Source organism: Streptococcus azizii, assembly GCF_001984715.1.
Taxonomy (GTDB): domain Bacteria; phylum Bacillota; class Bacilli; order Lactobacillales; family Streptococcaceae; genus Streptococcus; species Streptococcus azizii.
This window is the reverse complement of record NZ_MSPR01000009.1, coordinates 57,672-100,117: the sequence shown is the minus strand read 5'-3', so window position 1 is coordinate 100,117 and position 42,446 is coordinate 57,672. Positions and strand designations below refer to the sequence as shown.

At 41.0% G+C, this 42,446-nt stretch carries 49 protein-coding genes and 2 pseudogenes (1 of these 51 only partly in view); 36 read left to right on the top strand and 15 right to left on the bottom strand.

Annotation, left to right across the window (positions count from 1 at the left end):
- Positions 1-84: 84 nt before the first annotated feature.
- The 11 genes from BVE84_RS10870 (at position 85) to BVE84_RS05785 (ending at position 8,881) form a co-directional block, all read left to right on the top strand.
- Entirely contained in the window at positions 85-225 is a 141-nt protein-coding gene (locus BVE84_RS10870) for a hypothetical protein (protein WP_158072007.1), read from the top strand.
- Between the two features lie 678 nt (positions 226-903).
- Complete coding sequence (locus tag BVE84_RS05830) at positions 904-1,812, top strand: DMT family transporter (protein ID WP_076996126.1); 909 nt, start codon at positions 904-906, stop codon at positions 1,810-1,812.
- Between the two features lie 136 nt (positions 1,813-1,948).
- Positions 1,949-2,575 (top strand): copper homeostasis protein CutC, encoded by a 627-nt coding sequence (locus BVE84_RS05825; protein WP_076996125.1) that lies wholly within the window; start codon positions 1,949-1,951, stop codon positions 2,573-2,575.
- Between the two features lie 551 nt (positions 2,576-3,126).
- Positions 3,127-3,654 (top strand): YqeG family HAD IIIA-type phosphatase, encoded by a 528-nt coding sequence (locus BVE84_RS05820; RefSeq protein ID WP_076996124.1) that lies wholly within the window; start codon positions 3,127-3,129, stop codon positions 3,652-3,654.
- A complete protein-coding gene (gene yqeH / locus BVE84_RS05815; protein ID WP_076996123.1) occupies positions 3,655-4,761 on the top strand; it encodes a ribosome biogenesis GTPase YqeH in 1,107 nt (368 codons plus the stop codon). It abuts the gene before it with no gap.
- A gap of 22 nt (positions 4,762-4,783) precedes the next feature.
- Positions 4,784-5,095: a ribosome assembly RNA-binding protein YhbY gene (yhbY, locus tag BVE84_RS05810; RefSeq protein ID WP_076996122.1), complete on the top strand. Its 312-nt coding sequence runs from the start codon at positions 4,784-4,786 to the stop codon at positions 5,093-5,095.
- Positions 5,096-5,136: 41 nt separating this feature from the next.
- Positions 5,137-5,769, top strand: coding sequence for a nicotinate-nucleotide adenylyltransferase (locus tag BVE84_RS05805; RefSeq protein ID WP_076996121.1), 633 nt, complete (start codon positions 5,137-5,139; stop codon positions 5,767-5,769).
- Positions 5,766-6,353: a bis(5'-nucleosyl)-tetraphosphatase (symmetrical) YqeK gene (gene yqeK / locus BVE84_RS05800; RefSeq protein ID WP_076996120.1), complete on the top strand. Its 588-nt coding sequence runs from the start codon at positions 5,766-5,768 to the stop codon at positions 6,351-6,353. Before BVE84_RS05805 ends, yqeK begins: the two co-directional genes overlap by 4 nt.
- 166 nt (positions 6,354-6,519) lie before the next feature.
- A complete protein-coding gene (gene rsfS, locus BVE84_RS05795; protein WP_076996119.1) occupies positions 6,520-6,870 on the top strand; it encodes a ribosome silencing factor in 351 nt (116 codons plus the stop codon).
- A gap of 179 nt (positions 6,871-7,049) precedes the next feature.
- Complete coding sequence (locus tag BVE84_RS05790; protein WP_076996118.1) at positions 7,050-7,784, top strand: class I SAM-dependent DNA methyltransferase; 735 nt, start codon at positions 7,050-7,052, stop codon at positions 7,782-7,784.
- Positions 7,781-8,881 carry a nucleotidyltransferase gene (locus BVE84_RS05785; protein WP_076996117.1) on the top strand — a complete coding sequence of 367 codons (1,101 nt, stop codon included), beginning with the start codon at positions 7,781-7,783 and terminating at the stop codon, positions 8,879-8,881. Before BVE84_RS05790 ends, BVE84_RS05785 begins: the two co-directional genes overlap by 4 nt.
- 591 nt (positions 8,882-9,472) lie before the next feature.
- On the opposite strand, the gene BVE84_RS05780 is transcribed toward BVE84_RS05785, so the two are convergent.
- Both BVE84_RS05780 and BVE84_RS05775 read right to left on the bottom strand, forming a co-directional pair.
- Positions 9,473-10,591: a hypothetical protein gene (locus BVE84_RS05780; protein WP_076996116.1), complete on the bottom strand. Its 1,119-nt coding sequence runs from the start codon at positions 10,589-10,591 to the stop codon at positions 9,473-9,475.
- 3 nt (positions 10,592-10,594) lie between these two features.
- On the bottom strand, positions 10,595-11,308 hold the full coding sequence (locus BVE84_RS05775; RefSeq protein ID WP_076996115.1) for a YiiX/YebB-like N1pC/P60 family cysteine hydrolase: 714 nt from the start codon (positions 11,306-11,308) through the stop codon (positions 10,595-10,597).
- A 561-nt stretch (positions 11,309-11,869) separates the two neighbouring features.
- Here BVE84_RS05775 and BVE84_RS05770 point away from each other — a divergent pair.
- Positions 11,870-13,972 (top strand): AAA family ATPase, encoded by a 2,103-nt coding sequence (locus tag BVE84_RS05770; protein WP_076996114.1) that lies wholly within the window; start codon positions 11,870-11,872, stop codon positions 13,970-13,972.
- A 33-nt stretch (positions 13,973-14,005) separates the two neighbouring features.
- Here the strand turns inward: BVE84_RS05770 and BVE84_RS05765 are convergent.
- Positions 14,006-14,554: pseudogene (locus BVE84_RS05765) on the bottom strand (UTRA domain-containing protein); the annotation flags it as partial.
- A gap of 234 nt (positions 14,555-14,788) precedes the next feature.
- Between BVE84_RS05765 and malQ the strand changes: the two are divergent.
- The 8 genes from malQ (at position 14,789) to BVE84_RS05730 (ending at position 25,757) form a co-directional block, all read left to right on the top strand.
- Positions 14,789-16,297 carry a 4-alpha-glucanotransferase gene (gene malQ / locus BVE84_RS05760; RefSeq protein WP_076996113.1) on the top strand — a complete coding sequence of 503 codons (1,509 nt, stop codon included), beginning with the start codon at positions 14,789-14,791 and terminating at the stop codon, positions 16,295-16,297.
- The gene (gene glgP / locus BVE84_RS05755) at positions 16,290-18,554 is read left to right on the top strand and encodes a glycogen/starch/alpha-glucan family phosphorylase (protein ID WP_076996112.1); all 2,265 of its coding nucleotides are present in this window, start codon (positions 16,290-16,292) and stop codon (positions 18,552-18,554) included. Before malQ ends, glgP begins: the two co-directional genes overlap by 8 nt.
- A gap of 18 nt (positions 18,555-18,572) precedes the next feature.
- Complete coding sequence (locus BVE84_RS05750) at positions 18,573-19,364, top strand: endonuclease/exonuclease/phosphatase family protein (protein ID WP_076996111.1); 792 nt, start codon at positions 18,573-18,575, stop codon at positions 19,362-19,364.
- 10 nt (positions 19,365-19,374) lie between these two features.
- Complete coding sequence (locus BVE84_RS05745; RefSeq protein ID WP_076996110.1) at positions 19,375-21,546, top strand: PTS transporter subunit IIBC; 2,172 nt, start codon at positions 19,375-19,377, stop codon at positions 21,544-21,546.
- 289 nt (positions 21,547-21,835) lie between these two features.
- Positions 21,836-22,453 carry a hypothetical protein gene (locus BVE84_RS05740; RefSeq protein WP_076996109.1) on the top strand — a complete coding sequence of 206 codons (618 nt, stop codon included), beginning with the start codon at positions 21,836-21,838 and terminating at the stop codon, positions 22,451-22,453.
- A 179-nt stretch (positions 22,454-22,632) separates the two neighbouring features.
- Positions 22,633-22,746: a TQQ cross-linked RaS-RiPP peptide gene (locus BVE84_RS11325; RefSeq protein WP_423219710.1), complete on the top strand. Its 114-nt coding sequence runs from the start codon at positions 22,633-22,635 to the stop codon at positions 22,744-22,746.
- Positions 22,747-22,930: 184 nt separating this feature from the next.
- A complete protein-coding gene (locus BVE84_RS05735; RefSeq protein ID WP_244157396.1) occupies positions 22,931-24,178 on the top strand; it encodes a radical SAM protein in 1,248 nt (415 codons plus the stop codon).
- The gene (locus BVE84_RS05730; RefSeq protein WP_076996107.1) at positions 24,168-25,757 is read left to right on the top strand and encodes an ATP-binding cassette domain-containing protein; all 1,590 of its coding nucleotides are present in this window, start codon (positions 24,168-24,170) and stop codon (positions 25,755-25,757) included. The genes BVE84_RS05735 and BVE84_RS05730 overlap by 11 nt, the downstream gene beginning before the upstream one ends.
- A 358-nt stretch (positions 25,758-26,115) precedes the next feature.
- Here the strand turns inward: BVE84_RS05730 and BVE84_RS05725 are convergent, their stop codons facing one another.
- Both BVE84_RS05725 and BVE84_RS05720 read right to left on the bottom strand, forming a co-directional pair.
- Entirely contained in the window at positions 26,116-26,745 is a 630-nt protein-coding gene (locus BVE84_RS05725) for a DUF2812 domain-containing protein (protein ID WP_076996106.1), read from the bottom strand.
- An 11-nt stretch (positions 26,746-26,756) separates the two neighbouring features.
- On the bottom strand, positions 26,757-27,068 hold the full coding sequence (locus tag BVE84_RS05720) for a PadR family transcriptional regulator (protein ID WP_076996105.1): 312 nt from the start codon (positions 27,066-27,068) through the stop codon (positions 26,757-26,759).
- Between the two features lie 154 nt (positions 27,069-27,222).
- Between BVE84_RS05720 and BVE84_RS05715 the strand changes: the two genes are divergently transcribed.
- Complete coding sequence (locus BVE84_RS05715; RefSeq protein WP_076996104.1) at positions 27,223-27,939, top strand: YebC/PmpR family DNA-binding transcriptional regulator; 717 nt, start codon at positions 27,223-27,225, stop codon at positions 27,937-27,939.
- Between the two features lie 329 nt (positions 27,940-28,268).
- On the opposite strand, the pseudogene BVE84_RS05710 reads toward BVE84_RS05715, so the two are convergent.
- The 5 genes and pseudogenes from BVE84_RS05710 to BVE84_RS05690 form a co-directional block, all read right to left on the bottom strand.
- Positions 28,269-28,687: pseudogene (locus BVE84_RS05710) on the bottom strand (NUDIX hydrolase).
- A 9-nt stretch (positions 28,688-28,696) separates the two neighbouring features.
- Positions 28,697-30,070: a tRNA uridine-5-carboxymethylaminomethyl(34) synthesis GTPase MnmE gene (mnmE, locus tag BVE84_RS05705; RefSeq protein ID WP_076996103.1), complete on the bottom strand. Its 1,374-nt coding sequence runs from the start codon at positions 30,068-30,070 to the stop codon at positions 28,697-28,699.
- Positions 30,071-30,115: 45 nt separating this feature from the next.
- Positions 30,116-31,177, bottom strand: coding sequence for a tyrosine-type recombinase/integrase (locus tag BVE84_RS05700; RefSeq protein ID WP_076996102.1), 1,062 nt, complete (start codon positions 31,175-31,177; stop codon positions 30,116-30,118).
- Positions 31,178-31,303: 126 nt separating this feature from the next.
- Positions 31,304-31,984: an NYN domain-containing protein gene (locus tag BVE84_RS05695; protein WP_076996101.1), complete on the bottom strand. Its 681-nt coding sequence runs from the start codon at positions 31,982-31,984 to the stop codon at positions 31,304-31,306.
- A 244-nt stretch (positions 31,985-32,228) separates the two neighbouring features.
- A complete protein-coding gene (locus tag BVE84_RS05690; RefSeq protein WP_076996100.1) occupies positions 32,229-33,002 on the bottom strand; it encodes a S24 family peptidase in 774 nt (257 codons plus the stop codon).
- 433 nt (positions 33,003-33,435) lie between these two features.
- Here BVE84_RS05690 and BVE84_RS11255 point away from each other — a divergent pair, with 433 nt between their 5' ends.
- Positions 33,436-33,561 carry a hypothetical protein gene (locus BVE84_RS11255; RefSeq protein WP_256765656.1) on the top strand — a complete coding sequence of 42 codons (126 nt, stop codon included), beginning with the start codon at positions 33,436-33,438 and terminating at the stop codon, positions 33,559-33,561.
- Here the strand turns inward: BVE84_RS11255 and BVE84_RS05685 are convergent.
- Positions 33,533-34,192, bottom strand: coding sequence for a DUF4145 domain-containing protein (locus tag BVE84_RS05685; RefSeq protein WP_158072006.1), 660 nt, complete (start codon positions 34,190-34,192; stop codon positions 33,533-33,535). The genes BVE84_RS11255 and BVE84_RS05685 overlap by 29 nt on opposite strands.
- 54 nt (positions 34,193-34,246) lie before the next feature.
- Between BVE84_RS05685 and BVE84_RS05680 the strand changes: the two genes are divergently transcribed.
- A complete protein-coding gene (locus BVE84_RS05680) occupies positions 34,247-34,432 on the top strand; it encodes a hypothetical protein (protein WP_076996098.1) in 186 nt (61 codons plus the stop codon).
- Here BVE84_RS05680 and BVE84_RS10865 read toward each other — a convergent pair.
- On the bottom strand, positions 34,423-34,599 hold the full coding sequence (locus tag BVE84_RS10865; protein ID WP_158072005.1) for a hypothetical protein: 177 nt from the start codon (positions 34,597-34,599) through the stop codon (positions 34,423-34,425). The genes BVE84_RS05680 and BVE84_RS10865 overlap by 10 nt on opposite strands.
- 144 nt (positions 34,600-34,743) lie before the next feature.
- Between BVE84_RS10865 and BVE84_RS05675 the strand changes: the two genes are divergently transcribed.
- Positions 34,744-34,926, top strand: coding sequence for a helix-turn-helix domain-containing protein (locus BVE84_RS05675; protein WP_076996097.1), 183 nt, complete (start codon positions 34,744-34,746; stop codon positions 34,924-34,926).
- A gap of 4 nt (positions 34,927-34,930) precedes the next feature.
- On the top strand, positions 34,931-35,080 hold the full coding sequence (locus BVE84_RS10965) for a hypothetical protein (protein WP_167366960.1): 150 nt from the start codon (positions 34,931-34,933) through the stop codon (positions 35,078-35,080).
- Here BVE84_RS10965 and BVE84_RS05670 read toward each other — a convergent pair.
- Entirely contained in the window at positions 35,069-35,281 is a 213-nt protein-coding gene (locus tag BVE84_RS05670) for a hypothetical protein (protein WP_076996096.1), read from the bottom strand. The two genes, BVE84_RS10965 and BVE84_RS05670, sit on opposite strands and share 12 nt — an antisense overlap.
- Before the next feature lie 81 nt (positions 35,282-35,362).
- Between BVE84_RS05670 and BVE84_RS05665 the strand changes: the two genes are divergently transcribed.
- Together BVE84_RS05665 and BVE84_RS05660 are read left to right on the top strand one after the other, a co-directional pair.
- Positions 35,363-35,560 (top strand): helix-turn-helix transcriptional regulator, encoded by a 198-nt coding sequence (locus BVE84_RS05665; RefSeq protein WP_228062198.1) that lies wholly within the window; start codon positions 35,363-35,365, stop codon positions 35,558-35,560.
- Between the two features lie 35 nt (positions 35,561-35,595).
- Positions 35,596-35,925 (top strand): hypothetical protein, encoded by a 330-nt coding sequence (locus BVE84_RS05660; RefSeq protein ID WP_076996094.1) that lies wholly within the window; start codon positions 35,596-35,598, stop codon positions 35,923-35,925.
- On the opposite strand, the gene BVE84_RS05655 is transcribed toward BVE84_RS05660, so the two are convergent.
- A complete protein-coding gene (locus tag BVE84_RS05655) occupies positions 35,922-36,173 on the bottom strand; it encodes a hypothetical protein (protein WP_076996093.1) in 252 nt (83 codons plus the stop codon). The genes BVE84_RS05660 and BVE84_RS05655 overlap by 4 nt on opposite strands.
- Positions 36,174-36,300: 127 nt before the next feature.
- On the opposite strand from BVE84_RS05655, the gene BVE84_RS05650 reads away from it, so the two are divergent.
- The 4 genes from BVE84_RS05650 (at position 36,301) to BVE84_RS05635 (ending at position 38,776) form a co-directional block, all read left to right on the top strand.
- Positions 36,301-36,591: a helix-turn-helix transcriptional regulator gene (locus BVE84_RS05650; protein WP_076996092.1), complete on the top strand. Its 291-nt coding sequence runs from the start codon at positions 36,301-36,303 to the stop codon at positions 36,589-36,591.
- A 371-nt stretch (positions 36,592-36,962) separates the two neighbouring features.
- Entirely contained in the window at positions 36,963-37,262 is a 300-nt protein-coding gene (locus tag BVE84_RS05645; RefSeq protein ID WP_228062197.1) for a hypothetical protein, read from the top strand.
- On the top strand, positions 37,246-38,547 hold the full coding sequence (locus BVE84_RS05640; RefSeq protein WP_076996090.1) for an AAA family ATPase: 1,302 nt from the start codon (positions 37,246-37,248) through the stop codon (positions 38,545-38,547). The genes BVE84_RS05645 and BVE84_RS05640 overlap by 17 nt, the downstream gene beginning before the upstream one ends.
- 16 nt (positions 38,548-38,563) lie before the next feature.
- The gene (locus BVE84_RS05635) at positions 38,564-38,776 is read left to right on the top strand and encodes a hypothetical protein (RefSeq protein WP_076996089.1); all 213 of its coding nucleotides are present in this window, start codon (positions 38,564-38,566) and stop codon (positions 38,774-38,776) included.
- On the opposite strand, the gene BVE84_RS10860 is transcribed toward BVE84_RS05635, so the two are convergent.
- On the bottom strand, positions 38,769-38,912 hold the full coding sequence (locus tag BVE84_RS10860) for a hypothetical protein (protein ID WP_158072004.1): 144 nt from the start codon (positions 38,910-38,912) through the stop codon (positions 38,769-38,771). The two genes, BVE84_RS05635 and BVE84_RS10860, sit on opposite strands and share 8 nt — an antisense overlap.
- A 54-nt stretch (positions 38,913-38,966) precedes the next feature.
- Between BVE84_RS10860 and BVE84_RS05630 the strand changes: the two genes are divergently transcribed.
- The 5 genes in view from BVE84_RS05630 to BVE84_RS05610 are tightly spaced (at most 47 nt apart) and all read left to right on the top strand, a layout consistent with a single transcriptional unit that may run on beyond the window.
- Positions 38,967-40,127 (top strand): AAA family ATPase, encoded by a 1,161-nt coding sequence (locus BVE84_RS05630; RefSeq protein WP_076996088.1) that lies wholly within the window; start codon positions 38,967-38,969, stop codon positions 40,125-40,127.
- Positions 40,128-40,174: 47 nt separating this feature from the next.
- Entirely contained in the window at positions 40,175-40,594 is a 420-nt protein-coding gene (locus BVE84_RS05625; protein WP_076996087.1) for a hypothetical protein, read from the top strand.
- Between the two features lies 1 nt (position 40,595).
- Positions 40,596-41,333, top strand: a complete 738-nt coding sequence (locus BVE84_RS05620; protein WP_076996086.1) for a hypothetical protein — start codon at positions 40,596-40,598, stop codon at positions 41,331-41,333.
- 17 nt (positions 41,334-41,350) lie between these two features.
- Positions 41,351-41,929 carry a hypothetical protein gene (locus BVE84_RS05615; protein ID WP_076996085.1) on the top strand — a complete coding sequence of 193 codons (579 nt, stop codon included), beginning with the start codon at positions 41,351-41,353 and terminating at the stop codon, positions 41,927-41,929.
- Positions 41,930-41,938: 9 nt separating this feature from the next.
- Positions 41,939-42,446, top strand: the beginning of a protein-coding gene (locus tag BVE84_RS05610; protein WP_076996084.1) for a DEAD/DEAH box helicase. The gene runs 1,076 nt beyond the window's last position; only the first 508 of its 1,584 coding nucleotides appear in the window; it begins with the start codon at positions 41,939-41,941; its stop codon lies beyond the right edge, outside the window.

Here is a 42,446-nt window from a genome sequence, read left to right as displayed (position 1 = left end):
CACCGGAATTAAATCCAATTGAAACTGCTTGGGCAAACTTAAAGAAAGCAATCATAGAATTATTACCACAATTCGAATCTATAAATGAATCGTTGGATTACTATTTTAAAACTTACTAACTATAAAACGAGTGCAACTCGTGTCAACCAGTCTGGGGATAGACTGTTGAAGGTTGGCAATAAAACGAGTGCAACTCGTGTCAAACGCCCTTTGTATCTTCTGTGATTGAACACTGCGTCAGCCACCTATTTTTCATTCGCTTTCTATACGCCCTTTGTATCTTATTTTAAATTGAACACGGGCTACGAGCTGTGCAAAAAAGATAGACAGCTGTTTTGGCTTTAGCCGATTACAGATGAGAATCCCTCTTTGGGGATAATTCTTCCTAGCTTCAAAGATATGGTATACCTTTGAAGGCGGGAAATAGGAGTTTGCTTTGGCAAGCTCAACTACTTTTAAGAAATAGGCTGAAAACCTCCACTGGAGCTTTTCACTCGTCAGATTTCCTATTTCCTAGCTCAGGCTTCTGTGGTCACTTTCTTGTTTCTAGGTGACCGTTGAAACAGTTCCCCGAACTGTTTCAATCCTATTTTTACTTTGCTCGCTTCAACAGTCTGGGGATAGACTGTTGAAGGTTGGAAATAGAACGAGTGCAACTCGTGTCAAACGCCCTTTGTATCTTATTTAAATTGAACACGGGCTACGAGCTGTGCAAAAAAGATAGTTTTTCCTAGAACTTGAGGTTCTTCGTCAAAACTCCTATTTTTGCTTTGCTCGCTTCAACAGTCTAAGGATAGACTGTTGAAGGTTGGAAATAGAGCGAGTACAACTCGTGTCAAACGCCCTTTGTATCTTAATTTTGTGGTACAATAAGAGGACGAAAAAATGAGGAGGCGCGCGGAGATGAACGAGAAGATGAAAGGAACTCTGTTGACTCTGATTGCAGGGGTTGCTTGGGGCTTATCGGGGGTGAGTGGACAGTTTGTCATGGCAAGGGGGATGAACATCGAATCCCTGACGGTCCTGCGTCTGATGATTTCTGGTGTTGCTTTGCTAGCGTTAGCTGCTTATCAAAATCCACAGCAACTAGGGCGCTTATTAACAGATAAAAAGGCGCTCACTCGCCTGTTTCTTTTTTCGATGCTTGGCTTGGTCCTGAATCAGATAGCTTATCTGACAGCTATCTACTATACCAATGCAGGTACAGCAACCGTGCTACAATACCTGTGTCCAATCTTGGTCCTAACCTATGTCTGTCTAAGGCAGAGACAAAAGCCGACAGCGGTTGAACTGGTAGCGATGGTCTTTGCGATTATGGGTACCTTTTTAATTGCAACCCACGGTCAAGTCCATCGATTAGCAGTGACACCAAGAGGTTTGTTCTGGGGTCTATTTTCTGCAGTAACCTATGCGTTTTATATCATTTTACCAACGTCCCTTATCAAGCAATACGGAAGTCTGGCTGTCATTGGTACTTCGATGTTACTAGGCTCTATCGAAGTCAGCCTATTTTTTCAACCTTGGCAACATGCCCTGCCCTTTAATACTGAGATTTTTTGGGACTTAGTTGGTATCGTGGGAGTCGGTACAATTTTTGCCTACACTGCTTTTTTAAAGGGTGTGAGTCTAGTTGGACAGGTTAATGGGAGCTTGCTTGCTTCTATTGAACCCATCTCCTCGGTCTTTTTTGCGGTCTTACTGGTTAATGAGACCTTTTATCCTATGGATTGGTTCGGGATGATTCTAATTTTATTTTCGGTGCTACTTGTTTCAATGCAAGACGCAGTTTTGGCACGAAAAAGTAAACAGTGATATTGTGTTTTGGTGTTAGAACTTGTTACAGTTCAGCACTTCCATTTTAACTGTAAGATCAGCTAAAGAGTAGGTATCCACTTACTCTTTTTTGTGCTATACTAGAAGAAAAGGCTTACAAAATGGAGGAGTCACAATGAAAGAATTTTGTGCAGAGAATCATGTGCGGATTGCGCAGGCCATTGCTTTAGGTGCAGGCCGCATTGAATTATGTGATAATTTAGCAGCGGGTGGAACAACACCTAGCTACGGTGTCATTCAGGCAGTATGTAAGATTGCTCATGAACAAGGGGTAGCGGTTATGACCATGGTGCGACCTCGTGGGGGTGATTTTTGTTATGATGTGGCGGAAAAACAGATGATGCTAGAGGACGCAAGAATTGCCAAGGAGTTGGGCTCTGATGGTCTTGTTTTCGGTGCCCTTACCGAAGATAATTGGATAGATGAGGAATTTGTCATTCAGTTATTGAAAGAAGCTGGTGACAGGGAGAGTGTCTTTCACATGGCGTTTGATATGATTCCACGCAAACGGCAGTTTGAGGCGATGGATTGGCTAGTGGAGCAAGGAGTGATACGGATTTTAACTCGTGGGGGTATCGATGGATCTGCTAGTGATAATGTGACTTGGCTCAAGGAGCTGATTGCATATGCAAACGGTCGTATTGAAATCCTTATTGGTGGTGGTATTACGAAGGAAAACGCAGGCTACCTGATGAAAGAGCTCGGTGTGACACAGGTTCATGGCACGCGCCTGTTTTGGTAAGAATATCTCCCTTATCTCGGTGCTTTCTTTAATAGTCTCACTCCGCCAATCAAGAGAAATAAGGCGTACGACAAGAATATTACTTATAAAGTTGTGCAGAAGGGGGGAGACAAAATAGGAAACAGGCAGGCCAGTCTATAATGGTACTTTTAGCCATATTCTAGGCTGCTTTCTATTTCGGTGGTTGCAGGGGAACGGGCTTCCAAGAATCAAAACGTAATCGAAGAGAAACTCTTTCAAACAGGAGGAGGCAGTTTTTCATAGGACTAGGAAGGTGTCTGATATTGTTAGGCACCTTTGATTTCCATTCGCTATTTGCCTTAAATTATGGTAAAATAAACTATTGATGCTCCAAGAAAATCAAATTGTAGGCTAGGAAAGAGAGTTTGCAAAAGTAAGTAAGCAGAGGGTCAGGAGGCACTTGAGCTGACTTGAAGGGATTTTTACAGAGCATGAGACATGTTGATAAAATAAGATGAGAGTGAGACTGGCAAATTGCAAGAGCGCCAGTAAGCGATTGTGAACCCGCTCTCAGAACAGTGGAGAGTAGTGTGACGATTGAGAATTATATGCCGGATTTTGTGCTTGAAAAAGCCTATGATGTAACAGTAGAGAGTTTGCAGCGCTACCATATTCGGACGGTTTTTGTAGATTTAGATAATACCTTGATTGCCTGGAACAATCCAGATGGAACTCCAGAGATGCGCAAATGGTTACATGACTTGCGTGATGCGGGAATCCACGTAGTCGTGATTTCCAACAATAAATATGAACGTGTTAAACGGGCAGTTGAACATTTTGGCATTGATTTTGAGGCCTTTGCCTTAAAGCCGTTTACTTTTGGAATAGAGCGTGCCATTAAACGCTTTGGTATCCAGCGAGAAGAAACGATTATGATTGGAGATCAACTGATGACCGATATTCGGGCAGCCAAGCGGGCAGGCATCCGCTCGGTCTTGGTACGACCGCTCATTGAGACCGACTCGATTAATACCCAGATCAATCGTTGGCGTGAACGCCGCATGATGAAGAAAATCACCGCCAAGTATGGCGCATTTGACTACAAGAGGGAAATGTAAGTGGAAGAATTGTATTGTATTGGCTGTGGTACCTTGATTCAGTCAAAGGAAAAAGAAGAGGTGGGCTATACGCCCCAAACGGCCTTGGAGAAAGGGTTAGAAATCGGACAGGTTTACTGTCAACGCTGTTTTCGTCTGCGTCACTATAATGAAATTACCGATGTCAACATTTCTGATGATGAATTTCGGACCCTACTTCACAGCGTTGGAGAAAGCGATGCTTTGGTGGTCAATGTCATTGATATTTTTGATTTTAATGGTTCGGTCATTCCAGGCCTACCACGGTTTGTTTCAGGAAATGATCTCCTTTTGGTCGGAAATAAAAAGGACATCCTACCTAAGTCTGTTAAGGATGGGAAGGTGACCCAATGGTTGACGGAACGGGCTCATGAAGCAGGCTTACGCCCTGTTGATGTACTGTTGACATCGGCTCAAAATAAGTATGCAATTAAGGATTTGATGTCTAAGATTGAGCAGTACCGTAAGGGACGTGATGTCTATGTGGTCGGTGTGACAAATGTTGGAAAGTCCACATTGATTAACGCAATCATCCAGGAGATTACAGGGGATAAGCATTTGATTACGACTTCCCGTTTTCCTGGGACAACGCTAGATAAGATTGAAATACCTCTAGATGATGGCTCTTATATTTACGACACACCAGGAATTATTCACCGTCATCAAATGGCCCATTATTTATCTGCTAAATACCTAAAATTTGCGAGTCCTCGTAAGGAAATAAAACCGAAAACCTATCAGCTACATCCAGAGCAGACCCTCTTTTTAGCTGGTTTGGGACGCTTTGACTTTATCAGTGGGGAAAAGCAGGGGTTTACCGCATTTTTTGACAATGAATTGCCACTCCATCGCACCAAGTTAGCAGGAGCTAGCGCTTTTTATGAAAAACATGTAGGTGGTTTGTTGCTACCACCAACTAGCATAGAATTAGAGAATTTTCCAGAATTGGTACGTCATGAATTTACCATTACGGAAAAGACGGATGTCGTATTCTCGGGTCTAGGGTGGATTCGCATCAGTGAATCAGCTAAAATTGCAGCCTGGGCACCAAGGGGAGTCGACGTTGTGATTCGGAAAGCAATTATATAATGATATAGAAAAAGGAACGACGATGACATTAACATCAAAACAAAGGGCTTTTCTCAATAGCCAGGCACATAGTTTGAAACCCATTATTCAAATTGGGAAGTATGGCTTGAATGACCAGATTAAGACGAGCGTCCGTCAGGCTTTAGATAGACGAGAATTGATCAAGGTGACGCTGTTGCAAAATACGGATGAAACAATCCATCATGTAGCAGAGACATTAGAAGAGGAAATTGGGGTAGATACTGTACAAAAGATCGGTCGTACCTTGATTCTCTTTAAGCAATCAAGCAAGAAAGAAAATCGAAAACTTTCGATTAAGGTGAGAGAAATCTAGTGCTATCTTCTCAAAAATGATGAGTTGGATAAGGAGTCGAAATGGCAATTGAACTTTTAACCCCCTTTACAAAGGTTGAATTAGAAGTTGAAAAGAAGGAAACCAATCGCAAGCAGGTTGGCATTTTGGGAGGAAATTTTAATCCTGTTCATAATGCTCACTTAATTGTGGCTGATCAGGTTCGCCAACAATTAAAGTTAGATGAGGTCTTGCTGATGCCTGAATTTTTGCCACCTCATGTTGATAAAAAAGAAACGATTGATGAATGGCATCGCTACAATATGCTGAAAATGGCTATTGCAGGAATTGAGGGGTTAGGCATTGAAACAACTGAGTTGGAGCGAAGAGGAATCAGTTACACCTATGATACGATGAAACAGTTGACAGAAAAGAATCCCGACACGGATTACTATTTTATCATCGGTGCAGATATGGTAGACTATCTACCTAAGTGGCATCGGATTGATGAATTGCTCCAACTGGTACAATTTGTCGGGGTACAACGTCCGCGCTATAAGGCAGGAACCTCTTATCCGATTATCTGGGTGGATGTTCCCTTGATGGACATCTCTTCAAGTATGGTGCGCCACTTTATCCAGCAAGGCCGTGTGCCAAACTTTATGTTGCCACATGAGGTCTTAGACTATATTGAAGAAAAAGGACTTTACAAATGATTGCAACTGATTTATCCTTTGACCGTCCGCAAGTCCTTGAAAAAATCAGTGGGGCTATGTCAGAGCAACGCTTTCGCCACGTTCTCGGTGTAGAGGCAGCAGCGCTTGAGCTGGCTCAGCAGTATGGTTGTGATGAAAGAAAAGCAAGCCTTGCGGCTCTACTTCACGACTATGCAAAGGAAGTAGCAGACCAAGTCTTTTTGGATTTGATTGACCAATACCAGTTAGGGGAAGAGTTGAAGGCTTGGGGAAATAATGTCTGGCACGGTATGGTTGGAGCTTATAAAATCCGTCAGGATTTCGGCTTGGAGGATCAAGACATTTTACAAGCTATTCAACACCATACAGTGGGGGCAAAGCAGATGACCCTACTCGATAAGGTTCTTTATGTAGCAGATTATATTGAGCCAAATCGTGATTTTCCTGGAGTAGAAGAGGCACGACAACTGTCCAAGCTATCACTGGACAAAGCAGTGGCTTTCGCGACAGCCCGTACCATCGCGCATCTAGCTCAAAAAAGGATTCCGATTTACCCCCAGACCATCGAAACCTATAATGCTTACATTGGCTATTTAAACCAATGATACTCTCTCAATGTTAGGGAGAATTGGATAGTGGTCTTTTGGGATGGTTGATGAGTAGTAGAGCTAGCTATCCTAAAAATGCTTAGGCTAGTGCTTGCTATTCCTATTATAAGGCAAGAAGTGAATGCAAAAAATCTATTTTATAGTGTCAGTCATGAGGTGAAATGTGAAAGAAAAAGAATTAGTAGAATTAGTTGTAAAAGCGGCAGACGAAAAACGTGCAGAAGATATCGTCGTACTGGATGTGATGTCCCTAACGAGTGTGACAGACTATTTTATCATTGCTAGCTCAATGAATAGCCGTCAACTAGAAGCAATCGCAGACAATATCCGTGAAAAAGTTAAAGAAGCGGGTTATATGGCGAGTCAAATTGAGGGCGACTCAGCAGGTGGTTGGGTACTCTTGGATCTCGGTGGTGTTGTGGTCCATATCTTCTCAGAAGAGATGCGTACCCACTACAATCTTGAAAAATTGTGGCATGGAGCTGAGACGGTCGATGTCAGCGAGTGGTTATAAGAACCTACATTACTGGTGAATACGTGTTCTAAGATTATTTCTGTTTGATTCGGCCGTTTCACTATCTGTGATTTCTCATCACATGTGGCTACAGTATGCGATGAAATCAAAAGGGATTAGATCACACAATGTATGACTCAGTTGGGAGAGCCGACTGAGTTTTTTTAGAAAGGAATAGTATGGCAACTTATGAAACGTTTGCCTCAGTCTATGATGCGATTATGGACGATAGTTTGTACGACAAGTGGACAGCGTTTAGCTTGAGGCATTTTCCAAAAGGAAAGAGTAAATTACTGGAATTAGCCTGTGGAACAGGGATTCAGTCTATTCGCTTCAAGGAGATGGGGCTTGATGTGACGGGACTGGATCTTAGCGGAGAGATGCTTGATGTGGCACGAAAACGCAGTCAAGAGGCGGGATTAGTGATTCCTTTTTTAGAGGGAAATATGTTGGATCTGTCTCACCTCGGTCAATTTGATATGGTGACGTGTTATTCGGATTCACTTTGCTATATGGAGGATGAAGTCGAGGTGGGACAGGTTTTTCAAGAAGTCTATCAGCACCTCACTGCGGGCGGTCGCTTCCTTTTTGATGTGCATTCAACCTATCAGATGGATGAGGTCTTTCCAGGCTACAGTTACCATGAAAATGCGGACGATTTTGCCTTTGTTTGGGATACCTATGCGGATGAGCCACCACATTCTATCGTTCATGAGTTGACCTTCTTTCTGCAGGAAGAAGATGGTCGCTTCAGTCGAGTGGATGAAATCCATGAAGAGCGAACTTACGACCTCTTAACTTATGATGTCTTGCTGGAGCAGGCGGGTTTTAAACAGGTCGCGGTTTATGCAGATTTTGAGGACAAGGAGCCAACAGAGACGAGTGCACGCTGGTTCTTTGTAGCAGAAAAATGACCATTACAGGGATTATTGCAGAGTTCAATCCCTTCCACAACGGGCATGCTCATCTACTTTCGCAAGCAAAAGGTGTAAAGATTATCGCTATGAGTGGGAACTTTACCCAGCGAGGAGAGCCTGCAGTTGTGGATAAGTGGATAAGGGCTGAAATGGCGCTTGAAAATGGAGCAGACTTGGTGGTCGAGTTACCTTTTTTAGTCAGCGTACAAGCGGCAGACTTTTTCGCAAAAGGGGCGGTCGATATTTTGGCTCGTCTAGGGATTGAACGCTTAACCTTTGGAACGGAGGAGCCTTTAGACTATGGGAAAATAGCAAGGCTCTATGAGAAGAAGCAGGATGAAATGGCGGACTTTTTGGCTCACCTACCCGATAGCCTCAGCTATCCTGAAAAAACACAGGCTATGTGGGAGGCTTTTGCAGGTCTGACTTTTTCGGGCAATACGCCCAATCATGTTTTGGGGCTTGCCTATGCCAAGGCTGTTGCAGGAAGTGGAATCGCTCTTCACCCTATTCAACGAAAAGGAGCGGGTTTCCATTCCTTGGATAGTCATTTGGAATTTGCTTCAGCAGCTGCTTTAAGAAAGCAAATTGATAATGCAGATTTTGTTAAGGCCTTTAGCCCCAGTGCAGAATGGATTATGCAGGCACCGCACGTTTCGTGGATAGACTACTTTCCTTACCTACGCTATCAGATTCTTACCAACCCAGATTTGACAGGGGTCTATCAAGTCAATCAAGAAATAGCAAGCCGTATCAAGGAAGGAGTGAAAACTGCCACCTCTATTGAAGATTTATTGGAAAAGGTTGCGACCAAGCGCTATACCAAGGCACGGATACGCAGACTGTTGACGTATATCCTCGTTCAGGCAAGGGAAACGCCACTTCCAGAAGCTATTCATATCCTTGGTTTTACAGAAAAAGGGCGCCAACATTTGGCGGGCTTGAAGCAGCAAGTGCCACTTGTCAGCCGGGTCGGAAAAGAGCCATGGGATAGCTTAACCCAGCAGGCAGATCGGATTTACCAACTAGGTCATCCCGACTTGCTTGAGCAGAATATTGGCCGAGTACCGATAGGAGTAGCTAGGAAGGCATGATGGACAGGAGAGAGCAGGAGACAGGTTCAATTACAAGATACAAAGGGCGTAAAAAACTCAAAGCGAAAATAGGATTGAAACAGTTCGGGGAACTGTTTCAACGGTTACCTAGAAATCAGAAAGTGACCACAGAAGCCTAAGCTAGGAAATAGGAAATTTGGTGGCTGAAAACCTCTACCGGAGGTTTTCAGCCGAGTTGTTATAAAAAAAGAGGCAGGAGTAGAATTCCTGCCTCGTAAATGTCTATAGTTTTATTAGTTGTTGCGTTCCTTGCGTGTGACTTCTTATAGGTCAGATGAGTTGACTAACCAAATAGGAACTCCAGAAAGGAAACGATATATCCTCTAAAAAAAGGAAGGACAAACAAGCCAACAAGGAATCCTAAAATAAATAATCGCATGTTTTTACTTTTCCATTTCATTGATTGAGACCTCCTTGAACGAAGCAACTATCTAGTGCAGAGTTGCTCCCATATCCGTAAGTGAATGCTATAGTAAAATAGGTGATTTGACGGGGTGACGAAGCCTCCTTTTGATTTTTAAAGAGTATGAATCTTCAGGAAGAGGGCAAGAATCTTCTCTTCTTGGAAGATTAGTTTACCCAGATGTGGAACATATCAGCATCAATTTCTTTTTTAAACATGATTGTATTTTCACGAATAGCATACTCAATCAATTTACTACCAGCTAAAACTAATAACGTATTGTCGTCAATTTGTTTAATATCCTTTAAGTAGTCTGTTTCAACTGATAATCCTAATTGAGATAAATCAACGAAATGTGATGTATGATTCCTTACATTAAATAGACTGAAACCGATTTTTCCTGAATCATTTCTCTCGTGTTCTATTGCTAACAAATCTTCATTTAATTCAAAAATATTAACGGGAGCAACTTCAGATAAATCAAAAAATTCTTTACGACCTGATTCCATGTCATAGTGAAAAACTTGTCCTAAAACGACTCTCTCTTTGGTAGCATTGATTCGATAGCCGCTTGAAACTGAATAGAATTGGTGCCTTCTAACAATACTATCGTGGAAAAAATAGGTGAACTCAGGATGGTCGTAGAGAATTTCTTGATTCTGTAGCTGTATTTTTTTGTTATCAAATGAAAAATGGTGCAGATACGTTGGGTAACTTCCCTCCCCTTTCACATAGGTTCCTAAAAAGTAAATATAGTCTCCATCATTTGAAAAGTCTGTAGTTATAATAGAATCGTTGAAAATATACTTATCTATTTCTTTTAAGTTGGCATCAAAAACTGCAATAAAACTATCGTCGGTATTTGCTTCCGAAGTGAAATAATAATCCGGTCCTACACCAGAAGATGTAAAAGCATAATCAGAAGTTTTATTATAGTTGATTTTTCCTGTTTTGAAATCAACAGATACTATTCTACCGACCACTCCTAACGGGGGTCCTTCTTCAGAAAATACTAAATAACGATTGGAAATTTCTGCACGTTTAAGGACTGGATTGATCTGTCCCTTAACTATCTCGACCTCATCATCAGAAACTTTCTGGAAGGTATTATTTTTTAACTTATAACCTTCAATATTGTGATAGCCGACTACATAAAAATCCACATCTGATTGTATAGAAAATTGCTCAGGTGCTGAGCTAAAGAGTCTTGGGATTAAGAGGAATGCTCCAATAGCAAGTAGCAGTATTGCAACGATAACTTTCCTGATTGTTGATTTATTGACCATAGATTATTTGTTCCTATAAACGATAGTAGTCTTAGAGTTAGTTACAAACTCTCCAGGGTGTACAGCGATAGCTGCTCCTAAATCATTATCACTTTTATTCAAATCAACTCCAGCAGTGTAGTAATAGGCTCCCCAAACTAATTGAGAACAATAAAAACTACCCGTTTGTTTTGTATTCCAAAAATTTAAATTGTATGGTTTTCCAACTTGGTTACCTGCCCATTGACCAGCGTTCCAGTCTTGCTCAACACTTGTATCATTGACACCAATCTGCCAGATAGTATGGGTACTACTTGTCCATTCTCCGCTTCTAAAACGAACTTTCTCTGTCACCCCTGGTGCTTCCGCAACAACATATGGTCTTTGGGGAGCAACGATAGCTGCATGCCAAGTATTGATTCTGCGGGTACCGATACCTTGATCTGTCACACAAATTAAACCATCTCGCCAACTCCAACCACCTAAGCGAGCTCTAAAATAGTTTTTTGTATCAAATGTAACAGGTTCTGATAAGCCATACTCAAGATATTCTTTTTCTTTACTCTCTATATTATTTAAAATACTTTCTTGCTCTGGAGTTAATTGAATATCATTCCCAACAGATTGATTCGCTTCAATATACAAATTCGTAGTTTCTTTTGCATAGATAGTTGTTGTATTTATTGTCACTGCTAGACATAACAGTGAGAAACTACTCAAGATTATAGATTTTTTCATAGTCCTGCTCCTTTCTAAATGTAAAGACTAGACACGAAAAACACGGTAAGGTCTCCAATAGCTTGATTCTAGTTACTCTCCTTTCTAACAAGCTATCCTCACCACTTTCTTCAGCTCCATCATACACCGATTCTCTAAAAAAACAAGTCTTTTTTTATTAAAATATTTATGTTATAATAGAAGGGTTGAGAGCTTTTATTGTCGTTTGTAATAGTAGGCTCCTGGTTCGTTTTGCTTCAACTTGGTCCTATTTTTGTATTTAATAGATGATTTGCTTGCTTATCTAAAGTAGAAATAAGAATTGGTCAAAAAAAGTCAAAAAAATCTCTTGACTTTTACTGACCAATGGTGTATACTAATGAATGTAAGGTTAGGAAACCTTACCAGCTCAATGTGTTATAGACTATCAATAATTTTTTTAAATTATTGGTCAGCAAACATCAAACAAAATAAACCTTATCTTTCCTTTTGTCTGAAAACTGGTCCAAACAGAGTAAGCGGCATTTCTTTTTTAGTCGAAAGGTCAGTTAAGGTCAATAAATGATGAAAAGAGGTATCAATATGAACCATAATGACTACAATTTTAATAACATGGATGACATTTTCAATCAACTGATGGGACGTATGGGAGGCTACCATACAGAGAGCCGTCGCTATCTAATCAATGGTCGTGAAGTGACACCCGAAGAGTTTGCCCATTACCGTGCAACAGGTCAGTTGCCACAAGTAGAAAGACAGGAGGGAGGTCAACAGAGTCCTCATTTCAAAAAAGATGGTATTCTTGCTAGACTCGGTCGGAACTTAACAGCTGAAGCAAGAGAAGGGAAACTAGACCCCGTTATTGGACGGAACAAGGAAATCCAAGAAACAGCAGAAATTCTTTCTCGAAGAACAAAAAATAATCCTGTTCTGGTTGGGGATGCGGGAGTGGGGAAGACAGCAGTGGTCGAAGGCCTTGCCCAAGCTATTGTGCATGGAGATGTGCCTGCCACGATTAAAGATAAGGAAGTCATTTCGATCGATATTTCAGGGCTTGAAGCCGGGACCCAATACCGCGGTAGCTTTGAAGAAACTATCCAAAATCTGATGGCAGAAGTGAAAGAAATGGGAAACATTATTGTTTTCTTTGATGAAATTCATCAGATTCTGGGAGCAGGTAGCACGGGTGAGGGAGGATCGAAAGGTCTTGCGGACATCTTGAAACCAGCCCTTTCTCGGGGAGAGCTGACTGTGATTGGAGCGACCACCCAAGATGAGTATCGCAATACCATTTTAAAAAATGCAGCTCTTGCACGTCGCTTCAATGAGGTCAAGGTTAATGCACCATCTGCAGAAGATACCTATAAAATCCTCCAAGGTCTCCGTGACCTATATGAAAAGCACCACAATGTGATGTTGCCTGATGAAGTCTTAAAAGCGGCAGTGGATTATTCTGTCCAATATATTCCACAGCGGAGTTTGCCAGACAAGGCGATTGATCTTCTTGATGTGACAGCAGCCCACCTAGCAGCCCAGCACCCTGTGACCGATATTCATGCGATCGAAGCAGAGATTGCTCAAGAAAAGGAAAAACAAGAGAAGGCGGTACAACAAGAGGATTATGAAGTAGCCTTGAATGCCAAGGTGCGCATTGAAGAGTTGGAAAGAAAAATCGAAGATCATGCACAAGACACTAAAGTGACGGCCAGTCTTAACGATGTGGCAGAGTCAATCGAGCGTATGACTGGTATTCCAGTTTCTCAGCTGGGTTCAAGCGATATTGAACGCTTGAAAGAAATGAGTAGCCGTCTAAAGACCAAGGTTATCGGTCAAGATGATGCAGTAGAGGCTGTGGCCCGTGCTATTCGTCGAAATCGTGCAGGTTTTGATGAAGGCAACCGCCCAATCGGTAGTTTCCTCTTTGTGGGTCCGACTGGAGTTGGAAAGACGGAGTTGGCAAAGCAGCTAGCTCTTGACCTCTTTGGAACCAAAGAAGCGATGATCCGCTTGGACATGTCAGAGTATAGCGACCGTACAGCAGTTTCCAAATTGATCGGAACAACGGCGGGATATGTAGGCTATGATGATAACCAGCATACCTTGACGGAACAGATTCGCAGAAATCCTTATGCCATTATCCTTTTAGATGAGATTGAAAAGGCAAATCCACAAGTCATCACCCTGCTTCTTCAGGTCCTTGATGATGGACATTTGACAGATGGTCAAGGAAATAGGGTGAATTTTAAAAATACCGTGATTATCGCAACGTCAAATGCAGGATTTGGTTATGAGGGAGCAATCAGCCAAGATGACCAGCCTGAGATTATGGAGCGACTGAAACCCTTCTTTCGACCAGAATTTCTTAACCGTTTCAATGCAGTCATTGAATTTCGTCACCTTGGAAAAGAGGAGCTAGCAGACATTGTCGAGTTGATGCTGGCGGAAGTGAATCAGATGTTGGTGAAAAAAGGCATGCATCTGGATGTGACAGCGAGTGCTAAAGCCTACTTGATCGAGCAGGGATATGATGAAGTCATGGGAGTGCGTCCGCTCCGCCGGGTCATCGAGCAAGAGATCCGAGATAAGGTAACAGACTTCTACCTTGATCACTTGGAAGTTAAGGAGCTTCTCGCAGATATGGTAGATGGTAAACTGATGATACAAGAGCATTTAAACAAGGGATGAAAAATAGGCTGAGACGAATAGTCCAGCCTATTTTTAACGCCGAGCAGTTGAGGTAAAGGTAATTTTGTCAGGGCGGTAGCTGATACTACCGTATTGAAAGGCTTGGCCGTTGTCGAGGTAGCTGGTACTTGTGACAACGACTACCATATCATAGTTTCCTAAGTCAAGACTCTGACGCTCTTCTTCGTTAGCGTAACGAAAGGAGATTTCACGCTGGGAGTGGCTGATGGTTAGGTTGAGTTCCTGCTCCAGATAGTGATAGATGGAACCTTCTACGATGTCACGATTGAGATAAGGGACGATTCGACGGTCAAAATAGGAAATTTCATGCTCGACAGCCTCCCCGTTAATGGTACGGGTTCGACCGATACGATAAAAGTCGACACGCTCATCTACATGAAATGCTTTCATCAGGAGGGGTTCCCCTTGAACAATGGAGAGACTGGTCAGTTTGGTTTTGATATCATGGGTATGAGGTCGGTTCAATTCGCCAACAGTCTTGAGGGCAGACAGAGATTGTGGCTTGCTTAATGGTGGCTCTAGCACAATGGAGTTTCGACCCTGTTGCTTCTGGAAATACCCCTGTTACAATCTTTTTCTTAATATCTTCATAGACGGTTTGGTATTTACTCATCCCAGTCCTCCTCTCTGTTAATCTGTTAAGTAGTATACCATAAAAGGAATGATATTTATACGTACAAGTGTTGAAAATGCCTTACAATGACGCAAAGGAATACACTGTTACGTAAAAGTTGTTGACAAAAGCAAACGTTTGCGTTAGAATGAAGAAGTAATGGAAAAGAAAGGAATACCTATATGACAAATCGTACAAGCGGTGTCTTGATGCACATTACGTCTCTACCAGGGAAATTTGGCATTGGGACATTCGGGAAAGAAGCCTATGATTTTGTAGATTTCTTGGTAGAAACAAGGCAAACCTATTGGCAGATTCTTCCCTTGACAACGACCAGCTACGGGGATTCTCCCTATCAGTCCTTTTCTGCCATTGCAGGAAATACCAATTTAATTGATTTTGATTTACTGGTCGAAGCTGGTTGTTTGCAGGTTAAAGACTATGAGAAAGTGAACTTTGGAGAAGATCCAGAAGTGATTGACTATGCTCGGTTATTTACGACCCGTCGTCCGATTTTGGAAATGGCGGTAAAAGGGTTTTTAGCCCAAGATAAACAGCTGGCAGCATTTAGAGAATTTGAAAAGGCTAATTCATCCTGGTTAAACGACTATGCTGAGTTCATGGCGATTAAAGAATATTTTGGAAACAAGGCGCTTCAGGAGTGGGAGGACAAGAAAGTCGTTGCCCGCAATGAAGAAACGCTAGAAAAATATCGTCAAGATTTGGCAGATCAAATTGACTACTTCAAGGTGACCCAGTACTTTTTCTTTAGTCAGTGGCAGGAATTGAAAGCCTATGCCAACCGTAAGCATATTAAGATTATCGGAGATATGCCGATTTATGTTTCGGCAGATAGCGTGGAAGCCTGGACCAAGCCCCATCTTTTTAAACTAGATAGTGAGCGTAAACCACTTTATGTGGCAGGTGTTCCTGCGGATAACTTTAGCGCCGATGGCCAGCTTTGGGGGAATCCGCTTTATGACTGGGACCAGCATGAAAAGACAGGCTTTAGCTGGTGGCTCTATCGCATTCATGAAAGTTTTAAACTCTATGATGTTTTGCGGATTGACCATTTCAAAGGTTTCTCTGATTTCTGGCAGGTGGCAGGAGATGCTACAGTGGCTAAGGTCGGTACCTGGGAACCAGGACCAGGCTATAGTCTCTTTAAGGTGGTCAAGGAGGCCTTGGGTGATCTTCCTATCATCGCTGAAGATTTGGGGAATATCGATGCTAAAGCGCGGAAATTGCTGAACGATTGTGGTTATCCTGGTATGAAAATCTTGCAGTTTGGCTTAGAGGATGTCACTGGTAAGAGCATCGACAGCCCACACCGTTGCATTCCCAATTCGGTATCCTATACGGGAACCCATGACAATGATGTTATCAATGGCTGGTATAATGGCTTGACAGCAGAACAACAGGAATATATTGATGATTACAGCAACCGCAAGCCCATTGAGCCAGTCACACAGGCCATGCTTCGTGTCCTATTTGCGACGGTCAGTGATACAGTCATTGCCACCATGCAGGATATTTTAGATCTACCAGGATCATCGCGCATGAATATGCCATCTACTATTGGTGGTAACTGGCAATGGCGAATGAAGGCCGAAGATTTAACCCAAGAGAAGAAAGACTTCTTAGTGAAAATTACGACATTATATCAACGAGGAAATGAACAAAATGACTAACTTTACAACTTTTGCAGAGGCACATACCGCTAAAAAACTAGCAGAATTATCCAACGAGGAAATCTACTTCCAACTATTAAGCTATGTCAAAGAAGCAGCAGCACCTAAACCCAAAAATACCGGGAAACGGAAGGTCTACTATATCTCAGCAGAGTTTCTCATCGGAAAACTCTTGTCCAATAATCTGATTAACCTAGGTATCTATAAGGATATTCAGGCGGAACTTGCTGCAGCAGGGAAATCACTCAGTCAAGTAGAAGATGTGGAGCCAGAGCCATCACTTGGAAACGGTGGACTGGGTCGCTTAGCTTCCTGCTTTGTAGACTCCATGTCAACGCTTGGTATCAATGGAGAGGGAGTTGGTCTCAACTATCACTGTGGTCTTTTTAAGCAAGTCTTTGCCAAGAATGAGCAAGAAGCAGAGCCAAACTTTTGGATTGAAGATCAATCATGGTTGATTCCTACTGACATCAGCTACGAAGTGCCATTTAAAGATTTTACCTTGACATCTAAGTTAGACCGTTTGGATATTTTAGGCTACAAAAAAGACACTAAAAATTACCTCAACTTATTTGATATAGAGCGTGTTAACTATGATTTGATTGAAGAAGGTATCTCCTTTGATAAGACAGATATTAAGGAGAACTTGACTCTCTTCCTTTATCCAGATGATTCAGATAAAAACGGTGAATTGCTTCGGATTTACCAGCAATATTTCATGGTGTCAAATGCTGCCCAACTCTTGATTGATGAAGCGCTTGAGCGGGGAAGCAACCTGCATGACCTCGCAGAGTATGCCTATGTCCAAATCAATGATACCCACCCATCAATGGTGATTCCAGAATTGATTCGACTCTTGACGGAAAAACATGGCTTGGACTTTGCAGAAGCTGTGGAAATTGTTCGCAATATGACTGGCTACACCAACCATACCATTTTGGCAGAAGCCTTGGAAAAATGGCCACTTGCCTTCTTGGAAGAAGTGGTGCCACACTTGGTTGCCATCATTAAAGAGTTGGACGCTATGGTCCGTGCGACATATCAAGACCCTGCAGTTCAAATTATCGATGAAACAGGTCGTGTGTACATGGCCCACATGGATATTCACTTCTCTAATTCGGTCAATGGGGTGGCAGCCCTCCATACGGAGATCTTGAAAAATTCTGAATTAAAAGTCTTTTATGACCTGTATCCAGAGAAATTCAATAATAAGACAAACGGGATTACCTTCCGACGCTGGTTGGAATTTGCTAACCAAGATTTGGCAGACTACATCAAGGAATTGATTGGAGAAGGCTATCTTGAAAATGCGACAGAACTTGAAAAATTACAGGCTTATGCCGATGACAAGAATGTCCATGCCAAATTAGCCGAAATTAAATTCAACAATAAGCTAGCCCTCAAACGCTATCTCAAGGATAACAAGGGAATTGACCTAGATGAAAACTCTATTATCGATACGCAAATCAAGCGATTCCATGAATACAAACGCCAACAGATGAATGCCCTTTATGTGATTCATAAGTATTTGGAAATTAAGAATGGAAACCTACCAAAACGTAAGATTACCGTTATCTTTGGAGGGAAGGCTGCACCAGCCTATATCATCGCCCAAGACATTATTCACTTGATTTTATGTCTATCAGAATTGATCAACAATGATCCAGAAGTCAGTCCATATCTCAATGTCCATTTGGTGGAAAACTACAATGTAACTGTTGCTGAAAAGTTGATTCCTGCAACGGATGTTTCTGAGCAAATTTCCCTTGCTTCAAAAGAAGCCTCTGGGACAGGAAACATGAAATTTATGTTGAATGGTGCTTTGACCTTGGGAACGATGGACGGTGCCAACGTAGAGATTGCAGAGCTTGCAGGCAGTGACAATATTTACACATTCGGTAAGGACTCTGATACGATTATCGACTTGTATGAGACTGCTGGCTACGTATCACGCGAATACTATGCAAATGATGAGGACATCAAGCGTGCTGTTGACTTTATCGTCAGCGAGGACTTGGTACGCTTGGGGAACAGCGAGCGCTTGGAGCGCTTGTACCAAGAACTGTTGAACAAGGACTGGTTCATGACCTTGATTGATTTGAAAGAGTACATTGCGATGAAAGAACAGGTATTCTCAGACTACGAAGATCAAGATACTTGGAACAAGAAAGTCATTCACAATATTGCAAAAGCTGGTTTCTTCTCGTCAGATCGCACGATTGAACAATACAATCAAGATATCTGGCACAGTTACTAATCGTCGGGAGACATCGACATGAAGTTACTAACGCTCAATGTCCATGCCTGGTTGGAGGACAATCAGGTGGAGAAAATGGAGGTTTTGGCACGAACGATTGCTGAAAAGCAGTATGATGTAGTAGCCCTTCAAGAGGTCAATCAGCTGATGACGGCGCGTGCGGTGACAAAGGATCTAAAAGAAGATAATTATGGCTTGCTCTTGGTGGAGAAGATTAACCAGATAAGTTCGGAGCCATATTCCTTATTTTGGAGCAATTCACATATTGGCTATAGCAAGTATGATGAGGGCATCGCCTTTCTCACCAAACTACCCGTTTACGACGTGGATCCGTTTTATTGTACTAAGCAACAAACGCTAGATTCCATCCTATCTCGGAAGATTGTTGGGATTACGGTTGCTTATGGGGGACAACTTGTTGATTGCTATTCCTGTCATATGAATCTTCCAGATTGTCAGGAGGAGAGACTGACTGACAATCTTCGGACGATTCTAAGTCGAACTAGTCATTCCCGTCTAAAAATCTTAATGGGGGATTTTAATACGGATGCGATTTCTGCCTCAGCTGATTATGAAGCCATTAAAGGAGTCGGACTACTCGATACCTATGAATTAGCTCAAAAAAGAGATGCAGGGATTACGGTAGCAAAAGCCATTGACGGTTGGAACGGTCATGGCGAAGAAAAGAGAATCGATTATATCTTTTTAAATCAGAAGCGGGAAGTCCTTTCAAGTCAGATTATCTTTAATGGGAAGAATCAAACGGTCATTTCAGATCATTTTGGTCTGGAAGTAGAGCTAAATGTTTAGGAGAATAAAGATGAAAAAATTTCTCAGTTTTGAATTTTGGCAAAAATTCGGAAAGTGTTTAATGGTGGTCATTGCCGTTATGCCTGCGGCAGGCTTAATGGTCAGTATCGGTAATTCCCTCCCCCTATTGAGTGCAGATTCTGAACTCTTGGCTCGAATCGGTAATATCATCGCTCAGATCGGTTGGGGGATTATCGGAAATCTTCACCTCTTGTTTGCTCTAGCTATCGGTGGTAGCTGGGCGAAGGAACGTGCTGGAGGGGCCTTCTCAGCAGGTCTTGCCTTCATCCTCATTAACCTGATTACAGGTAATTTCTTTGGGGTTACGGTTGATATGCTATCAGATACCCAAGCGCATGTTAGCACGGTTTTTGGGACGCAGATTCCTGTTGCTAACTACTTTGTCAACGTCCTTGGTCAACCAGCCCTTAACATGGGAGTCTTTGTCGGAATCATTGCTGGTTTTGTTGGAGCGACAGCCTTTAACAAATATTACAACTACCGCAAATTACCGGATGCCCTGACCTTCTTTAACGGCAAACGCTTTGTACCGTTTGTGGTCATCTATCGTTCGGTCTTGGTGGCTCTTGTCTTAGCCATCTTCTGGCCTCTCGTCCAAACAGGTATTAACAGCTTTGGTAAATGGATTGCAAATTCACAAGATACTGCACCAGTCCTTGCACCGTTTATCTACGGGACCTTGGAGCGTCTCTTGTTGCCATTTGGTCTCCACCATATGTTGACGATTCCAATGAATTACACCTCACTTGGTGGTACCTATGAAATCATGACAGGTGCCCAGGCAGGTCAGCAAGTATTTGGCCAAGACCCATTGTGGTTGGCCTGGATTACAGATTTGATCAACCTCAAAGGAGCAGGGGATACTAGCCAGTATAACGACTTGCTAGCAACTGTTACACCCGCTCGTTTCAAGGTTGGACAGATGATTGGCTCAACGGGTATCCTAATGGGATTGACCCTTGCCATGTACCGCAATGTAGACCCTGATAAGAAGAAAAAATACAAAGGGATGTTTGTATCGTCTGCTCTTGCGGTTTTCTTAACAGGAGTGACAGAACCGATTGAATACATGTTTATGTTTGCCGCTATGCCCCTTTATGCAGTCTATGCGGTGATTCAAGGTGCAGCCTTTGCCATGGCTGATATTGTGAATCTTCGTGTGCATTCATTCGGAAATATTGAGTTCTTGACCCGTACACCAATGGCCTTGAAGGCAGGGATTGGACTTGATGTGGTGAACTTTATTTGGGTATCTGCCCTCTTTGCGGTTCTCATGTACTTCATCGCAGACTTTATGATTAAGAAGATGAATCTGGCAACAGCAGGCCGCAATGGAAACTATGATGCTGAAACTGCAGACGATACTCCGGTTTCTGGAGATGCGGGGGTTGCAGATGGCAATTCTCAGGTTGTGCAGATTATCAACCTGTTAGGTGGTCGTGACAATATTGCAGATGTGGATGCCTGTATGACTCGTCTGCGCGTCACCGTTAAGGATGTTGAAAAAGTCGGAGAAGAGCTTGCTTGGAAGCAGGCAGGAGCAATGGGCTTGATTATCAAGGGGTCTGGTGTGCAGGCGGTCTATGGACCAAAAGCAGATGTCTTGAAATCTGACATCCAAGACTTACTTGATTCTGGGCTTGAGATTCCTAAAACCAGTATCGTGGTTAGCGAGGAGGCTCTTTCGGCAGAACCATTTAAAGGTATTACAGCAGAAGTACACTCTGTAGCAGACGGACAGGCAAAGGCTATCACAGAAGTGAGCGACCCAGTATTTGCACAAAAAATGATGGGAGACGGCTATGCAGTCGATCCTGCAAACGGCAATGTCTATGCACCGGTCTCTGGGCTTATCACCAGTGTCTTTCCAACCAAGCATGCAATCGGTCTATTGACAGATAGTGGCTTGGAGGTCTTGGTCCATGTTGGCTTGGATACAGTTGCTCTGAACGGCGTACCATTTTCTGTCAAGGTATCAGATGGACAACGTGTAGAGGCAGGAGAATTGCTCCTTGTTGCAGACCTTGAGGCTATTAAATCAGCAGAGCGTGAAACCACCATTGTGGTTGCCTTCACCAACACTGCTGAGATCAAAGCCGTCCACTTACAAAACCTTGGTGCAGTGAATAAAGATACCCTTCTTGCTCAAGTAGAATTGTAACTTTTTCCCTCTTCCCATAAAAGGATGATTCATAGTTGAGAGATAAGTCACTTTACGTTCCTATTTTATCCATGAGTGGCTTTAGCCCCCCATATCTTGTATGGACAGAAAATCCCTAGCTTTGGCTAGGGATTTTTGTAAAGTTTTTAGTCCAATAGGTTGTGTTTTTTTGAAAAATATGCTAGCATAAAATAAATGTATTATTTTTACTCTATCCGCTTTCTACAGAGGGGATAGGATGATAAGAATACCGGAAAACATATGAAAAGAGGCTTGTGAAAAAGAGGTTATGAGGAAGTTTTTACAAAATGTTGTGACAGAAGTCGTTTATTACTTGGAGTTGATTCTATCAGCGATTTTGGCCATTGCACTCCTTATCTTGTCGCTTCTTTTATTGGGCGATTTAGTGTTAGCTATTCCAGAGGGGATTCAAGGAGATAATTTCTTACAAGAATTTTTAAATCGCACGATTACACTTGCAGTTGGAGTTGAGTTTATTAAGATGTTATGCAAGCAGTCACCACGTACAGTGATTGAAGTGCTCCTTGTTGCCATTGCCCGTCAGTTGATTGTTGAGCATGCCTCCAGTGTAGACTACCTTATCGGAATGGTGTCGGTCGCTATCTTATTTGCAGTGAGGAAGTATCTCTTTATCCAGTTCGACGATTCAGATAATATCGTGATGCGAGCGAGTCAGAAGGTGAAGGTAGCCAACATCATTGCCCGTGTCAAAATTCCAGGAGAAAAAGGTGAAACCTTGCGTGATTTTGTTGTACGCAAACTGAATGAGGAAGAAAAGACCGTCTCCATCGGTGCCTGTGTGTATTTGAAAAACATAGCGCTCCGCGTGGATAATATGCACGGTGAACGAGTGACCCGTGTGGAGATTATTAAGAGTATGTATTAGCAGAGAAAGTAGACATAGGTCTGCTTTTTTATGATATAGAAAGGTCAAAAGTAAGCTAGGATTGATAGCTCTTCTTTTTTTGTAAAAAACATAAAAATATGTTGACAAAACAAAGAAATTATGTATAATTATACTATGCGTGAGTTTATTATTATGAGTGAGTAGAGGAGGAATACTACATGGTAAAAATGAATTTAAAAAACTTGTCGTCAAAACTTTTGAAGATTAAAAGCATGCCTCTAAGTGGATGCGGCACAAAGAGAACTCAACAGACAAAAGGTAATTTAGCCTAACAGTATATTATCGGAATATAGATTCTATAGTGATGATAGCTGTTTGATTTATAGATAGGGTAGCTTAGCGATAAAATTAGCAAAGTTTAGTATATAAAGTATGTTTAATTACTTTAAATTTGAATAAAAAATCATTTTCATAATGAATAAACTTGCGTATCTGTTTGAGAGGAGATTTCATAGTGTGCTTGGATTAAATTGTAATAATTATTATCATTATCTTGGAAGAGATATGATTGTCATGGGAGTAGATGAACAATATATTTTAAATGAATTTCAGTCTAGGATACTGACAATGCTTAATCACTCTCTGGGAATAGATGAAATTGCTTCTGAATTTTTAAAAATTGTAGATGACAGCACATACAAGGATATAAAATTCTTGATTAAAGATACAATTAATCAGATGCAACAGTATAATTTGATTTCTGAAACGGATTTTAAAAGTAGTGTAAAGATTTATGGTGAGCAAAACAAATATTATCCTAAAAAAATAGTTATTGAATTAACGAATAAGTGTCATTTGGAGTGTGTACATTGTTTTAAAGAGGCAGGACCCAGTAGAAGAAATTTTGTAAAGGCAGAAGATTTACTTGATTTTTTAGAAAAATTGAAAGGAAAAGTTTATGAAATCCAGCTAACAGGTGGAGAGCCTATGGCTCATCCGTCCTTTGATAAGATTTTAAAGTATGTGTTGGAAAATTATAAGATAGTGACAATAACTACAACGGCACATTTAATTAATTCACGAAATATTGACAAATTAAAGGGAATTTCTTTTGTGCAGGTCTCTCTCTATCATCATACTTCAGAAATTCAAGATAAAATTACGAATGGGAAAAACTCTCTATCAAAAACAATTAGAGGAATAGAGTACCTGAATAATGCAGGGATTGCATATTCTGTGACTAATATAGTCAGAAATAGTTTGCTAGATGAATTTGATAAGTACATTGAGTTTTTGATTGAAAATAATGTAAAGGAAGTTAGATTTGGCTTACTTAGTAGTCTGGGAAGAGGACGTAAAACTGATTCAGATTGGTTTTTGAGTAAAGAAGCAGTAGAAGAGTTTTATGATTTACTGATAAAGAAAAATAAGGAATATAGAGATTTAATAAAAATACATACATGGGAAGAAGACTGTTCGACTTTCTTTAAAAATGTAACGGATAACACAATGAAATGTGGAGCGGGAGTTATTGAATGGACAATTAGTGAGAATGGTTTTATTAAACCCTGCACATTTTTTCCAGATTCGTATTATACTTCTTATAGTATAGGTAATTTTGAAGACTACGTCACATGTAATCATTCGGATGAGATAGTCAGCGGGATAAATGAGTGGGAAAAGAGGTTACATTCAGTTGGTCTATCAACAAAAAATATTTGCGAAGAAATTTATAAAGTAGTAGGAGTACCAGATGAAAAATAAGTATTTTTGGCTGACATTGGGATGTATTTTTATGGTCGCTCTTTTGAATACTGGCTTTTTCTACCAGTATCGTGGTGTGATGGATGCTCTATCACAGCAACAGCTGAACCTATTTCTGGAACGAATTTTGTTGATGGGGCTGACAGTTGTGACCATGCTCTTTTTTGAGTATGGGCGGCAGATGCTAAATATTATCTACTTAAATCAGGTTGGCTTTAGGATACATGCAACTATTTTGGGGAATATTTTTAGAAAGAACTATAACGAATATACAGAACATGTATCGGGGTACTATATGTCTCAACTGAACAATGATATTGAACGTGTCAAAGACAATTATTATGACGCGCTATTTACCATTTTTCAAAGCGCTTGCTCTTTTTTACTGGCTAGTTTTGCCTTGCTCAGTTTGGATGTCCCGACCGCCAGTTTTGTGATTGTCACCTCTTTTTTACCAGTGCTGATTCCTTATTTCTATCGGAATCGATCTCGCCAGCTTCAAAATGCAATATCAGATAGACAAGCCACCTACAATACGAGATTGTCTGACATCCTCGAAGGATACTTGAATATAAAAAACTGTGTCCACTATCCTGCTGTGATGAAAGACCTTAAGGAGCGATATAATCGGATCAATGATGCAGGTGAGCGCTTGGCACGCACGACTACAACAATGCGAATAATTGTCGGTCTTGTCTTTTATACCATTACCATTCTTACCATTTTAATAGGTGGTTTTCAAGTGTTTTCAGGTGCCTTAACCTTAGGAGGTTTGACAGCCATTTTGACCATCTCAGAGCAGTTAGTTGATCCTATTAACAGTATCGCAGCCTCTTTTTTGGACATGCATGCTGTGAAAGACATCCATCAACGATTGAATCCTATAATGGGAAATCCTCTGCCTTCTTCACCTAATGAAGGATTAGATAGCGAACGTTTTGAAACCTTGGAGATTCATGACCTAACCTATCAAATGAGCAGTCGCATTCTGTTTCAGTCTTTTAATTATCGTTTTGAGAAGGGGAAGAAGTATCTGATGAAAGGAAAAAGTGGGAGTGGGAAATCAACATTGGCCCTCTTGTTGACAAAGAATATCCCTATTCAAGCAGGTGAGATTGTGTTAAATAATCAATCCTTTGCCACTCTTTCTTATAGATCGATTCAAAACAAAATAGCTTATCTTTCCCAGCATTCTCGCCTATTTCAAGAGAGTGTCCGTTATAATCTGACCTTAGGAAGTCCAGTATCAGACAAAAAGTTATTGGAATTATTAGCAGTAGTTGGATTACAGGAGCGTTTTCCTGATAGTATTTCCTTAGATGAAGTGATATCAGATGAAAGTAGTCTGTCTGGAGGTCAAAGGCAACGCTTATTGCTTATCCGAGCCTTGCTGGAAGAAAAAGATATTTTATTATTGGATGAAAGTTTATCAGCATTGGATGATAGGACATTTCAGCAGGTTGAGCAATACTTGTTAGCAATCCCTCATTTAACCTTGATTCACATCTCTCATAGGGAATCAGAACATGATGATGCACGATACGATGCTATTATTGATTTAGATGGCTATCTCCTGTAGTCTGTTGTGATAAGTTCCTGACAGGTGGTCATGCCATTGATAGTCTATCAGAAGCTAGCTTTGTTACCTTATTTTCCGATTTTTGCTAAGAGTGTGAAAGCCTATTCGCATCTTGAACTCTACCTTGAGAGTCTTAGATTTTAATGTTTATAGAGTATCAGTGTAAGACATTATTCAGAGAATCGTTCCTTTCGTATGGAGTGAGCATGACTCACAGGACTGATAGCAAGATGGGAATAGAGGGAAGAAGTTAAGGAACCGTTTGATAGACACAAAGCGAACAAAACCTGTTTTCTAACAATTAGAAACATTGGTTTGTTCGCTTTTGCTCTGTGAGTGTTTACTGTTATTTCTTCTCTTACGGATGGTGTTGGCTTCTATTTTTATAGGCTATATAGAGGCAAAAGAGGGAGCTTCCTAGGCTTCCTAGGAGAATGAAGGCAGGGAAAATGGTACGTAGGAAGGCAAATGGGGTTTCAAAAAGAAAGGCTAGCCAGAAGCTACTGCCGGATTTTTCCCATAGACCAGAGGTCAGGTATAGTTCTTTAAGGTTCCAGAAGTTTTGGAAATGATTGTGGTTGACTTGAAAGAAGATGATAGACTGTACCATAGAAATTGAGAAGAACAGGAGGGCCTGTTTTCTCACTCGCTGATAAAGAGCTTGGCGAGATTCGTCATCTGAAAACAGTTCAGTATCCTCACTGTAGGCAGTATGAGCGAAATACTGGAAGCTATGGCGATTGCTACCGGGAATGAGCTTCCAGCCGCATTCAGCAAAAAGAGAGAGATACTCGAGATAATCTTGAGTAGAAGTAAACTGCCGGTAGTCCAGGCGTACGATGGGAATGTCGGCTTCTTGCTGGACTCTTTCAAAACTGTAGCCTGCAGTGTAAGGGTGAACCCTGATGAGACGGTAGCCTTGGGCTTGGATTTGGTTAATCCAGTTTTCTTCTTTTGAAATGGAAACAAATAGTCTGTGCTTTTTCATGGGGTGCCTCCTCAAAAATCAAACTGGCTGGCAAGTGTACTCAATTTGCGAATTCGTTCAGTTTCAAGGGCTAGAATAGACTTTCCTATTGGGGTAATATGGTACATCTTTCTGCGACTATCTGTGCTTGGTACAGCGATAATCCAACCCAACTTGAGTAGGTTTTCAATGGCTCCATACATGGTACCAGCAGCGATTCTGACCTCACCTTCGCTCATGGTTTCCACATCCTGCATAATGGCATAACCGTGGTTTGTCTTAAGTAGAGCCAGTAGGATGTAGTAGGTGGTCTCTGTCAGAGGTAAATGTTGATTTCGTCTCATTCTAATCTCCTTTCCTTGTATAGTTCAACTGTATAGTTATATTATATATCGTGCGACTGTATATGTCAACTGTCTAATAAAAATAGCACCTATCTTCTCAAATAGGCAATCTTATGGTATAATAAAACGATTGAAAAAATGTAGGAGGTTCCTTATGGGACGGAAATGGGCGAATATTGTAGCTAAAAAAACAGCAAAGGACGGAGCAAACTCTAAAGTTTATGCCAAGTTTGGTGTCGAAATCTATGCCGCAGCTAAAAAAGGTGATCCAGATCCAGAGACGAATACAGGCTTGAAGTTCGTTATCGATCGTGCGAAACAGGCGCAAGTACCAAAGCATATCATTGACAAGGCTATTGACAAGGCGAAGGGAAATACCGATGAGACCTTTGTAGAAGGTCGCTACGAGGGCTTTGGACCAAATGGTTCGATGCTCATTGTTGACACTCTTACTTCTAACGTTAACCGCACAGCAGCAAACGTGCGTGCAGCTTTTGGTAAGAACGGTGGCAATATGGGAGCCAGCGGCTCAGTTTCTTACTTGTTTGATAACAAAGGGGTCATTGTTTTTGCCGGTGACGATGCAGACAGTGTCTTTGAACAACTGCTGGAGGCAGATGTGGATGTGGAAGATGTAGAAGCAGAAGAAGGAAGCATCACTGTATACACTGCTCCTACAGACTTACACAAAGCTCTTGTAGCCTTACGTGAGGCTGGCACAAGTGAGTTTCAAGTGACAGAATTAGAAATGATTCCTCAGTCAGAAGTAGTTTTGGAAGGCGACGATCTTGCCACTTTTGAGAAGCTATATGATGTTCTTGAAGATGATGAAGATGTCCAAAAAATCTATACCAACGTAGAAGGATTTTAACGATATAGTCGTTTAGTTTATACCTAAAGGTAGCCACAGCTGTAATTGACTAAATCTGAAACAGCTGCGTCTCTTTTATTACTTCGATGAGTGAAAAGCTCCAGTGGAGGTTTTCAGCCTACCACCTTTCATTAAAAAAGTGGTAGTTGGAAACTCCGTTTCCCTATTTCCAACCTTGCCCACTTCGCTCTCCCAGACTAGTGGCGCAAGGACTAAAAGTAAACTAAAAGACGATAAAACGCCCCTTAGGATAGTTCTAAGAGGCGTTTTATATTTGTTGGTCATTCTTTGCTGAGCAGTTGGGAAAGAACCAACTTTCTCATCTATCGTTAGGAGGTAGGGATAAGATGATATAAATAGGGGACAATCAATTCCCCCTCTAATTCTTCTAGAGACTGAATCCAGCGATAATCAGTATGCTCTTCTGGATCCAGAAGAATAGGAGCTTGATCAATCAAGTGTGCAGCATAGATTAGCCGTGTAAAGACTATCTGCTGTTCATTATCAAGCTGGCTATCTTCGTAGAGAATATTGGAAAGTACAATGTGTTGATGACATTCTTCTAGTGTTTCACGAAGAGCTGCAACTTGTGGCAGTTCTCCCAGTTCTACACCACCTCCAGGAATATCCCAAAATGCGGGGGGGGGGGGTAGACATTTGCCTGTCCTCGTTTGATAGTAGAGCGTTTGAGGACAAGATAGGCTTGATTGTGCTGAATCAGGGCGTGGGCAATCAGTCTGACCGACATATTATTCTCCTATTTTCCTAAACAGAATTGGCTAAAGAGTTGGGTAATCAGCTCATCTGGTGCGGCATCGCCAGTGATTTCTCCAAGAATCTGCCAACAACGGGTCAGATCTACTTGAAGTAGATCGACAGGCATCGCCATTTCAAGTCCTTCATTAACCGCCTGTAAGGCTTGGACAGCCTGTTCAATGAGAGAAATATGGCGAGCATTGGAGAGGTAGGTGGCATCTTGCTCTGCCAGCCCTGTTTGTTCAAAAAAGAGTTGGTTGATGCGCTCTTCAATCTGGTCGATATTTTGATGGTGAAGGACAGAGATGGCAATGCTATCAGCGGGTAGTTGCTCTTGCTCAATGTGGATAGGCAGATCTGTTTTGTTGAGCAGGATAATCCGATGACTATCTTGACTCATCGCCAGCAGTTGGCGATCTTGCGGGGTCAGTGCTTCACTGGCATTTAGAACCAAGAGGACCAAATCAGCTTCTTCTAGGGCTTTTCTAGAACGTTCAACCCCTATCTTTTCCACAACATCGTCTGTTTCACGAATCCCTGCGGTATCGATCAGTTTGAGAGGGATACCGTTGATATTGACATATTCTTCAATGATGTCGCGAGTTGTTCCTTCAATGTCGGTGACGATAGCTTTATCCTCTCGTAAAAGGGTATTTAATAAGCTCGATTTACCGACATTGGGACGGCCGATAATAGCTGTTGCGATTCCTTCGCGGAGGATTTTTCCTCGACGTGCCGTTTTGAGTAGGCTTTCTAGTAATTGTTGAAATTCCAAGGTTTTATCACGGACCAGTTCGGTCGTGGCTTCTTCAACATCATCATATTCAGGATAGTCAATATTGACCTCAATTTGAGCCAAGGTATTGAGAATCTCTTGTCTAGTATCATTGATGAGTGTAGAGAGCGAGCCATCTAGTTGTTGAACGGCTTGGTGCATCGCCTTGTCTGTCTTAGCGCGAATAATATCCATGACAGCTTCTGCCTGAGTGAGATCGACCCGCCCATTTAAAAAGGCACGTTTCGTAAATTCTCCAGGTTCTGCCATACGTGCTCCTTGACGAATGACGAGCTGGAGAATTTCATTGGTCACCGCAACCCCGCCGTGGGTGTTGATTTCAACAATATTTTCCCGAGTGAAGGTCTTTGGTTCTTTCATGACCGAGACCATGACCTCATCGACCACGATGTCGGCAAGCGGATCCAGGATATGACCGTAATGAATCGTATGACTAGCTACTTCCGCTAAATCTTTTTCTTTAAAAATGCTATTTGCAATGTCAATGGCTTGGCTTCCAGACAGACGAACAATGCCGATAGCTCCCTCTCCAAGAGGAGTAGAGATGGCTGCAATCGTATCAAATTCTTTGGTAATCATATAGTTCCTTTATTTAATAGCGTTTTGAGACATTACGCCCAAAATTCACCCAAAAAGTTTTTTAATTTCTTTGAAATCTTTTTCTTTTTGCTGTTCAAGTTGATGGGCGTATGTTTGTAGTGTGACGGTCAAATCTTTGTGACCTAGCAAATTGGAGATAGTGAGTAAATCTATCTGTCTGGAGATAAGGTAAGAAGCGTATGTGTGACGCAAGGAGTGGACGTGAATGTTGGTTTTAGTCAATTTTTTTATTAAGCGGTTGAGCCAGGGATGATTTACTCGAATGAATAATCGATTGTAAGGATTCACAGTCCATTCCTCTGTTTTAAATTGCAGAAGTATTTTTGCTGTTGTATTATCCAGGGGTATAGTTCGCATGGATTGCTTGTTTTTTGTCGGTGCAAATTCTGCATTTGTATATACATTCCACGTTTTATTGATATTGATTAAACCATTCTTAAAGTCTATGTCGTTCCAAGTTAGGCCCAAAGATTCTCCAATTCGCATGCCGGTTACAGAAAGCAGATAGAGCTGTACGTAGTCTGTTTGTGGGCAATTTTGTTTCAAGGTTGTCAATAAGGAGAGGTATTCATTCTCCTCGAGGAATTTATCTTCAATAGGTTTATGCTGTCTTTCAGCGTTTATTTTGGCTAAGTCTGTAAAGTTTGTATCGATTAGTTTTTCCACGACTGCCTGTTTTACAGCTCTGCGTATTCGGTGATGAACTTTATGAATTGTTCCTTGATAGTACCGCTTGCCTAAATTATTTAAAAATTGTTGATAGATGCTGGGTGTAATCGCTCTAATTTTTGTTTGTCCAAATTCTCTCTCTATCAGCTTTAATGTTTGGTCATAGTTTTTCCATGTCCCTATTGAGACATGAGGTTTTTTATAGATCTTGGCCCATTTATCGAAATAGTCATAAAGCGATATATTTTCATCAAAGATAGTTGTTGAATTGAGCAGGCGTTCTGCCTCTGCTGCAGCAAGTTCTGCTTCTTTCTTTGTCCGAAAACCTCTTTTTGATTTCTGTTTATACTTCCCGTCGGGTGTTTTATAGGAAATGCGGTATTCCCAACTTCCGTCTCGTTTTCGATATGATGCCATGTTGATTTTTACCTCACTTCTTGATAAAATGGGTATAGTAAAGAGGGCTTTTTAATGCCTGTTTACTATTCAATCTTTTTTCTCCTCACACTCAACGTTAGGCGATGGCGAGTGTGGGGAGTTTTTTTATTTCGTTTTAGGTGCAGGAAAGTAGGAACTATCACAAGTTCTTAGTCCGTCTATATGCAGTGATAGGCTATCCCTGATTTGACCACCGAGAGCGTCAAGAACGAAATCAATTCCTTCTCTGCGCGCAAGTTTAGCAGCAGGAACAAAATCACTATCTCCCGCAATTAAAACAATCTTATCCACCTGATGCTTATAAGATAACGAGGCTATGTCCAGTCCAATCCGCATATCAACGCCTTTTTGTTGTAACTGTAAGATTAAATCTGATTCATCAATATCAGATATTTGTTTACTTCCGTTCAATAACTTTTTAGTAGTGCTAGCCTTTAGATTGTAGTGTACAGAGTCTTCATTCAATTCACCAAGCCGTAATGCTACTTTTCGTTTATGGCTTAGTTCGTTAAAGAAGTCATTCGTCCACGCTTTGGTGTCACTTTTACTAAAGTTTATATTTTTTTGGGTCAAAGGGTTGAATACTTGTTTATCAATCGGTGGACAATCATAATAAAATATTCTGTATAAATCGTGTCGAATGTCCATTCCGTAGCTATTTTCTTTCAAGTGTCGGTTGCAGTAGCTATATAACTCTTCTGCTCTTTCTTTAGCCGTCTTATGACCTAGAACAGAAGCAGAACGTTTACGATAATAGCCACCGTCTACTAGAATTGCAATTTTCATATTTTGTTCTCATTTCTACAAAAATAAAACCCATGATTTTATCGCTCTCCTTATGGTGGAGGGATTACTCTCATGGGTGCAATTAACTCTTTATGTATTCATTTTAGAACACATATTTCGTTTTGTCAACCCAAAAGATGCAAATTTTTAGACTCATGTAGATTTATATAGCTTTACTTTGTCATTTTTGAAGTACTTTGAAACGGTTTAGATAGATTAAAATAGCTTAAAAGTTATCTACAGCTCATCTCTCCATCGGCATGAAGTTGCCGACGACTTTACCGATAATGCGGGGATCTTCGGTATAGGGGGCGAATTTATCGGCATATTTACTATTGAGAGAGACGAGGCGCAGGCCGTCTTTTTCTTTATAGACTTTCTTGATATAGGATTGTCCATCCCAGTCTACAGCGTAAATTGCACCGTCATAATCGAAGCCTGTATCTTTGATGAGAGCAACGGATCCGTCAAGATATGTAGGTTCCATGGAGTCGCCATAGACCCAACTTGCCAGGTCATGAGTGATTTCTTTATCAAAATAGACGGTGTCGTAGTTGCGTTCCTCCCAGTAGGTAGCTCCTGTGCCAGCGGAGAGTTTTTCATAGACGTAGTATTCAAAGAGTGGTTCGCTAATCTCTAATGTCTTGCGCTTCTCTAGTTGTTCTTTTTCCTGCTCGTCTAGTTGCTCTGTAGCGTACTCTAGGACGTTTTCTTGACGCTCGGGGTGTAATTGTACCACCGTATCGTTAATCGCTTGTACGGTGTCATTTTTTGCGTCTGGGGAGGGGGTGTCTTTCTGATAATATTTCGATTCAATTAAATCCGATTTGTTTATGCCAAAATAGTTTGCTAAAAGCTCTATTTTGCCTATCCGTGGATAGGTGATTCCTTTTAGCCAATCGCGTACAGTAGTGTATTTTAAATCTAAATCTGTACACAACTGATTTCTATCTACGCCTTTTTTATTCATAAAATAGGCTAGATTTTGGGAAAATATTTCTTTACTCTCAAGAACCATTTTAACACCTCCTTATATAGTATATATTACGGAAAAAACGCAAAAAAATCAAGAAAAAAAGAAAAAAATACATAAAAAACGCAAAAAATTCTTGACATTGCGGTTAAACCGCAGTATAATATAATCAAGGTCAAGGAAATGACCTAGAAAAACGAAAGGAGCAAGGCAAATGGTGGATATACTAAAAAGCCTAAAACCAGAAGAACTCGGCACAGTTCTAATAGTTCTAGGCTTAGTCAGAGAAGCTCGTCTCTGGCACAAACAAATCTTGGAACATAAAACCAAGAAAAAGTAAGAGCAAGGGGCAGAAGCCCCAACCTCTTATCTTTAGTGTACCACCATTTGCTCGGGAAAGCAATATGAAAATTTTAGCTGTATTGTTATTGGTCGTGTCGGTTGTTGTACGGCAGATTGTGAAGCGGAGGAAGAAGTGATGTTAGAAAAAGTTATCGCTATATCTGTTGAAGAGCTTTTTGAAAGGGTTATCGAACAAGAAAAGCGCCTTTCGGAAATCGAAGAGCACTTGGGAATTAAACTGTCGGAAGATTCTTCAACATAAACTTTGATTTAAAAATTTGGAGAATGATTTCGACATAAGTTTTTAAAACAGGTAGAGTAATATTTGTGTCTTTATCCCAGTGTGTGTAATGGTTGCCAACTTCTCGAATGAAATGAAGAACGCCTTTGAGTAGGTCGTCATCTTTTACGTAGCGGTCAATAGCATTGTTGAAACTAAATTTAGGATCGGATAGGTATTCTTTGGTGTCTAATTCGAAATACAGAGCATAGTCTTTGACGAGACACTCAATAGCAGAGCGGTATCCAGTTCCAGCGATGTTCTCAAGTCCTATTTTTTCCGCTTCGATTGCTTCGCTATAAAATTCAACAAATCTAGGAGCGCATTCAATAAAGAGTGGGTCAATGTCAGTGATAACCTTGTTTGGATAGACAATAGCCATCGTGGTATAGTCGTTTCCTGCGTGGTACTCTTGCAGTGTCATGTGAGACTTTTGACAAGCAGTGCAACGATGAAAGAGCCCGATAACTTTTCCTTCTTTGGTATCCATACTCGAAATATTACTGGTCGTAGGATTGTTACCAATTCCACAGTTTGGGCAAGCCTTAGGGATTTCAATAGCTTTATTTGACGACAAATCGTTAATATAATAATTGATTTTTGAGATTTCCATATCAATTCCTCCAATCATTTTATTTTCATTATACCACAGAAAGGGGGTGAGGAGATGAGACCAAAACGTTATCCGTATAGTAATCAAAAAGAACCAGCAAAGCCAGCTCCATCTGATAATCCACTAAAGATATTTGATAAATTTCTGGCATCTGTATTATTGGTTGCTAAACCTAATAACCCAGACCATGTAAGATTGGTTAATGACCTCATGCAAACTTATTCAAAGCTTTATCCGTAACGTTTTGAAACTGCATTATTTATTCCATCGTAAATATGCTCAAATTGTTCGGCAACATATTGACCGAAAGGCTTATTAAAATCAGCTTGTCGGAAATATTCTTTGTGCAATTCGTCGTGTAAAGATGAAATAATTTCAGCAGTTAGCTCGATATTGTTTTTTCCCATATTCTTCTCCTTTCCGTTAGATTTTGTTATGAATAAGATGTTGGGTTATTCATAAAGTTATTATATCAAAATATAAAATAAAAATCAATATATAGTACACGTGTTTTATAAATGCACCATATATTGTATAAAAGGAGGGTAGGTATGTGGAAAACACTTAATCATATTTTAATTGAAAAAGGGATGACTAAAAAAGAACTTGCCAGCAAAGCAGAAGTCGCTTTAGGGACGATTCAAAATATCCGAAATGAACGAATTTCATTCAAGAACATGGTTGAAATCGCTGACGCACTAGATGTCAGTTTGGACGAATTTAGAAGGAGGTGAGAGGATGGACGAGCGGAAAGAAAAATTCATTGATATGTTAAAAATGATGCACGTAAAGATTGGGCAAGACTTTGTTAATACAAAAGACCCCTCGACAAGGTGCGAGCTTGCCAAAGGGTACCTGGAAATCGGAGATTATTTATCAAAATATTGATTTCCCTCTACCTAGAGCTTGTATTAAAGCTTTAGAATTTTCAGCTCTTTTCTTCTTTTCGGCATCAATGAATGGTTTATTGTAATCTTTGATAGCTTCAAGCGAATCTGTATATAGCTTGATTTTATCTTCGATAGATAATTCTGGACTTGATGACGAAACGATAGCTAGGGCTAATTCTTTAACGCTACTAATCATCATAATATTCACCTCCTTTCTGAATCCATTATATCAGATTCGAGGTGCGAGGAAATTAGAAAAGGAGGTGAGAGGGTGCAGAAGATGACGTTGAAAATGTTACGTATTAGAGATAATCTAACACAGAAACAAGCAGGAGTTATTTTTGGTGTGACTGCGGATACGTGGGCTAATTGGGAACACGGACGTACTACACCTGACGTTGTCGTAGCTTATAAAATTGCTGAATATTTTAGAGTATCATTAGATGATATTATTTTTTTAAACAACGTTGCGGTTTAAACGCAAAAAGACAAAACGTGCAGGAAAGGAGCAACATGCAGGAAATGATTAATAAAGGAGACGGTATGAATAAAACATACGAAGAACAACAAAAAGAATTGGTAGCAGCAGGTATAAAACGTGCTGAGGAAGTAATGGCAATAAATAAAGAATTTGCCAATAAGTTTAATGAGTTGATTAGCTGGGCGGCTGATTGGTGCCTTACTTTCCATGATATGAATAACGTTGACAAGCTAGATTGGAATATTGATCGTATCACAATTCCGTTCAAAAGCGAGCCAGAATTGCAAGAGGCAATTAAAAAAGCTATCCATTATGAGATTAAAAAACGCACACTAGATAGCTATTTGAAGCATCGGGATTAAACTAACTCAATCTTAACAACATTTTTAGACTCGTAGATTGTTTCCGGGTGTTCGGTGTCGTAAAAGAACTGTCCCATACATAAGATATCTACAAAGCTAAAAAATAGATTGCAATTAGGATGACTAAAAAGTGATGCTTTGTTTGCTGGTAGATGTTTGTCATCATTTTCGTTAAATGTCTGAAAAGTCATTTCTTCATGAAAAATGGTAGTTGAACCATCGGCAAAAGTCACTTTTATTTGTGGCATAATATCACCTCCTTTCCGTGTTGATATCCTAATTATAGCACGGAGGAGACTGAACACAAAAAAGCCACTGCGGAAACAGTGACTTACACAAAAAACTTACTTAGATTATATCATAAAGGAGCCTGATATGGAAGAAGGAATTATCTTGACGTTCGTCAATAAGATAATAGACGGTGTCAGGACTGCGTTAGTGGAAGTTTCTCAGATGTTTGATATAGAGAAAGCCATGCCACTGGAACTAAATCAGCAACAGGTTATGAAGATGTTGGGATGTTCTACGACAACATTCGAGCGTTATACGAAATACTCAGACTTTCCAAAAATTGATAGAGGAAAAGGCACACAGCTTAAGTACCCAAGAGACGCAGTCCGTGAGTGGTACAACGCAAACTGGAAACGATTCAGCGAGGTTAAATAAACATGTTTAGAAAACTATGTGCAGACTACTTGATTGACCAAGTGCGAAAAAGCAAATTATCGAACGATGAAAAGTCGCAGTTTATATGTTTTATCAAGTTCATTTTACAACAACTAAACGAAACAGAGGAAGTCGTTTATAACCTAGACGAAATAGAAAGGACACTTGCATGATGATGGAAGTAGACAAAGAAGAATACATTGAGATGAAACTCGAGAACCACCGGCTCAGAGAAGAGATTAAGCTACTAAAAGCGGGGCTGGATTCAATACAATCAATCGTAAAAAATGTGAGAGGAGTGGTGGTATGAAAGTCACAATAGTAGATACCCTAACGAACTCAAGAGGTTCTATTGGGTAGAAGGCGATACGGTGTTCCTAGCTAGTCACCTATCAGAAGAACAAAGAAGAAAGATTATTAAGAAATTTGGAGAACATCTAATGATTACAGTAGAAAAACAACAGCCAAAGACGTATGCCAGAATCCGTTGTACCAATGAAGTGTATGACCAAGTAGCTGAAATCGCTAATGAATGTGATTTAACTCTGAATCAGGTAGTTAGCTCATTGCTACTATTTGCGCTCAATCATGCAAAAGTAGTCAGTACAGAGAAAAGGATAGTTGAACATCGTCTAGTAATTGGAGGAGAAGAGTATGGGCATCACGATTAACAAGCTAGAAATCGAAAATGTCAAGCGTATTAAGGCTGTCAAAATCGAGCCGAGCGCAACAGGCTTGACGATTATCGGTGGGAATAATAACCAAGGAAAGACAAGTGTATTAGATGCGATTGCGTGGGCGCTGGGCGGAAATAAATATAGGCCTAGCCAAGCGCAACGAGAAGGGTCACAAGTGCCACCGATTTTAAAAATTACTTTATCAAATGGCTTAATCGTCGAGCGTAAAGGAAAGAATAGTGACTTGAAGGTCATTGACCCGAGCGGAAATAAAGCAGGGCAACAGTTACTCAATAGCTTTGTAGAGGAATTGGCTCTTGACTTGCCAAAATTTATGGAGCAAAACAATAAAGAGAAGGCTTCAACCCTGCTTCAAATTATCGGAGTAGGTCCACAGCTAGTTGAATTGGAGTTGAAAGAAAAATCACTTTATGATCAACGTCATGCGATTGGAGTGATTGCTGATCAGAAGGAGAAGTTTGCCAAAGAGCAGGTTCATTATCCGGAGGCACCAAAGGAATTGATTAGCATCTCAGAGCTAATCCAACAACAACAAGCAGTATTAGCTAAGAACGGGGAGAATGCCCGCAAGCGCCAAAATCTCCAGCAGATTCAGTTACAATACGACAGTGCAGAAGCTAAAGTATCGCGCTTACAACAAGAGCTTGCGCAAGCGATTGATGAGCGGGATAAGGCTAAAAATGATTTGGCAATCGCTCAAAAAGATGCCATAGAATTGCACGATGAATCGACAGCTGAAATCGAAGAAAACATTGCTCAAATTGATGAAATCAATCGTAAAGTGCGAGCAAATCTTGATAAGGAAAAGGCAGAGGAGGACGCGAAACAACAACGTGAACAGTATAACACATTGACTACTTCTATTGGAGAGGTCCGGAAGCAAAAGGCCGACCTGTTGACTAATGCGGACTTACCACTGGAGGGCTTGTCAGTAGATGACGGAGAATTGCTCTACCTTGGTCAGCGTTGGGATAATATGTCCGGTTCCCAACAGTTGCAGGTTGCGACAGCTATCGTCCGTAAGTTGAAACCAGAATGTGGCTTCGTTTTAATTGATAAGTTAGAACAAATGGACCAGGTCACTTTGCAAGAGTTTGGTCAGTGGCTTGAGAAAGAAGGATTACAAGCTATTGCAACACGTGTGTCTACTGGTGATGAGTGCTCGATAATAATCACTGACGGATACTCGGAAGAAAATCCAAACTATGAAAGCGTAAAGAATACACAGACTACACCATCTTGGGAAGGTGGATTTTAAAAAGGAGTAAAAAATTATGGCTATTACACAAGATACTATTAAGAAGTTTCTGAAATTGCGTCAAGAACTAACTCACCGTGAGTGGATTGAACTGGATCGTCTAGTAACGATGCGTTTAAGAGAAAAAGCCGAAGAGTTAACACTCAACGACTTCGATGTTCAGGTATTGGCTGAACGCTCTAAGAATATTAAGCAAATCGATCCTAAACCGGGAGAAGTGCTTATTTAAGATGCTCTAAGATATTTTCATAGGCTTTATTGTAGCTTTCGGCAAGTTGCTGATGTGTCCACATAGTGTCCTCGGGCTTGGCAACAATGTACGCTACTGCAAGCTCATGAGCAATATCTTCTTTTGTACGTAACATGGCTTATCCTCCTTATTTTGATAAGTCAATTATAGCAAAAAGAAAGGAAAAGAAATGCAAATTACAAAAGGTAAACGGGCACGGGCCCAACGCGTAGTCATCTATGGTCCAGAGGGGGTTGGCAAGTCTAGTCTAGCGGCTCAATTTCCGAACCCTCTCTTTATTGATACGGAAGGATCCACGGATAATATGGATGTAACACGGGCCGACAAGCCGACTAGCTGGACCATGCTCATGAATCATATTGCTTTTGTCAAGGCTAATCCAACGATTTGCCAGACCTTGGTGATTGATACGATTGATTGGGCAGAAGCCTTAGCCTTGCAATATATTTGTGCACAGCACAATAAAACTGGAATTGAGGACTTTAATTGGGGTGCGGGATATACCTATCTTATTGAAGAAATCGGACGCCTGCTGGATAGATTACAAGAGTTAGTCGAACTTGGCATCAATGTAGTATTGACTGCCCATGCGCAGGTTAAGAAATTTACCAAACCTGATGAAATGGGCGGATATGACCGCTACGAGCTTAAATTAAGCAATAAGAAGACAGAGACGAATGTATCGGCCAAAGTCAAGGAATGGGCAGATATGGTCCTGTTTCTTAATTACAAGACTTATATCGTTACTGATGATAAGACGAAGAAGCAAAAAGCACAGGGCGGTCAGAGGGTTATGCAGACAACACATTCTCCAAGTTGGGATGCAAAGAACCGCCACAACTTGCCAGAAGAATTGCCGATAGATTTTGCAGGAATCGCTCATATCTTTGCGCCTGCAACTGTTCAGGAACAACCTGCACAGACACCACCTATTCAACCAGTGCAATCAGCATCGGTTCAAGAACATCCTACTCAGATACCTACATCAACTCCTCAAACTAATCAGATTGCACCCGTCAAAGAACAGACAGAGCTACCAATTGATATGTCACAAGTTTCTATGGCACAGTCACAATCTGTAACAACTTCGGATATTAGTCCACTGATTCCACAAAGTCTACGTGACTTGATGATTAGTAGTCAAGTCACACAAGAAGAAGTCTTACAGGCAAGCTATGTCAATGGTATCTATCCGCTAGGAACGCAGGTGGAAGCGATTGAAGCAGGTTACTGGGAATATGTGGTCACTGTTTGGGACAAGGTCGTGCAGGTTATCAATACTAAAGTTAGATCTGATCCAACAATACCTTTTACGGTTGAAGGGAATTAGATTTAGACTATTTTTGGTCTTAGAAATAATAGGGAGGTAAAAGCTAAATGGATAAAACAATCAAGTTGGATTTGTCCGCTCTCGGAGAGGGTGGACTACAAGAAAAGGTGGACAAAGAGTTGGAAAAAGTCTTTGACAATATCCTTGATCCAAATACTGATAGCAAGGTTGCTCGTAAGCTAGTCATCACTTTAACTATGAAAGCTGATGATAGTCGTGAAGTAGTCAGCACTAGTATGGATGTGAAATCCACTCTTGCGCCGCAGACAGGTGTAGCCACTACGGTGCTTGTCGGTAAGAAAGATGGCAAGACTTATGCGAATGAGCTTAGAAGTAATATGCCTGGTCAAATGTATTTTGACGACAATGCTCAGCTACGTACGGATATTGGTCAGCCGGTTGAAGAGATTGAAAAAGGTATTAACGAAGACGTCATTGATTTTAACAAAAAGAAAGTAGGTAACTAAAATGGCAACAGAAAATATTAAAGAAGCATTGGAATATGCGGTTGAATTGGCAGGCAATGAAGAAAAGATTATCAAAGCTGAAAATGGCAAACTTTACTATGACGAGAATGTTCATTCGTTACGTGAATTAGATACTCGACCGATTCCACCACGACTTTATCTCAATACATTAGACAGTTTAGTGGATTATCTAAAAACTGACTTAGACCAATTAGGGAGCAAGCGTGTCTTGGTTGTAGTTGAAAGTCCAAAAGAAGTAGTTGTCTACGAAGAGCTAGATAAGGAAGCTAATCGTGCAAAATTGGTTACGGTTGAATCAATGACACCAGATATCCATTTCGGTCGATATGAAGAAACATCTGACTTTAACATCATGCTGCAGTCTCGATTTGTTGATACTGATGACCGCGCTATTGTTTTGGATTTTGCGAGTGCTTTGAAAATTGATAGCGGACTTGAAATTGTTGATGACGGTATTAGTCAGACTGCGACAATCAAAACAGGAGTGGCTAGTCTTGGTCAAGCTAAGGCACCAAATCCAGTCACATTGCGACCATATCGCACATTTGCTGAAGTGGAGCAGCCAGCTAGCCAGTTTATCTACCGTATCAACAAAGCAGGTCATATGGCTCTATTTGAGGCAGATGGGGGCAAGTGGAAATTGGATGCTATCAATAATATTGCCAACTACCTGAAATCTAAGTTGGAAGACCAAGTGAATATTACAATTTTAGCTTAACAAGGGGAGGATAGAATATGACACAACAATACAATCAACCAGAGCGTGAATTTGGATGGGATGATACTATCCAACAAGATGCAAAAGATTTTATCTTATTACCGCCTGGGGATTATCAATTTACTGTGACAGGATTCGAGCGTGGCCGACACACGCCAAATCCACAAAATCCAGGGAAATTACCTGAATGCAACAAAGCAATTATCACTGTTTTGGTCGAGACAGAACAGGGCGATGCGATTATGACCCACAATCTTTTTCTACATAGCTCAACAGAAGGAATGCTCTCTGCGTTCTTTGGGGCGATTGGGCAGAAAAAACATGGAGAGCCGCTCCGCATGAATTGGAATACTGTTGTTGGCTCAAAAGGAGTCTGTCGTGTGAAACACAGGGAATACAACGATGAGAAGTATAACGATATTAAATCTATGATTTATGCGGATAAAGTGGACTGGAGTAAAGTGCTCAACGCTGGTCAGCCTGCACAGCAAGTAACTGCTCCACAGACTTATCAAACACCCCAACCTTCTTACCCGCAACAACCTATGCAACAACAACCACAACAGCCAGCACAAGGTAACTTTACAGGGTTTTAGGAGGTACAGATGCAACTACGAGATTATCAAGAAGAGGCTCGTAGCGCAGTCCAGCAAGAATGGCAATCTGGTCGCAAGCGGACATTATTGGTCTTGCCAACAGGATGCGGCAAAACGATTGTCTTTTCCAAAATCATTGAAGACCGTGTGCGAATGGGCGAGCGCGTGCTCGTCCTTGCTCATAGGTCGGAACTGCTGGAACAAGCTTCTGATAAGTTAATGACTGCTACAGGATTGGGGACAGCCTTAGAAAAAGCGGAAAGCACCTCTATAGGCTCATGGTTTCGAGTTGTGGTCGGGTCGGTACAGACCTTGCAACGTGAAAAACGGTTGAGTCAATTTCCACCAAACTACTTTGACACCATTATCATCGATGAAGCTCATCACGCGATTTCAGACGGCTACCAACGTGTCTTACAACATTTTGATGATAGCAATGTATTGGGTGTGACTGCTACGCCAGACAGAGGCGATAAGCGGAATCTAGGGCAGTATTTCGACAGTCTAGCCTATGAGT

Coding starts and splice junctions, on each gene's coding strand:
- BVE84_RS10870 (WP_158072007.1), top strand. CDS start 85: ATGAATCGTTGGATTACTATTTTAAAACTTACTAACTATAAAACGAGT.
- BVE84_RS05830 (WP_076996126.1), top strand. CDS start 904: ATGAACGAGAAGATGAAAGGAACTCTGTTGACTCTGATTGCAGGGGTT.
- BVE84_RS05825 (WP_076996125.1), top strand. CDS start 1,949: ATGAAAGAATTTTGTGCAGAGAATCATGTGCGGATTGCGCAGGCCATT.
- yhbY (WP_076996122.1), top strand. CDS start 4,784: ATGACATTAACATCAAAACAAAGGGCTTTTCTCAATAGCCAGGCACAT.
- BVE84_RS05805 (WP_076996121.1), top strand. CDS start 5,137: ATGGCAATTGAACTTTTAACCCCCTTTACAAAGGTTGAATTAGAAGTT.
- yqeK (WP_076996120.1), top strand. CDS start 5,766: ATGATTGCAACTGATTTATCCTTTGACCGTCCGCAAGTCCTTGAAAAA.
- BVE84_RS05790 (WP_076996118.1), top strand. CDS start 7,050: ATGGCAACTTATGAAACGTTTGCCTCAGTCTATGATGCGATTATGGAC.
- BVE84_RS05785 (WP_076996117.1), top strand. CDS start 7,781: ATGACCATTACAGGGATTATTGCAGAGTTCAATCCCTTCCACAACGGG.
- BVE84_RS05780 (WP_076996116.1), bottom strand. CDS start 10,591: ATGGTCAATAAATCAACAATCAGGAAAGTTATCGTTGCAATACTGCTA.
- BVE84_RS05775 (WP_076996115.1), bottom strand. CDS start 11,308: ATGAAAAAATCTATAATCTTGAGTAGTTTCTCACTGTTATGTCTAGCA.
- BVE84_RS05770 (WP_076996114.1), top strand. CDS start 11,870: ATGAACCATAATGACTACAATTTTAATAACATGGATGACATTTTCAAT.
- malQ (WP_076996113.1), top strand. CDS start 14,789: ATGACAAATCGTACAAGCGGTGTCTTGATGCACATTACGTCTCTACCA.
- glgP (WP_076996112.1), top strand. CDS start 16,290: ATGACTAACTTTACAACTTTTGCAGAGGCACATACCGCTAAAAAACTA.
- BVE84_RS05750 (WP_076996111.1), top strand. CDS start 18,573: ATGAAGTTACTAACGCTCAATGTCCATGCCTGGTTGGAGGACAATCAG.
- BVE84_RS05745 (WP_076996110.1), top strand. CDS start 19,375: ATGAAAAAATTTCTCAGTTTTGAATTTTGGCAAAAATTCGGAAAGTGT.
- BVE84_RS05740 (WP_076996109.1), top strand. CDS start 21,836: ATGAGGAAGTTTTTACAAAATGTTGTGACAGAAGTCGTTTATTACTTG.
- BVE84_RS11325 (WP_423219710.1), top strand. CDS start 22,633: ATGGTAAAAATGAATTTAAAAAACTTGTCGTCAAAACTTTTGAAGATT.
- BVE84_RS05730 (WP_076996107.1), top strand. CDS start 24,168: ATGAAAAATAAGTATTTTTGGCTGACATTGGGATGTATTTTTATGGTC.
- BVE84_RS05725 (WP_076996106.1), bottom strand. CDS start 26,745: ATGAAAAAGCACAGACTATTTGTTTCCATTTCAAAAGAAGAAAACTGG.
- BVE84_RS05720 (WP_076996105.1), bottom strand. CDS start 27,068: ATGAGACGAAATCAACATTTACCTCTGACAGAGACCACCTACTACATC.
- BVE84_RS05715 (WP_076996104.1), top strand. CDS start 27,223: ATGGGACGGAAATGGGCGAATATTGTAGCTAAAAAAACAGCAAAGGAC.
- mnmE (WP_076996103.1), bottom strand. CDS start 30,070: ATGATTACCAAAGAATTTGATACGATTGCAGCCATCTCTACTCCTCTT.
- BVE84_RS05700 (WP_076996102.1), bottom strand. CDS start 31,177: ATGGCATCATATCGAAAACGAGACGGAAGTTGGGAATACCGCATTTCC.
- BVE84_RS05695 (WP_076996101.1), bottom strand. CDS start 31,984: ATGAAAATTGCAATTCTAGTAGACGGTGGCTATTATCGTAAACGTTCT.
- BVE84_RS05690 (WP_076996100.1), bottom strand. CDS start 33,002: ATGGTTCTTGAGAGTAAAGAAATATTTTCCCAAAATCTAGCCTATTTT.
- BVE84_RS11255 (WP_256765656.1), top strand. CDS start 33,436: ATGTTAGAAAAAGTTATCGCTATATCTGTTGAAGAGCTTTTTGAAAGG.
- BVE84_RS05685 (WP_158072006.1), bottom strand. CDS start 34,192: ATGGAAATCTCAAAAATCAATTATTATATTAACGATTTGTCGTCAAAT.
- BVE84_RS05680 (WP_076996098.1), top strand. CDS start 34,247: ATGAGACCAAAACGTTATCCGTATAGTAATCAAAAAGAACCAGCAAAG.
- BVE84_RS10865 (WP_158072005.1), bottom strand. CDS start 34,599: ATGGGAAAAAACAATATCGAGCTAACTGCTGAAATTATTTCATCTTTA.
- BVE84_RS05675 (WP_076996097.1), top strand. CDS start 34,744: ATGTGGAAAACACTTAATCATATTTTAATTGAAAAAGGGATGACTAAA.
- BVE84_RS10965 (WP_167366960.1), top strand. CDS start 34,931: ATGGACGAGCGGAAAGAAAAATTCATTGATATGTTAAAAATGATGCAC.
- BVE84_RS05670 (WP_076996096.1), bottom strand. CDS start 35,281: ATGATGATTAGTAGCGTTAAAGAATTAGCCCTAGCTATCGTTTCGTCA.
- BVE84_RS05665 (WP_228062198.1), top strand. CDS start 35,363: ATGACGTTGAAAATGTTACGTATTAGAGATAATCTAACACAGAAACAA.
- BVE84_RS05660 (WP_076996094.1), top strand. CDS start 35,596: ATGCAGGAAATGATTAATAAAGGAGACGGTATGAATAAAACATACGAA.
- BVE84_RS05655 (WP_076996093.1), bottom strand. CDS start 36,173: ATGCCACAAATAAAAGTGACTTTTGCCGATGGTTCAACTACCATTTTT.
- BVE84_RS05650 (WP_076996092.1), top strand. CDS start 36,301: ATGGAAGAAGGAATTATCTTGACGTTCGTCAATAAGATAATAGACGGT.
- BVE84_RS05640 (WP_076996090.1), top strand. CDS start 37,246: ATGGGCATCACGATTAACAAGCTAGAAATCGAAAATGTCAAGCGTATT.
- BVE84_RS05635 (WP_076996089.1), top strand. CDS start 38,564: ATGGCTATTACACAAGATACTATTAAGAAGTTTCTGAAATTGCGTCAA.
- BVE84_RS10860 (WP_158072004.1), bottom strand. CDS start 38,912: ATGTTACGTACAAAAGAAGATATTGCTCATGAGCTTGCAGTAGCGTAC.
- BVE84_RS05630 (WP_076996088.1), top strand. CDS start 38,967: ATGCAAATTACAAAAGGTAAACGGGCACGGGCCCAACGCGTAGTCATC.
- BVE84_RS05625 (WP_076996087.1), top strand. CDS start 40,175: ATGGATAAAACAATCAAGTTGGATTTGTCCGCTCTCGGAGAGGGTGGA.
- BVE84_RS05620 (WP_076996086.1), top strand. CDS start 40,596: ATGGCAACAGAAAATATTAAAGAAGCATTGGAATATGCGGTTGAATTG.
- BVE84_RS05615 (WP_076996085.1), top strand. CDS start 41,351: ATGACACAACAATACAATCAACCAGAGCGTGAATTTGGATGGGATGAT.